Raw genomic sequence first — 57,671 nt, 5'->3', positions numbered from 1 at the left:
AGGGAGGAAATATCTATCTTTCACAATCAGCAAACAAAGTATTGCTGGATGCACCCAACATCGCTAAAAAAATGGGTGATGAATATGTAACGATCGAACATTTATGGTTATCCTTAATAGAAACCAGCTCTGAAGTTTCTCAGATGTTGAAAGACATGGGTGTAACCAAAAAATTATTGGAAGGAGCCATTAAAGAATTAAGAAAAGGAAGTAAAGCTAATTCTGCAAGCTCAGAAGAAACTTACCAGTCCTTAAATAAATATGCTAAAAACTTCAACGAATTAGCTGCTGAAGGAAAACTGGATCCGGTAATCGGACGTGATGAAGAAATAAGAAGAGTATTACAGATCCTTTCCAGAAGAACGAAAAACAACCCTATCCTTATTGGAGAGCCGGGTGTAGGTAAAACGGCTATCGCTGAAGGAATTGCCCACAGAATTATCAGTGGCGATGTTCCGGAAAACCTGATGGATAAAACATTATATTCATTAGATATGGGAGCGTTGATTGCCGGAGCAAAATACAAAGGCGAATTTGAAGAGCGTTTGAAATCTGTAGTGAATGAAGTGATCAAATCTGACGGGCAGATCATTCTTTTCATTGATGAGATCCACACTTTAGTAGGTGCCGGAGGAGGTGAAGGTGCAATGGATGCTGCCAACATTCTGAAACCTGCCCTTGCAAGAGGTGAATTAAGAGCCATCGGAGCAACCACTTTAAATGAATACCAAAAGTATTTTGAAAAGGATAAAGCATTAGAAAGACGTTTCCAGAAAGTAATGGTAGAAGAACCGGATACTGAATCTGCCATCTCTATCCTTCGTGGAATTAAAGATAAATATGAGGCTCACCATAAAGTAAGAATCAAAGATGAAGCGATTATCGCTGCAGTGGAAATGTCTCAAAGGTATATTTCAGACCGATTTTTACCGGATAAAGCGATTGACCTTATCGACGAGGCTTCGGCTAAACTGAGAATGGAAATCAATTCTAAACCGGAAGAACTGGATGTTTTAGACAGAAGATTGATGCAGTTGGAAATCGAACTAGCAGCAATTTCAAGAGAAGGCAACCAAACTAAAATCGACCATTTAAAAGAAGATATCTCTAAAATTTCTGAACAAAGAAATGAGATCAACGCCAAATGGCTGAAAGAAAAACAGAAAAGTGAAGATCTTACCCAGATCAAAAAAGATATTGAATCTCTGAAGTTAGAAGCAGAAAGAGCTTCCAGAGCAGGAGATTATGCTAAAGTAGCGGAAATCCAATATGGAAAACTTCGTGAAAAAGAAGATGATCTTTCCAAAATGGAACTTGAAATGCAGAACCATCAGAATGAGCTTATCAAAGAGGAAGTAACTTCTGAAAATATTTCTGAAGTAATTGCAAAATGGACAGGCATTCCTGTAACCAAGTTATTGCAGTCTGAGAGGGATAAATTACTAAACCTGGAAGCTGAACTTCACCACAGAGTGGTAGGACAGGATGAGGCAATTCAAGCTGTAGCTGATGCGATCAGAAGAAACAGAGCCGGATTAAGTGATGATAAAAAACCAATCGGATCCTTCTTATTCTTAGGAACAACCGGTGTTGGTAAAACTGAGCTGGCTAAAGCACTGGCAGAGTTTTTATTCGATGATGAAAACAATATGACCAGAATTGATATGAGTGAATATCAGGAACGTCACAGTGTTTCCAGATTGGTAGGTGCGCCTCCGGGATATGTAGGATATGATGAAGGCGGACAATTGACTGAAGCGGTAAGAAGAAGACCTTATTCCGTAGTTCTTTTAGATGAGATCGAAAAAGCGCATCCGGATGTTTTCAATACCTTACTTCAGGTTTTGGATGACGGTCGTTTAACAGATAATAAAGGGCGTGTGGTGAATTTTAAAAATTCTATCATTATTATGACCTCGAATTTAGGTTCACATCTGATTCAGGAGAATTTTGAAAACTTAACCGAAGAAAATCAGGATGAGATTGTGGATAAAACCAAAGATCAGGTTTTCGATCTTTTAAAGCAAACGTTACGTCCGGAATTCCTGAACAGAATTGATGAGATCGTATTGTTCCAGCCTTTGAAAAAGAAAGAAATCGGAAAAATCGTTCAGTATCAATTGAGAGGGTTTAATGAGATGCTAGCAAAACGTAACATCATTATGACATTCACACAGGATGCTGTAGATTATTTGATGGAAAAAGGATATGACCCTGCATTCGGAGCAAGACCTTTAAAAAGAGTAATTCAACAAGAGGTATTGAATAAACTATCTAAAGAAATCCTTGCAGGAAATGTAAATGACGGTGACAGAATTACCCTGGATTACTTCGTAGAAACAGGATTAGTATTCAGACCCACTGAACAATAAAAGAAGAAAATAGTTTTTTTCATATATATTAATTTTTGTAGATAAGTGCTGTAGAGAAAATCTGCGGCACTTATTTTTTATATTTTTAGAATGAAGCTGCATTAATTTCCGTAAAGATTATTCTTCCTTCCGCCTACTTAAAAAGCCTTTTGATACTGTAAAGAAAGACATATCAATATCGTTTTAAAAAAAAATAAATATTCACAATTAATGAACTACACATCATCAGATTCACACCAATAATTCAAAATAATAATTTTATTCACAGTTTATATCTTTTTAAAGTGAAATATTATTAAATTTACTTTTCAAACAAATTAATAACTTAAACAAAATCAGTATGAAAAAATTAAAAAGAACCGAACTAAAGAAAATTGCGGGCGGGGTACTTCCTCCAATGATTGCCTGTGACGAATTCTGGAATTGTCCTACAGGTCTTTGTTGTACAGCAGGTCTAGTTTGCAGAGATCCTAAAAAGTACGGATGTATTTAAAAATAAGCGGAGAGTTTTTCTCCGTTTTTTTATGTACTATAAACTAGTTTTACATTACTCTTTTTCTACTCCTATACAACCCGTAAAAATACGGTAAAAATAATAGTATAATTCCCTATTCCCTACTCTATTTTTTAACCTATTTTTTTACGAAATTTGCAGAAATACGGATATTCCATTATAAAACTAAGTTATGAAAACAGAATCTACTAATGAGCGCTATTCTTCTGAGTCAGGAATAATGTCAAATGAACTCATGAAAGTTCTTATTGACAATTATCGTCAGAACCAAATGAATGCCATCAACAAAACCATGGGAATTGAAGATGCTAATTCTATATGGTTTGATCTTCCGAAATTGAAGAATTTCATCGCACTGATGGAAAATGAGGCCCACAAAATAGACCCCGAATGTACTCCGGAAGACTTGGGCATCAGATTTTACTATGCTGCTTATCCAAAAATGGAGAATTGGGGCATTATGGAAAGTCACCCGGTATCACCAGAATATTCTGGAAGACACACCCTTGTTATGATTCCTACTTTAAAAAAAGAACTTGAGGGGGAAGTTTTCAATTGTGATTTCCATACTTTACAAATTAAAAAAAGAAAATCACCTAATCTTGCCCTTACAGCACGAGGACAAGAACCTCCTGGAGAATTAGGTGAAAATAGTGGGATCTTATCTCCTCCCGGAAACTCCAGAGGAATGTTCTAGTATAAATTAAAAGAACTTTATTATAAACAATGACTGAATTTCAGAGGTTTTTCTCACAATTTATGTACACCGGAGAGGCCATAGCCGCTCTGGTTTCCATTATTTATTTCAACCGTATAAAAAAACTGCATTGGAAGTATTTCTCTTTATACCTTATTGCCATTTTTTTATGTGAATCTTCTGTGAAATGGGCAGAAAAACCTCTTCGTATCGATAGGATTATCTTTTACAATTACTTTGTAATGCCCCTGCAGTTTATATATTTTTATTGGCTGTATGCAGTAAAATCTTTGAAGAAGCCCAAGTTGTTCTATATATTTTCGGTGCTGTACTTTGCCGCATTTATTCCACAGCTTTCGCTTTTCATGGAAAAAAAGGTTGTTTATTCTCTAAATTATACTTTAGGTTGCTTATTTTTAATGGTTTTGGTAGTCATGGAATATTATAAGCAGGTCAACTCAACGGAGATCCTAAAATTTAGTACCAACAGGATGTTTTATATCAATCTGGGAATTACTCTTTTTTATATAGGAACGCTCCCATTTTTTACCTTCATGTCTCTGCTTTGGGAGTATAGAGATATATGGGATCTTTATTTTGCTTATTTTCAGGTTTCCGGAGCTGTAATGTATATTTTATTTGCAAGTTCATTTATATGGGGAAAGCAGAATTAATAGCTACAATCATTCTTTTCAATACATTCTTTGTAATGTTTGCTGTTGCAGTAGGTATCTACATCAGAAACTACAGACAGCGCAAGAAAGAATATCTTAATGAGATTGAAATGAAAAACGAAATCCATCAAAGGGAGTTACTGTCTACTCAGCTGGAAATCCAACAGGCTACTATGCAGCAAATTGGGCGGGAACTTCATGATAATATTGGACAAAAACTAACCCTGGTGAGTCTATATGTTCAACAAATGCTTTATGAGAACAAAGTTCCGGAGGCCAACGAAAGAATTGATCAGGTTTCACAAATTATCAATCAATCTTTACAAGATCTGCGAAGTCTTTCAAAAACCCTTACAGATGATAATATCAGTCAAAAAGAAATCATCACTTTGATCCAGGAAGAAGTGGACAACACCAATTCATTGAAGAAATGTCTGATCAGCTTCGAACATAATTTTGATCAGCTGGATTTGGGTTTTGTACATAAAAATTTACTGCTCAGAATCACTCAGGAATTTATTCAAAACAGTATAAAACATTCTCATTGTAAAAATATATTTATCAGTTTAAATACTTCTGAAGATATACTTTGGGAACTCACCATTCGTGATGATGGAATTGGATTTGATACAGCTCATACAAAATCCAACGGAATAGGTCTTACCAATATGAAAAATAGAGCTGAAATTATCGGTGCCGATTTCCTTCTTGAAAGTAAAAAAAATGCAGGTACCCAACTTAATATTATCTTAAAAAAACAGCCATGAAAAAAACAATCGTAATTGTTGATGATCATATACTTATAGCTAAAGCCCTTGAAGGGATTATCGGGAACTTCAGCGAATTTGAAGTTATCTACGTCTGTGATAGCGGCAAAGATCTGATACAAAAATTTGAAGAGGGAAATAAAATTCCGGACATCATCCTTATGGATGTGAGTATGCCTGTGATGGATGGTTTTGAAACAGCTGCATGGGTTACCAAAAATCATCCGGAAATCAAAATAATGGCACTCAGCATGCAAGGTGACGATAATAGTGTAATTAAAATGATTAAAAACGGAGCCAAGGGATACCTTTTAAAAAATACTCATCCCAAAGATTTGGAAACCGCTTTGATAAGATTAAATACCGACGGATTCTTTTACCCTGAATGGGCTTCAAAAATTATTTTTTCCAATCTTAATAAAGCTAATGAATCTGAAATTTCGGTAAAGATCTCCGAACGTGAAAAAGAGTTTCTGAAATACACAGTCACTGAGCTAAGCTATAAAGAGATCGCAGATAGAATGTGCTGCAGTCCCAGAACAGTAGAGAGCTATCGAGACCAATTATGTGAAAAACTGGATTTAAAAACCCGTGTTGGATTAGCTGTTTTTGCTATTAAAAATGGCTTTGCCGGCTAACAGTAATATTAAAAAAATTCTATAAAAATAAATAGTTATAGAATTTTTTTATTTCACTCAATCCACTTAATTGTGAAATATATTAATTATTTTCAATTTTAATTAAAATTCAATATAAATCCATTTTAAATAAACAAAACACAATTAAATCAATCATTAAATGAGAATTATTTAAATAAAATGCAAAATAACTTGCATATCAATTTCAAATAATATAATTTCACATTCTCAAAATTATAAAGCGATATGAAAAAACTATTATTTGGAGCTCTTGCTCTGGGATTAATGTCTGCATGTAATAATGACAGCGTAAACAACCAAAATGAAACACCAATGAATTCAGAAGCTTCTTCTCCTCTTAGTGCTACACAAAGAAATTGCCCTTCAGAAGAAATGAGAAATGAAGCTTTAAAAAATGACCCGGCATTAAGACAAAAAGTTGCTGATTTTGAATCCAATGCTACCAATTTCGCTAAAAACATGGCCATGGGAAAAGTTCTAGCCGATGGAACTGTTGAAATCCCGGTAGTGGTGAATGTATTATACAGTACAGCTGCGGAAAATGTATCAGATGCAAGAATTGCAGAACAGATTACCGTATTAAATGAAGATTACGGTGGAACAAATTCTGATGTTTCAAAAATACCTACAGAATTTCAAGGGGTAAAAGCAGGTGATGTAAAAGTAAGATTTAAGCTAGTAAATACAGTAAGAAAATCTACAACTAAATCCTCTTGGGGTGCCACAGATGTAAAAAACAACACCATGAAAAAAGCATCTACAGGAGGTATTGATGCTACAAATACTACAAACAACTTCAATATTTGGGTAGTGGGACGTATGCCTGATACTAGAGGGGATATCCTTGGCTACTCATCATGGCCTGAAGATTCTGGTACATGGAAAGATGGTGTAGTAATAGCAGCTCCATTTTTTGGTAAAACCGGAACATCTGCTAATTTTAACTTAGGAAGAACAGCTACTCACGAAGTAGGTCACTACATGGGACTTAGACATATCTGGGGTGATACAACATGTGGAGATGACCTTATTGCAGATACTCCTACCCAAACAACTGCTAATACAGGTAACCCAACTTACCCGCTTTATAATACTTGCTATGGAGTAAAGAGATCTGTAATGTTTATGAATTATATGGATTATTCTAATGACAAGTCTTTATATATGTTTACAGCAGGACAAAAAACAAAGATGCAGTCTGTAGTAGCAGCTAATGGGCTAAGAGCTGGATTAAGAGTTAATTAACAAATCTTATAAATTATTAAATATTTAAAATCTATTCCAAGTTTGGGATAGATTTTTTTTATATTTTTACGTGATTTTAAATTTCAGGATCACAACGATGAAAAAAATAGCCCTAGCATCAGGGATTTTACTGCATTTATATAGTTATAAAGCACAGGATACAATCCAATCTCGAAACCTTAAGCAGGATATTGCTTTAATCAACACCAACACACCTATCAAAGAGTCTACACCATTTTTCAAGAAGGAATGGGTAAAAAAATCTGTGGCTCCTGCTATTCTTTTTACAGCTGCTGCGGCAACATGGGGAGAAAAAGAAAATATCCGTGAAGTGAGAAACAGATACCTCCCCAACTTCAAGGTAAAATATGATGATTATCTTCAATATGCACCTGCTGTAGCCGTTTACGGACTAAAATTGGGAGGCGTAAAAGGACGAAACAATATTGGAAGAGCTACTTTATCTTATGGTGCCAGCTTGGTGATTATGGGGATCCTGGTCAATTCCATTAAGTATACAACAAAAGTTGAGCGTCCAGATGGATCCAAAAACAACTCTTTCCCATCAGGTCATGCTGCTATGGCTTTTACCAATGCCAGCTTTTTGCATAAAGAATATGGAATGGTAAATCCTGCCTACAGTATCGCCGGATATGGCTCTGCAACACTTACAGGACTTGGAAGAAATTTAAATAACAGACACTGGGTTCCTGATATTCTTGCTGGAGCAGGAATCGGAATCATATCTACTGAGCTTGGATATTTTTTTATTGATAAAATTTATAAGAACAAAGGAGATAATTTAAGTATTTTATCCAGAATACAAGGAAATGACTATCCATCTTTCCTTGCCCTAAAAATGGGTACGGCATTAGGTACCACCAACTTCCTTAAAGAATCTGAATTGGACAACAAAAAACAAGTCGGCTTTGAAGGCGGAATAGAAGGTGCTTATTTCTTCTCTAAAAAATGGGGAGTAGGTGCAGACATCACTTTTAGCAGCTTCCCTATTAAATCTCAAAGAATTACTTTTGATGATGGGCAGGATTTTGGCGATCATGAGGTTAAAACACAATCTATGGGCTTTTTGTCTGCAGGTATTGGCCCTTATTTCTCTCATGAATTCTCTGATAAATGGCAGCTTACTTTAAAGGCAACAGGAGGCTATGCAGCTACCGCAAGTGGAAAAGTTTTTGTAAAAGGAGATAATATAGATGCTCCGAATCATCAACTTCAGATCGCAAGATACAAACCAAAGCCTGCTTTCCGTTGGAATACGGGAGCCTCTATGACTTATAAGTTTAATCCTGGATTAGGACTTACTTTCTACACGGATTATAATCTGATCAACTCTACCATCCGTTACCACTTTAGCGATGAAATCAAAGAAAGTGCAGAACTGGATGAGCAATTGAATAATATTATTGCTAAAGAAAAGATAAGTTATATCACCCTTGGTTTAAGATTAACTGCATTTTTTTAAAATAAAAAAGCCTTCAGATACTGAAGGCTTTTATTTTATAGAGTTTTACTGTTATCTCCTGGTGTATAATCCATGAAAATATCTCCATCTAATTGTACCGATTTTACTCTTTTCTTAATAGGAATCACCAGATCTGTTAGTTTCTGATCCTTTTCCCACACAGATGGTGAAAAGTGTAATTTTTCTGTAGTCCCGTCTTCATAAGATAATATAGCATCAAACGGAATGGCAAACCCGCCTACATTAGCAACATTCACGGTAAGCAAATCATTCATTTGAGAAGCTCCGGCAACTTTTAAATCAATATAATTATTGGTATAAAACCAGTTTTGGAAGAACCAATTCAGGTTTTTTCCTGAACCTGTACTCATAGAATTAAAATAGTCCCATGGAACCGGGTGCTTCCCGTTCCAGTTATCCATATAATGGTGTAATGCTTTTTTAAACTGCTCGTCTCCCAGATAATCTTTTAGTGCCAGATAAGATAGAGAAGATTTTACGTATGAATTGTTTCCATATCCTGAGCCACTCACTTGTGTACTCATCGTAATGATTGGCTGATCCTGTTCTGCAGACGGATCATTGATCCATCTTTTTACACGGAAGTTTTTATAAAAATCTTTCGCTTTTTCTTCACCATTCTCATCAATTCCGATTAAATACTCCAGCGTAGTTGCCCATCCTTCATCCATAAAGGCATATCTTGTTTCATTAATTCCCATATAGAAAGGGAAATAAGTATGTGCAATTTCATGATCTGCGGTAAGTCTGGCATCCTGAAGATCATCAGGAATACTTGTATCATTAATCATCATTGGGTATTCCATGTCAGCATACCCCTGAATGGCTGTCATTACATTATAAGGATATTCTACTCCCGGCCAGTTTTTAGAAAACCAATCCAGATTGTAACGCATCCAATCTACATAATGTTCAAAATCTTTAGCTCCCGCTTTATATCCTGCCTGAACGCTTGCTCTTTTGGTTTTCAACTGAACACTTGCTGCATCCCATACATAATGATTACTCAAAGCAAAACAAAAGTCTGTTATATGATTGGCTTTAAACTTCCAGACGTTCCATTTGTTCTGCTGGGTTACTTTTCCGGACTTCATTTCCTGCTCAGTAGCAATATGCATCAGCTTATCACTTTTCAATGAAGCTTTATACCTTTTCAAATATTCAGGCTGAAGAACGGATTCAGGATTTAGAAAATCTCCGGTTGCCCACACTACATAATTTTTCGGTGCAGTGATGGCAAAACTATAGTCATTAAAATCATTATAAAATTCCTGTCTGTCGGAATGCGGAAGCATATCCCATCCATTATAATCATCATATACGGAAATTCTAGGGAAAGAATAGGCTACATAGAATGTTTCCGGATCAATCTGCCCTTCTCTCCCACTCTGTACAGAAAGTGGATATTCCCATTCTATTTTAACTTCAGCTTTTGATTTTGATTTTAAAGCTGACTTTAATTTTACTTTTTCAACAGTTCCCCAATCATCACTATTGATGTCATACTTTTCACCGTTTACAATAAATGATTTAATTCTAAGCCCTGTGGATAGGAAATCTTTGGAAACTGTTCCTGATCTTGGAGATTGTGGCTTGTGCAGGTTATTCACAAATCTGATAGCCAATTCATTCAGATTGTCCGGACTGTTATTAGTATAAACAATTGTTTCTTTTCCGGAAACGATCTTCGTATTGGCATCTACTTTTACATCAACATTGTAAGTTCCTTTATTCTGCCAGTAGTTTTTGCCAGGTGCCCCTGAAATATCACGGGTTCCTTTCTCATAAGCTCTTTTAATATTTCTCGGCATATACAATTCCTGAGCGGAAAGCTGCAACAAAGAAACAACCACCAGCATTCCGGAAAAAATTCTCTTCATAATGATCTCTTTTTAAGATAAGTATCAAAAATAGCGAAAATGTAACACCAAGTGAGAATTTCTTTTGTAATAATGTTTTATGATAATTGACTTTTTATTTAAAACATTCTAAAGCCTATCTTGTTCCGATGTTTTTCTGATTGTTTTTGCATTCTTTACAGCCTGGTTTCCAAAGTTGAATTTAAGTGATAATGTAACCCCTTGGCTATCCGTATAATCCAGGAAATAATTATCCTGATTGGCATATTTTGTAACTACTTTCTGCCCCATTGTTCTAAAGATATCATTGACAAAGAAAGAGGCTTCCAGCTTTTTATTAAAGAACTTCCGATTCATGACAAAATAAGCATTCCAGGTAGCAGAAATTCTGAAAGGCCCCTGAACCCCCGGCGAATAATAACGATGCCCCATCTCTATTTTCCAGTCACTGGTTTTATCTAATGTAAAGCTTGTAGAAATATTGGACATCCAATTCCAAACTTTATTCTTATGTAATATACCATCCACCCCATTGAAATAATTTTCGTTGTGCTCCAGATTTTCAGAGACTACTACATTCCACCAGGGTTTTATCTGGATATTTTTGTACAAACTTAATCCAAACGCCTGCCCTTTTTCAATATTGGTAAAATGATACACTACATTATTGGTTTCCGGAACCTGATAGGAGATTTCCATAGACGGATGTAGTTCTTTACGGTAATACAGATCAAGATGCCAATCTTTCCAGGAATATGAAAGGTTGAGATTATGGATAATAGTTGCCTTTAATTGTGGATCTCCCTGAAAATAAGAGAATAGATTATAATAAGATTTTGCCGGATTCAGCCATGAATAAGTAGGTCTGCTGATCCTTTTACCATAGGAAAACCCAAACTCATGCTTATTTTCAGTTGTATATTGTGCATAAAAAGTAGGAAAGAAGCTCCAGTAGTTGCTTTTATTTCGTTCATAAGGCTCAGAAACGACTCCTTCAAGATCTGTCATTTCCGCACGAAGCCCACCTTTAAAATTCCACTTTCCTATATTGTATGCCAGTGAAGAGTATAAGGCAAAATTATATTCTTTATAATCAAAGACACTGCTTTTTTCAGGTCTGTATTCTATAGATCCATTTTCATTATCAGAGAAATCAAGTGTACTGTTTGTTTTTACGAAGCTGTATTTGGCACCCGACTCCAGCTCCAGTTTTTCTCCTTTCCATTGATAATCCAACTGGGTGGAATATAATTGCACATCAGCTTTATTTTGAGTCATAAAGTTTTCCTCTCTTGGAGATTGACCGGCAAAATCTAAATGAGTTGCCACATTCTGATATTTTTTGGTATTGTTGCTGGTAAAATAATTAATCCATGATAGATTACTTTTTTTATTTAATTTTCGATCTATCTGAAAACTAACAGAATTATTGGAAGAACTTGCTTCATGATCGTTCAATGTTCTATAATGAGATTCTATGATTTCCTGACTGTTGTAAATTTCTGTAGGCACATCGTAGATTCCATAAGATTTTGGAGAAAAATACCCTGAATAGTTGAGGCTCAAACTGGTCAAACTGTCCAGTTCGTATTCCACATTAAAATTCAGAGTATTCTGGTTAGTGTTTTTATCCTTCCTATTCATTGTACTCACCCATCTGGTTTGGCTTTCGGGATAATGAACATAGTCAAATCCTTCACGGAGATAAGTCCCCATCCCTTTATAATAGCTTGCCATAACGGAGAGCTTATCCTTCTTATAATATTGAGACAGTCCGAAAACTGCCTTTGCATATTGCGTTTGAATATATTTTGAAGACAAAATTCCACGATAGCCTTCAATTTTGTTCTTTTTCATGACAATATTGAGCACCGCACTTCCTGAAGCTTCATATTTTGCAGGTGGATTGGTAATTACTTCTACAGATTTCACCTCATCTCCCTGTGTATTTTCCAAGAGATTTTTAAGTTCATCTCCTGTCAGCATTACTTTTTTATCATTAATTGTCACTAAAATTCCAGTACTGCCTTTTACTGTAAGAACATTGTTATTTACCGCAACATTCGGAGTGTTCTTTAAAATTTCCCATGCATTGAGTGATGAAATATTGCTATTCTCAACATTAAATTCAAGGCGGTCAACTTTTCTTTTGATCAATGGCTTTCGTTTAGTCATCACCACGCCTTCTATTTCTTTTGCCTCCTTTCTAAGAATAATTTGCAAAGCTTCAGATTTTTCCAAATCTAGATTCTTTTCAAATAAAGAGTATCCATTGTTTTTAATTACCAGCTTAACATTTTGTTCTTTAACACCTTCCAGAATAAAACCTCCGTTACCATCGGTTTTTAACTCTTTAATGAACTCATTTCTGGAATTGTAAAGGATCACATTCACAGCTGGGAGTTTTTCATTTTCGGTATTCATTACCGTTCCTGCAATTTTTTGTTTTTGAGCCATCATCATCATTGGAAAGCACAGAAAAAGAAAAGTTTTATTCATGGTCATATTTTTGAGAATGATATCATATCACCTCTTGTTTTACACTACAAAAATCTATATTGAACAGGAGAAATTCGGTTAATAGAAGGTTAATGATGGGTTAACGTCTTTTTAGCCTTAAAAATGAAAAGCCTGAATTTTTTGATTCAGGCTTTTAAAATGGATTTAAACTATATTTTACGGATAAGGAATGGCTTTATCCAATTCTATCGGGTTATAATACTTTTTTATATTCATCTGGGTTTGTTTGGTGAGACCGGCAAATTCTTCTTTACTCTTAATTTGCCTCCCTTCAATCCGTACATCCCAGCCGGGCTGAAATTCTGTTCTCATTCTAGCATAGGGATCATTATAAAATTCAAGATTAAGTTTCACCCATTTCTTATAATCAATAGTAATAGGATCTAGTGAATAATGTTTTTCAAGAAAGCTTTTTGTATCATAGGTTTTGGGAAGGTTAATATTTCTGGAGAAGGAATAAACATAATCTTTCTTATCATCTTCCACATACAGAACCAGGCCTGGTAACCCTCTGAATTTATAAGGTCCTTCAGGAATATTAATATCTGAAGTAAACCATGCCGTCCAATTTCTTCCCCCAAATCTTGCTGTCGCCTTCTGTAAACTATAATTATTGATTTTTTTAGTATCCGTCTCTATTTTCCACTGAATATTGTCTTCTGTTTCAAAAACATAATAATAAGGCATCATTTGAATCTGAAAGTAATTTTTATTTGTATTTGTATTTTTTTTTCGAATAATTGTCTGCTCAGATTGACTGGTATGCTGAGAGGACATGCCACCATGAAGAATATTAAGAGAATCGTTGACCAGAAATTCAAATTCATAGAATTTCACTTCTTCCGGATTAATATCCAGTACCATTTCTTCTTTCTCATATGCTGCATCATTAGCATCTGATCTGTATTGAAGTTCGTAAATGAACCGATGCGTCTGTGCGTTCATTATAATTGCCACCAACAGCATAAAAGAGATAATTAGTTTCTTCATAATATTGTATTTGTATGCTAAAATTAAAAAAAATATTATCAATCGTAAGATTGGTTAATGAAAGGTTAATGATAAAAATACTGTTTCAGGAAAATGTTAAAACTCTATCTTTGTTTTGATGATATCCAAGAATAAAAATCTGATTTATATTTTTGCCACGCTATTCCTTTTTTTGCTGGGCATTCAAGTATATTTTATATATCAGACGTATCAGGTTAAAGAAAGGGAAATATATAGATCTATAGACCAGAACATTTCAGTTTATACTGATCAAGTAGTCAACAATCATTCTTCTGGTGATAAGAAAAGTGATTCCCTGAAAAAAATTATTACTCAATATTATCACAAAAAGCTCAACAAACAGGATTTTTTAAGATATCTGGTTGATAACAAAAAGAATTCCAGTAAGAATTTAACAAACTACATTCATGATCGATACAAAAAAAACGGATATATCATCTGTGTAAGAATTCAATATAGTGTCATCCAACATCTTCCTGACAGCACCAAGCTAATACAGCATCCCGTTACCATTTATGAAACAAAAGATAAGGTAAAAAAACCACGAATTACCAGCATTGGGACATGGCGAACGTCTTCTATCCAAGAAACCACAGGAAAGGAGACCGTTAGTGATATAGATTCATTTCATGTTGAGACCAAAACGGAAATTGAAATTGAAAATATACAAAGTCTCGTTTTCAGAGGAATTATTGTTTTAATTATCTGCTGTATCAGCTTACTTGCCAGTGTTCTTTTGTTATACATTCTCACTGTCAAAAACCTCATCAAGCAGCAAAAACAGGTAGAAGTCCTCCACACTGTTGTGGATAACATTTCACATGAGTTTAAAACCCCTATAGCGACATTAAAAATAGCTTCCAAAACGTTAAAAAAAGGCTGGAATCCGGATACTCTTCCACTTATTGACCGACAGATTACCAGACTGGAAAGCCTTATGCTACAGCTTCATAAAGATGAAACACCGGATGAAATAATTGCAATACAACCTGAAAACTGGGACTTTTTTATTCAGGATCTGGCCTTTACCTATCCGAAAATAGATTTTAAATTTGAAAATAAAGTCTCCACACAGCTTCCTTTTGATAAAAACTTCATGGAAACAGTGGTAAAGAACCTTTGTGAAAATAGTATCAAATATGGAGCTTCCATGGTGAAAATCAATACCAATACTTCTTCTCAACATTTGAAAATTGAAGTTTCCGACAATGGGCAAGGGATGGAAAGTAAAGAACTGAAAAATATTTTTGAAAAATTCTACAGAATACAGTCGAATAATATTCATAATAGTAAAGGACTTGGGCTTGGACTTTACTTCGTGAAGGAAATCATTACCTCTTATCACGGTAAGATTGATGTGTCCAGCCAGCCCGGCGTTGGAAGTACTTTTAAAATAACCATTCCTTATGAAAACTAAAATCTTATTGGCAGAAGACGATTCTGATTTCGGAACAATACTTAAACAATATCTTGAACTGGAAGACTTTGATGTTAGCTGGTTTCAGAATCCTGAGGATATCATTCCCCTTCTCACCAATGATTTTCCTTTTCAGATGGGCATTCTGGATGTTATGATGCCTAATATCGATGGGTTTTCACTGGCAAAAATAATATTAAAAGAAAAGAACAACTTTCCGCTTTTATTTCTCACTGCAAAGAATCAAAAAATTGATCGTTTAACCGGGTTAAAAATAGGAGCTGATGATTATATTGCCAAACCTTGTGATCCTGAAGAACTGGTATTGAGGATCAGAAATATTTTGAAAAGAATTTCACCTCCTGCTGTAGAATCCCAGGTGAAGATTGGTGAATACTCTTTGGACACTCAAAAACTCCTTCTTTCCCACCCTAGCGGAAATGCGCGAATGACCGTTCGAGAGCAAGAACTTCTGTTGTATCTTCTAAAGCATAATCACTCTACGATCACAAGAAATAATATCCTGGACAATCTATGGGAAACCAACGATTATTTTACAGGAAGAAGCCTTGATGTATTTATCAGCAGACTGCGAAAGTATTTCAGTAATGATCCCAATGTAAAAATCCAATCCCTCAGAGGAATTGGATTTGAAATTGATTTTCCCACTATCTAATTTTAAAAGGAAAGCTTCACCATAACCGGAAAATGATCCGACGGATAAAGAAGGTTCTCCCTTCTGTCATTGATATGACGGTGAGATCTTATCTTAAAGCCTTTTGTAAAAATATAATCTATTCTTTCTTTGGGTACTTCATTAACATTAAAGGCGGTAAAGGTTCCAACAGGCCCATAATGTTTGGTCTCCGAATGATTAAAGGTATCATTCATATTTTTTGAAAGTATTTTAACTGGTTCTGTATCATCAGTAAGATTAAAATCTCCGCTTACTGTTACCGGCAAATTTCCAGGATTAAGCTCTTTAATCTTTTTCAGAATGAGCTCGGATGATTTTACTCTGGCTACATTTCCAACATGATCAAAGTGAAGGTTCATAGCCAGAAATTCCTTTTTTGAGCTTTTATCTTTGAAGATGGCATACGTACAGATTCTGTTCAAGGCCGCATCCCATCCCTTTGAAGGTTTCTCAGGGGTTTCAGACAACCAGAACGTTCCTGATTTTGCGACTTCCAATCTTTGGGTATCATAAAAAATAGCAGAAAATTCTCCTTTTTCTTTCCCATCATCTCTTCCTACTCCAATATAATTGTAATTCTTCAAACCATTTTTAATATCCTTCATCTGTTCAGGAAGTGCTTCCTGAACTCCGAAATAATCAGGGTGATAATAAGCTAATAAATCTGTAACCTCCTGTTTTCTCTCAGGCCATGCATTTTCCTTATCAGAAGCAACATTCAATCTGATATTAAAACTCATTACGGTAAGGTCTTGTGAAAATCCCAATGCAAAAAGCATAAGAAACATCATTGAAAATCTGAAACTCTTCATATATTTTATCAATTTGGGACAAAAATAAGACTTCTCCGGATCAGAGAAGCCTTATGTATATCATGATAATGTTAAATTATCTCCTGTATTCAAAAAGCAAAAGTTATTCTTTATTGAATGTATGTTCTCTTCCAACATCTTCAAGAGTCATCGTCTTTTTATCTTTACTGAAAATAATGGTAACGTTTGCCTGTTCAAAAATGAATTTATTATCACCCAGGTATTCCAAAGGAAATTCTGTCTGGCCAGCAGGTTTTCCATAAAGTTGGCCATCTTTTTCGATAAATGTAATTTTAAATTGGGATTCTTTAGATCCATAAGTTCCCATAAAATCTTTTGGATTGATCTTATCAATAGGTTTTGCATCTGAAGGTCCCCAACTATTATTTTTTGGATTAACATCAGGAACCATAGAATTCGGATCCACTTTTACCTCAGCAATTTCTTTATTGGAATCTACTTTGAATTTCCATTCTTTATTTCTCTTCCAAACCTCTACAGGAATCTTTACATTTTGTACTGTTCCATCTTTGAATTTTAGCTCAACAGTTGTAGGCATTGGTAGCTGGCCAATATTTTCAACGGTGATCTGGGCTCCACTTTTAAAGTCTCCATTCACATATTTTACATCCTTAACTGCCTGATCAATTTTCCATTTATTAAAAAACCATCCTCTCCAGAACCAATTTAATTCTTCACCGGAAACATTTTCCATCGTATGGAAGAAATCCCATGGGGTAGGATGTTTGAAAGCCCAACGATCAATATAGGTTCTGAATGCTTTATCAAATTTTTCAGGCCCAAGGATGGTTTCCCTTAAAATAGATAAACCCATGCCCGGCTTATAGTAAGCCAATGCTCCAATACTCATTTCTTTCATATTGTCTGGCCCTACCATAATGGGCTCTAAGTTATCACTCATTAGAAAGCTTCCAGACTTTGCTATATCTTTTTTTCTGTAGTATTCCCCTTTATTGAATGCCTCAGTTGATAATCCATTGATAAAAGTATTAAACCCTTCATCCATCCAAGCAAATAGTCTTTCATTAGAACCTACAATCATAGGAAACCAATTGTGCCCAAATTCATGATCTGTAACTCCCCAAAGACTTGCTCCTTTTGAATCCATATGACAGAAAACAATTCCCGGATATTCCATTCCGCCTTCATTTCCCGCTACATTGGTTGCTGCCGGATAAGTATATCCATACCATTTATTTGAATAATGTTCAATGGCAGCTTTCGTATATTCTGTAGATCTTCCCCATGCTTTATCACCAGCACTTTCAACCGGATAAGCAGAAATAGCCAATGATTTTTTGCCATTGGGAAGATTAATTTTTGCAGCATCCAAAATAAACCCTTCAGATGAAGCCCAGGCAAAATCCCTTGCCTGTAGAATTTTAAACTTCCAGGTCTTTGTTCCTGTTGCCTTATTTTTTCCGATTTCAGCTTCAGGACGAATCATTACGGTTTTATCACTATTTCTAGCTTGATTCCATCGGCTGATTTCTTCTTTACTATATACTTCTTTTTCATTTAACAATTCTCCGGATGCTACCACATAATGATTGGCAGGTACAGTAATATTAGCCGTAATATTTCCATATTCTAAATAGAATTCCGAAGCTCCCAGGTATGGTAAAGTATTCCAGCCTAATACATCATCATACACACACATTCTCGGATACCATTGTGCCATGGTAAATATTTTACCATTCTTAGTATTCTGTATTCCCATTCTGTCTGAGCCATATTCAGGAGAAATAAAAGAATAATTGATGGTAATTTTGGCAACTCCACCTTTCGCTTTTAATTCTTTAGGCAGATCAATCTGCATCCTTGAATCTGTAATCGTATATTTAACTTCCTGCCCATCAAGTTTTACAGATTTAATAGTATAGCCTCCTTCAAAAGCTTCTCCATGGGCTCCGTTTCTACTTCCAGATAAAGGTACTACAGCATTCCCTCGGGAATCTTTTGCAAATAAATTCTGATCAAGCTGTAGCCAAAGGAAGTTTAATTGATCTGGGCTATTATTTGTGTAAGTGATTTCGGCAGTTCCTGAAATCTCTTTTTTATCTTCATTCAGGCTTACATTTAAATGGTAATCTGCTGAATTCTGCCAATAGGCATGTCCCGGTTGTCCACTTGCAGAGCGGGTTTCCGTACCAGTCTGAGGGTAGAAAAATGGTTTAAATGCTTCTACATAATCATATTTTGGAGTCTCCTGCGCGTATACAGATCCCGTAAAAAGAAATACTGCAACGGCTGAAACAAGTATTGGAAATTTATACTTCATTTGAAAAAGGTTTATATATAGGTAAAAAAAACTCCCGGAATTGTTACAAATCCGGGAGCTTTTTATATAAAAAAATTAATTAATTAATTAATTCGACTTTTTAGCTTTAATCATCGCTTCTAAAGCATCCCACATTTCACTTGGAATCGCTTCAAGCATATTGAATTCTCCTGCTCCTTGAAGCCATTCTCCGCCATCAATGGTTACAACCTCTCCATTCATATAAGCAGAATAATCTGAAACAAGATAAGCTGCAAGGTTAGCCAGCTCCTGATGTTCTCCTACTCTTCTCAACGGAACTTTTTTCTTCATATCAAATTTTTCCTGTAAATCTCCTGGAAGAAGTCTATCCCAAGCCCCTTTAGTAGGGAAAGGGCCAGGTGCAATGGCATTGAAACGAATTCCATATTTTGCCCATTCTACAGCCAATGATCTGGTCATTGCCAACACTCCTGCTTTGGCACAAGCAGATGGTACAACATAGGCAGAACCTGTCCATGCATAAGTGGTAACAATATTCAGAACAGTTCCGGGAGTTTTAGAATCTATCCAGTGCTTTCCTACAGAAAGTGTACAATTTTTGGTACCTTTTAAAACAATATCTAAAATGGAATCAAAAGCAGAATGAGTTAGCTTTTCTGTTGGTGAGATAAAGTTTCCAGCAGCATTGTTAAGAAGAATATCAATCTTTCCAAATTCCTTAAGAGTTGCCTCTTTCATCGCTTCCACCTCATCCCAGTTTCTTACATCACAAGCTACACAAAGAACTTTTCCACCGGTTTCGGCTTCCAGTTCCTTTGCTGTGGTTTCTAATTTCTCCAGATTTCTGGAAGTGATTACCACATTGGCTCCCAGCTCAAGAAAATATTTGGTCATCGCTTTTCCAAGACCGCTTCCCCCTCCGGTTACAATCGCTACTTTATCTTTTAGTGCACCTTCGCGCAACATAGGTTGTGTATACATACTCATAATTTAATGATTTTAATAAATATAATATAGATTCTGCAGGCGACAAAAGATTCCTGGAGAAAATTAATGATACTTTGTATGTAAATTTAATATAATTATTCTTCCTGTCACTTTTTTAAATTATGCAGGAGATAGTAATAAAATAAAAGCCGTTTTACTTTCTGTAAAACGGCTTTTATCGAATATTGAAATATGAGTTATGAAGCAACTGTTCCTTTGAAAGAAAGGGTTTTAGGTGTCTTACTTTCGCTGGTTGTAACGTTCACCGTTTTCATGAATGGGCCAGCCGCTGCAGCATTATAGCTTGCTTCTACAAAACCTTTTTTACCTGGCTGAATAGGAGTTTTAGTATAATCTGCTGTTGTGCAACCACATGAAGGAGCTACATTTTGTATAATGATTGGTTTTGAACTTGTATTGGTAAATTCAAATCTGATAATTTTTGGTTTTCCCTGAGGAATATTTCCTACATCTATAGATTCTGACTTCCATTTGATACCATCAGCAACCATTTTTACAATTGAAGAACCTTCTACTGAGAATACATTAGCATAGAATGGAGAGAAAGCTAGAACTGCTAAAACTGCTGTAATTTTTAATTTTTTCATGAGTATAAATTTTTATAGTTAGATATCATAAATACATTTGTATTTTCCCTTATGATATAGCAAATGTAAAGCAGATAAGCTATATAACTTGTTAACCGTTATCAAACATTTGTTAACGAGTTGTTAATGATAAAAGATTAATAGATATTTTTGGATAATATTGCCTTATAAAATGAAAATCAAAAGACTCAATATCATTATAACGCTGGGGTTTATCGCTATTATCGGTATTTTAATAGCTCAGTTGATCTGGGCTCGCCAGGCTTATAATCTTGAAGATAAGAAATTCAATCAAAAGGTAAATATTGCGTTGATGGAAGTAGCGGAAAAATTATCCGGCGGAAAAAGTTCTTTTACCGAAAGCCCTGTTCAAAATATTGCCAATGATTATTATGTAGTTAATATCAACAATGAGTTTCATCCTGTAGTGCTTGAGTATTATCTGAAAACAGAATTCACCCGTCTTCAGATCAATACTGATTATGTATATGCCCTATACAACTGTCACAGCGATAAAATGATTTATGGAAAGTATATGACTACCCATCAGGAACAGCCCAGTAATAAGGTAATCAACTTTCCGAAGCATAAAAACCTCATCTATTATTTTTCTATCCGGTTTCCTGATAAAGCAACTTATCTGATCAGTTCGTTACGATTTTGGTACTTGCTTACATTTGCCCTGATTATTATTCTTCTTGTATATGTATATTCTATCTATACGATCATTCAGCAGAAAAAATTCTCGGAACTACAGCGTGATTTCATTAATAATATGACCCACGAGTTTAAAACACCTTTATCTTCGATCCTTTTGGCATCAGAAGCGCTCAATAAGCAAGACATGGTGAAGGAAAATACTAAACTGCAAACTTATACGTCTATCATTATCAATCAAAGCTACAAACTTAACAGCCACATTGAAAAAATATTAAATCTTGCCCGAAATGATGCTTCAGGAATGTCATTAAAGCTTCAGAAAATTATATTGCTTCCATTTATTCAGGATATTGCTGATGCTATACAACAAAAAGACGAAGGTCTCACAATTCATATAGAAATTGACAGCAGCACTTCAATCATGGCTGATGAATTTCATTTTACCAACATTATTTACAATATTTTAGATAATTCTATTAAATATTGTGAGGTGAAACCTACAATTGTGATTTCATCTTATAAAGATTCAAAAGGAGTATATTTAAAGTTTAAAGACAATGGAATAGGAATTCCGTCTAAAAATATTTCTCATATTTTTGAGAAGTTTTACAGAGTAAATACAAAAAGAAGTGAAGAGGTGAACGGTTTTGGATTAGGGTTGTTTTATGTAAAAAAAATTGTGCAGGAACATAACTGGAAAATTTCAGTTGAGAATAATGCTGACAAAGGAATTACCACTACTCTATTTTTCCCGTTTTAATTTGAATAAGTACTTATGGAGAAATCTAAAATTTTATATGCTGAAGATGACGAAACGATTGCTTTCCTGATACAGGACAGCCTGGAAACATATTATGACATCAGCTGCTATTCTGATGGAAAATCTGCTCTTGAAGCCTTTAGCGACCAAAGTTTTGATATCTGCCTGCTGGATATTATGATGCCAGAACTGAACGGCTTTGAAGTGGCGGAACAGATTCGCCATAAAAACGCTGATATTCCCATCATTTTTATTTCAGCAAAAGCATTAAAAGAAGACCGTATCAAAGGACTTAAGATAGGAGCTGATGATTATCTGGTAAAACCTTTCAGTATAGAAGAACTCATTCTGAAAATTGAAGTTTTTCTGAAACGTTCGAAAAAAACCAACATATATTCTTCAAATTATAAAGTTGGGAAATATGACTTTGATCCTAAAAATTACACTTTACAGGATACAGTGAATACTATTAGTCTTACCCAAAGAGAATCTGAACTGCTTCTCTATTTTATCCGAAACAAGAACACCGTTCTAAAAAGGCAGGATATTCTGAAAGCAATTTGGGGAGATGATGATTACTTTATGGGGCGAAGTCTGGATGTATTTATTTCCAGATTGCGCAAAGTATTGGCCGATGAACAGGATATTCTGATCGAAAACCTTCATGGAATAGGTTTCCGTTTTTCTGAAAAAATCCAATATTAAACAAATTTCTTTCACAACAACACAGTAAATGATGATTTTAATTAATTTTAATCTTTGAAAACTTATCAATTAATGAAAAATCACAGAACCTCTGTTTTTCTTTTTCTTTTATTTTCCAGCTTATACTGTAAAGCTCAAAAATTTGAAAAATTGTACCAATATGTAAATCCACTGATTGGTACTGAAAAAATGGGACATACTTTTCCCGGCGCTACCGTTCCTTTTGGAGCCGTACAGCTAAGCCCTGAAACGGATACAATATCTTATGAACTTAACGGAAAATATAATGGTGAAGTTTATAAATATTGTGCCGGATATCGATATGAAGACAAAACCATCACAGGCTTCAGTTCTACTCACTTCAGCGGTACTGGGCATTCTGATCTTGGAGATTTTCTGATCATGCCAACTGTAGGTAAACTTCAGCTTAATCCGGGAACAGCAAACAACCCTGAAAGCGGATACAGAAGCCGATTTTCTCATCAGAACGAAAAAGCCGAAGCCGGATATTATCAGGTAAAACTTGACGACCATAATATTTTAGCAGAATTAACAGCTACTTCAAGAGTGGGTGTTCATCGATATACTTTCCCTAAATCTGATCAATCCCATATCATCTTGGATCTGATGGCAGGAATCTACAACTATGATGGAAAAAATGTCTGGACTTATGCCCGTGTAGAAAATGGGAATACAATTACAGGTTACAGGCAAACCAATGGCTGGGCAAGAACAAGAACGGTTTATTTTGCTATGAAGTTTTCAAAACCATTTAAGTCATACGGTCAGAAAAACTATGATGAAAAGCAGGTATACAAAGGTTTCTGGCGAAAGTTTGATCAAACAAAAAATTTCCCCGAGATCGCCGGAAAGAACCTGAAAATGTACTTTGATTTTGATACTAATGAAAATGAAGCTATTGAGATAAAGTTTGCTATTTCTCCGGTAAGTCAGGCCAACGCTCTGGAAAACCTTGAAAAGGAAACCGGAAACTTATCTTTTGATCAGGTCAAAGCAAAAGCTCAGGAAACATGGAACCAAGAGCTGAATAAAATTGTCATCAAAGGTTCTGATTCCCAAAAGACCAATTTCTACACTGCCATGTATCACACTTTTATCAACCCTACCACTTATATGGATATCAATGGGGAATATAAAGGATTAGATCAAAATATACATAAAGCTGAGGGTTTCACCAATTACACAACATTCTCTCTATGGGATACCTATCGGGCACTCCATCCATTCTTTAATATTATTCAGCCTAAGCGAAACAATGATATGGTGCGATCTATGATGGCACATTATAATCAGTTTTCAATGAAAATGCTCCCTATCTGGTCACATTATGCCAATGACAACTGGTGTATGAGCGGCTATCACAGTGTAAGTGTTGTAGCAGATGCCATCATTAAAGGAAATTATAATGGTGATCCAAGAGAAGCTTTGAAAGCCTGTGTAGCTACAGCCAACAAAAGAGATTATGAAGGAATCGGACAATATATCGATTTAGGGTATATCCCTGCCGAAAAAAACGGAACTTCAGTTTCAAATACCTTGGAATATGCATATGACGATTGGGCTATTGCTCAACTTGCCAAACACCTTGGTGAAACCGAAATTTATAATCAATTCATCAAACGTTCTGAAAACTGGAAGAATAATTTTGATAAAACTATAGGGTTCATGCGCCCACGTCTAGCTGATGGAAGTTTCAAAAAAGATTTTGATGTATTAAGTACACACGGGCAAGGTTTTATTGAAGGAAACTCATGGAACTATAGCTTTTTTGTTCCTCAAAACCCAGATGAGCTGATAACGATGATGGGTGGGAAAAAGAAATTTGCATCAAAACTTGACGAACTATTCACGATGCATTTACCTGATGCATTTTTCGCTGACACTGAAGACATTACCCGAGAAGGGATTATTGGGGGTTATGTTCATGGTAATGAGCCAGCACATCATGTTGCTTACTTTTATAATTGGGCAGGGCAACCGTGGAAAACCCAGTCACAAATCCGTCACATTCTTGAGATGCAGTACAAAGCAACACCGGATGGACTAGGTGGGAATGATGACACCGGACAAATGAGTGCTTGGTATATTTTAAGTTCATTAGGCTTTTATCCTGTAGCTCCGGGTTCTGAAGACTATTCAATCGGAAGCCCTGCAATTGATCATGCTATTTTGAATTTAGAAAATGGAAAAACTTTTGAGATTGAAGCGATCAATCAAAGTCCGCAAAATGTATATGTTCAAAAAATGCTCTTAAATGGAAAAGAGATCAAGAATTTTACCTTGAAGCATTCTGAAATTATGAAGGGTGGAAAACTTACTTTTTATATGGGAAGTAAGGCCAAAAAGTAAAGTTATAAACGAATGAAAAGGATGAAGTGACATTCTTAGAAAATAAAAAAGCGGTACCATACCGCTTTTTTATTTATTATTTTGAACATTTTTCGTTAAACATCTTGGTTCCCTGAGTCTGTTCCAATTCTTTTAATCTTTTTAATGCTACACATGCTACATTTGTATTATTCTGTGCCAGTGAAATTGAGACGACATTGTATAATGATTCTATATTGGTATTGTCGTCTTCATGAGCTTTATTGAAAAAGTAAATTGCATTATCGTACTTTTGGCTGTTAGCAGCCTTTAATCCTTTATTAAAGTTTTCTCTGGAAACACTCCTATCCTTTATATTGACTATAATCTCATTACTGGTATTTTCTCGACGAGAAATTTTATTATGAAAACCTAAACTACCGGAGCCATCTTTTATCTCACTCTTAATAGTATAGGGAACGATGATCTTTTCAAAGTTTTCATAACCTGTTAAATCCCATAGCTTATAATTTTTCTGTATGGTAACCTTAAATAAATCGATACTTTTTTGGTTGTCAGTATTCTGTTTTTGATTATCTGTTTTTACTGCAATTTCTTGTTTTCTGGGAAAAATGATAATTTCTCCATCCACATTAAAATTGTGCTTATATCTTTTTTGCGAGTAAATTTCCATCAGTTCAGTAACGATCCCTTTGGTGAATGTTGGCGTAATATTTCGGGAAGTAATTACGATGGAATCACCTGTTGCCTTATCGGTAAAGTTTTTCACAAGAATAGCAGTTTTTACAAACTTCATCTTTCTTATTTGGTCAGGAAAATCTACTCCATCTATTTTCTGTATCACTATTAATGAATCTGATGTTAGTGTTTCAATCTCATAGTTAGATTTGTCTGATAACTTCATCAAGTTTTTTTCAATTTTGAAATCATTACATTTCGTTCTTTCTATCGCCCAAGGATCAATTTGTTCACATATAGTATTTCCTTTAATCTTCCATACCAAAAATCCGTATGATTGCGGTGATAAATCTCTGCTGCCATCAAGCATAATGGTCTTCACACGTGTCCATGATGTGTTAGACAATAACTGCGTATTAACTTGTGAATTGAATTGTAACGAAATAGACAGGAATAGAATTAATAAAAATTTGTACATAGAAATTAGCTATTATTTTTTCGGTATAAAGCTACATAAATTAACAGATAATAAAAGAATGATAACCATCAACCTTAAAAAAAACGCTGACTAAAACCAATGGCTCTTTTTAAAATTAAAAAAAGCGGACTAAAGCCCGCTTTTTAAATGATCATCATCTCCGATATTTTACAGAGCTGATTATCATTTTGTCTTTCTGTTTCAATTACTTCACTTCAAAAAGCAATCTCTCCCCAAATTTCTCCTCAGCAATTTTCCCATTATCATAAACTAAATGTCCATTAACAAAAGTGTGAGTAACTTTAGAGTGGAAGTTCATTCCTTCCAGTGGACTCCAGCCGCATTTGTAGAGTAAGTTATCTTTGGATACCGTCCAATCTGCATTTAAATCTACCAAAACAAGATCCGCTTTATAACCCTCCTTTACAAACCCTCTTTTTTCCACTCTGAAAAGGATTGCCGGATTATGGCTCATTTTTTCAACAATCTTTTCTAAAGAGATTTTTCCATTTTTATAATTTTCCAACATCACAACTAATGAGTGTTGTACTAATGGTGCTCCTGACGGACATTTTGTATACACATTATTCTTTTCTTCTGCAGTATGAGGAGCATGGTCTGTTGCTATAACATCAATTCTGTCATCCAACAAAGCTTCCCAAAGAGCATCTTTGTCCTTTTGTGTTTTTACAGCAGGATTCCATTTGATTAAGTTTCCTTTTGTCTCATAATCCTCATTGGTAAAAGTAAGGTGATGAACACATACTTCAGCTGTAATCTTTTTATCTTGTAGTGGAATATCATTTCTGAAAAGCTCCATTTCCTTAGCCGTTGAAAGGTGAAAAACGTGAAGTCTTGCCCCTGTTTTTTGAGCCAGTTCAATGGCTTTTGAAGAAGATTTATAACAAGCTTCTTCACTTCTGATTAAGTGGTGAAACTTCACCGGAATGTCCTCACCATATTCATCTACATACTTTTGGGTATTGGCTCTGATCGTCGCTTCATCTTCACAATGAACAGCAATCAGCATTTTTGTATTGCTGAAAATATTCTCCAGGGTTTCAGGATTGTCTACCAACATATTTCCTGTAGATGATCCCAGAAATAATTTAATCCCCGGAACATTTCTAGGATTTGTTTTTAAAACTTCTTCAAGATTATCATTCGTTCCGCCCATCATAAAGCCATAGTTAGCATAAGCTTTTTGAGAAGCATTTGTATATTTATCCGCTAACAATTCCTGAGTAACAGCATTCGGAACAGTATTGGGCTGATCAATGAAACTAGTCACCCCACCAGCAATCGCTGATCTTGATTCTGTTTCGATGTCTCCCTTATGAGTAAGCCCCGGATCACGGAAATGCACCTGATCATCAATCACTCCCGGAAGAAGATACTTTCCGGAACCATCAATTACTTGATCTGCATCTTCAGAAATACCAGACGCTATTTTTGAAATTAAATCATTTTCTATTAAAATATCACTTTCAACGATCTTCCCTTCGTTGACAATATTTACATTTTTGATTAAGGTCTTCATTTTACTTTTTTAGAAATTAGATTAGAAATTAGAGGTTATAAAAGGTTTGTGTTACAATTAGAGCTTATCATCAATACAATCTCGGTTTATAACATCTTGCTTTCAACTTCTATAAAAAGCAAAATTAAGGTTTATGAATGAATTTTAATATCACCCATAACAAATCAATTTCTAAATATTTACATTTGCATAAAATTTTTCGAATTGTATAAGAAATTATTAGGGCAAACAATTATTTATGGAGTAGGTGCTATCGCTCCAAGAATTATTTTATTTATCCTGAATCCACTTTTGATTTATAAAATCCCCAATGAAGGTTTTGCTATTTTCACACAGCTTTATGCGTGGATTTCATTTGTCAACATTATCCTTTCATTTGGTTTTGAGACTGCCTATTTTCGATTTTCAGCGGAAGATGACAATGAGAAGAAGACCTTTAATACTTCATTCTGGTTTTTATTTTCAACGTCTACACTCTTCCTTGCATTATGCTATTTTTTCAATCAGCCTATTGCTGATTATGTAGGCTACCATGATAATCCCCAATACATTAAGTGGTTTGCTTTAATTGCATTTTTCGATAATTTATTGGTCATTCCTTTTGCCTGGCTGCGTTTTCATAACAAACCGATCAAATATTCAGCAGTAAGAGTTTTCCAATCTATATTTCAGGCAGTTTTTACAGCCGCACTATTCTTTTGGATTCCGGAAAACATCTCAAAAAGCTTTGGTTTAAACCAAAATGTAGATTATCCTTTCTTTAGTAATCTGGCAGGAAGTGCCTTAGGCTTCTTATTACTACTGCCGATAATCCTAAAGGTAAGATTCCAATTTGTTACCTCATTATTTAAAAGAATGATTAAATATTCTTTCCCATTGATGCTAGCGGGTCTTGCTTTTATGGTGAACGAAAATTTCGACAAATCAATTCAAAGAAATCATATTTCAGATGAACAAGCCGGAGCTTATGGAGGTTGTTATAAACTAGCGGTATTGATGACCTTATTTGTAACCGCTTACCGAATGGGAATTGAACCGTTCTTCTTTAAACAAATGGATAAAGGGGATGCTAAGAAAACGTATGCTAAAGTAGCAGAATACTTCGCTTTTTTCGCATGTGCCGTTGCCTTGGGAATCATTGCTAATATTTCCTGGTTGAAACATGTTTTCATCCCTAATAAATCCTATTGGATTGCCATAGACATTATTCCGATTATTGTAGTTGCCAACCTTTGTTTCGGAATCTATTATAACTTCTCCACCTGGTATAAAGTAACCGACAGAACCAGCGTTGGAACTGCAATCTCATGGATTGGAGCCGGTATTAATATTGCTTTGAACTATTTAGCACTTTCTTATTACCACAGTATGATTGGTTCTGCATGGGCAACATTCGGAGCGTACATCATCATGATGATCATCTCCTATCTGCTAGGACAAAAATACTATCCAATCCCTTATAGAATGAAGAAAATGTCTTTCTTCTTACTATTACTTGGAGTTTTCAGTTTTATTATTGTAAAATACCTTGATTATAATATTTTAACAAGCAATTTATTATTCTTAATTTTCCTTGGAATTTTAATCTATTCTGAAAAAGATATGATTTTATCAAGAATCAGGAAAAATTAAACTTTGGTCTCTCTTTTGATAACCATTAAACTTAAAAACTAAACAAAGTGACTAAACATGATAAGTCTTACGTTTTAAAAGCGTTTTGATTATTATCTTTAGCTAAAAATACACTACTTTTTTTAACAAAAAACATCGTTAAATCATCTATGAAAATTATAGTTCCTATGGCTGGACGTGGTTCCAGATTACGTCCACATACACTAACTGTTCCAAAACCACTTATTCCTATCGGTGGTAAACCTATCGTACAAAGATTGGTGGAAGATATTGCTAAAGTTGCAGGGGAAGAAATTGAAGAGGTCGCTTTTATTATCGGAGATTTTGGTTCTGAAATCGAAAAATCACTTCTTCAGATTGCTGAAAAGCTAGGAGCAAAAGGAAGCCTATATTATCAAAATGACCCTCTTGGAACAGCTCATGCTATCAAATGCGCAGAACAATCAATGACAGGCGATGTTGTAATTGCTTTTGCTGATACTCTTTTCCGTGCAGATTTCCAATTGGATAAAAATTCTGATGGGGTAATCTGGGTAAAAAGTGTTGAAGATCCATCAGCATTTGGAGTTGTAAAACTGGATAACTATGGTTTCATTACCGATTTCGTAGAAAAGCCACAAACCTTCGTATCAGACCTTGCTATCATAGGAATCTACTATTTCAACAGTGCTGAAAAGCTAATGGATGAAATAAACTATATCATGGATAATGATATTAAAAATGGAGGTGAATATCAGCTTACGATGGCCTTGGAAAATCTTAGAGCTAAAGGAGCTAAGTTTACACTTGGAAAAGTAAATGACTGGATGGATTGTGGTAACAAAAATGCTACGGTAGAAACCAACAGTAAAATCCTAGAATATGAGAGAGAAGAAATGAGCCATTATCCTGCTTCCGCAGTCATTGAAAACTCATTGATTATTCCTCCATGTTTTATTGGCGAAAATGTAAAAATTTCCAATTCTAAAGTAGGCCCTGGAGTTTCATTAGGAAATAACACAACGATTGTGAACTCTAACATTGAAAACTCTCTGATTCAGGAAAACACAAAAATCAACCACGGAAACCTTTCCAACTCAATGATTGGTAATTCTGCTCAGTATGTTGGAGTAGCAAGAGAAATTTCTTTGGGAGATTATTCCGTTTTAGATTTTCTTTCTAAATAAATAAGATTATAAATTCTTTATTTTAAATAAGATAAACCCAGCCACACAAAATGTTTTGTGTGGTTTGGCGTTAATATTGCACCGTATTTTTTTAATTGAAAAAGATAAATACATGAAAAATTGGATCCCGCTTCTTTTATTGCTTCTTGCTTTATCATCTTGTAAAACCCGTAATGCTGTAAAAAATGGTACAGGTACCACTCAAGATAGTATTAAAACATCAGAAGATAACAGAAACCCAAAAGACGTAAACCAACCGGTAAGAGACAAGCTTACTTTTTACGAACATGTATTGCTTCCACCAAAATTCGATCAGATCAAGATTGATAGTAAAGTCCGTGTAGAAACAGGAAGTTTTATTCCTACACTAGATGCTACTATTTATATTGAAAACGACAAGAAAGTTTGGATGAACCTTAGAGCGCTTCTATTTAATGTAGCTAGAGGTATTGCCACTCCCGATGGGATACAAGGACAGGATAAAACCAGTAAAACCTATATTGATTCTGATTTCGATTATCTTAATAATCTTTTGAATGTTAATTTTATTGATTATAAAGCCCTAGAAAAAATTCTATTGGGAAGAACTTTTGTGAAAATTAGTGATTCACAATTTTCTCTTACTCAAAATGCACAAGGATATAAAATGGTTTCTAATGTAAACCAGAAAATTGTAACCGATCAAAAAACAAGAGAATATAAAATTGCCTTACAATACGATACCAATTACGACTTATTAAGTGTCAACTTAAAAGATGTTTTATCTCCTGACGAGCTGGAAATATCGTACAGCGACTGGAATGAATTCAATGGAATTCGCCTCCCACAAAATGTTAAAATAATTATAAAAGGCTCAAAATCTAGTCAAATTTTACTGGAAAATACGAAATTTGACTTTTCGAGGATGGAAACACCTTATTCTGTACCATCCAGTTATAAGAAAATTGAGATTAAATGATTAAAAAATTTAGCTTTTTAATAGGTGTTCTTATGTTTGGACTGCACCAAGGACAGCAGAAAAAAGAACAGCTGCAGAAGCAGAATGCCGAACTTAAAAAACAAATTGCACAAATAAATACAGATTTAGCTAAAACAAGAAGCGAATCTAAACTTTCTATAGCCTACCTTACCAGCGTTAATCAAAAGTTAGTATTAAGAGAAAAAGTCTACAATAACACTCAAAAAGAAAAGAGATTTATTGAAGATGATATCTATTTGAAACAGCTTGAAATCAACCGTCAAAATAAGGAATTAGCAGTTCTAAGAAAGAACTATGCTGAAGTTTTGGTGAATGCTTACAAAAACAAAGGGGTACAGAATAAAGTAACCTTCATTCTTTCGGCTAAAAATATGGGTGAAGCTATCCGAAGAGTACAATATTTAAAACAGTATTCGGATTACCAGGATAAAAAAGCTGCTGAAATTACTGATGCTGCCAATCAGATCAAAAAAACCATTTCGCAAAGACAAAACTCTGTAAAAGAAAAAGAAAACCTTCTGGTAAACCAACAGAAGGACTTAGCTACGATTAATGCGGAAAGAGCTCAAAAAGAACAATTGGTAGCTGATTTTAAAAAGAACGAGTCAAAACTTACTGCAGAGCTAAAACAAAAACAGGTTCAATCTAAAGCTCTTGAAGGACAGATCAGAGCGATTATTGCTGAAGAAATCAGAATCGCAAAAGCTGAAGAAGAAGCGAGAAGAAAAGCAGAAGCCGAAAAAATACGTTTAGCAAAACTAGCTGCTGAAAGAGAAAAAGCAAGAATTGAAGCAGAAGCCAAAGCAAGAGCGGAAGCTTTAGAAAGAGAAAGAAGAATTGCTGAAGCTGAAGCTAAAAAAGCAGCAGAATTAGCAGCAAAAAGAGCTGAAGAAGAAAGAAAACGTAATGAAGAAGCAGCAAGAGCAGAAGCTAACGCAAGAGATGAAGCAAGAAAAGTAGCCGCTAAAAAAGCATCTGATGAAGCAGCAGCCAATGCAAAAGCAGCAGCCGATAAATTAGCCGCAGCCAGAGCCGCAGAAGCAGCTTTAACTAAGAGAAAAGAAGAGGAGAAAAAAGCGGCAGAATCTAAGGCAATGACAAACTATGGAGTGACAACCTCTACAGGAAGCAGTTTTGCAGACAACAGAGGAAGATTAGGATATCCTGCTGATAGAGCCGGACAGATCACTCACCGTTTTGGAAGACAGCCACACCCTGTTTTCAAAAATATTACAGAAGAAAATAATGGTATCAAAATTTCCGTACCATCAGGTACCCGTGCAAAATCTGTATATCCAGGATCTGTATCTTCAGTACTGGCCAACAATGATGGGACAAAAACCGTAATCATTAAACATGGAAGCTACTTTACCATTTATTCCAACTTAGGAAGTGTGAGTGTTTCCAAAGGACAACAGGTTTCTGCTGGAACACCTGTAGGATCAGTGGCTCAGGATTTTGATGGTGCTTATACCCTTGATTTCCAAGTATGGAACGGAAGTACACCAGTTGATCCATTAGGTTGGATTTCATATTAAAAAAAGTGTAACTTTGCAAAAATTTTAAGAGATGAATACACTAACAATACTTGCCTTATCTTGGCAACATATCCTTATCGTAGCGATACTATTGGTATTGCTTTTTGGAGGAAAGAAAATTCCAGAACTAATGAGAGGAGTTGGTTCAGGAATCAAAGAATTTAAAGATGCGGTAAAAGAAGAAGACAAACCAGGTTCTGAAAATAAATCGTCTTCTACAAACGATAATTCTACAAGCAACTAAAATTCCTTAGAATTAATGAAATTTACTGAGACTGCATGGAAGGTCTTCAATCAATCTATTGAAGACTATCACGTGTCTGATGACGTTAACACTCTAATTGATAACCCGTTCGAAAAAGATAGTTTGGAACGGATTTTGTATGCAAAGAACTGGATTGATACCGTTCAATGGCATCTGGAAGATATAATTAGAGATGAAAATATTGATCCGGCTGAAGCTCTTCAACTGAAAAGAACAATAGACGCTTCCAATCAGAAAAGAACTGATTTGGTAGAATATATTGACAGCTGGTTCCTTAATAAGTTTGAAAATATAACTCCTAAACCTGAAGCAAAGATAAATACGGAAACTCCCGCTTGGGCAGTAGACAGATTATCAATTCTTGCATTAAAGGTCTATCATATGTCATTAGAAGCTAATAGAGAATCCGCTTCTGAAGAACACAGAAACAACTGCCAGGCTAAACTGGATGTTCTGCTTACTCAGAAGGAAGATCTATCCACTTCTATAGACCAGTTGCTTGCTGATATTGAAAACGGTAATGTTAAGATGAAAGTATACAAACAAATGAAAATGTATAATGATGAAAGTCTTAACCCAATCCTTTATCAAAAAGGGCAACAAAAATGAAAAGACTAGTTTTTTTTGGAGTACTAATACTATTAACATCTTCCTGCGCAACGGAAAAGCTTAACCTTTCTCCGCTGTCAAATAATTTTTATAGCGATACAAAAGGCTCTGATTCTGATAGAGGCTCCAAAAAGAGTTTCAATATCAATGTCAAAGAAAATGTAAACGCTTCTGAAATTTCAAATATTATCTCAACTTTCCCTAAGTTCAAAAACAACGGGCTAAATGATGAGGTCACCAGTTTGAAATACAGCCTTCAGAATTATTTATATGCTATTGACGCTAATAATTCTGCAGGGAAAAGCAGAGCTTTGAAAAGCTTCGAGAAATCATACAAGAAAATTCAAAAGCAAAGACAAAGCCTTGAAAAAGATGATGATGAAGTTCTTAACAGATATCTGGTACGTTTAAAAACCAATATTTCTGTTATTGAAGATGCTTTACCAGGAAGTTAAAAACTAATTGAACTATTAATGATTAAAATTCAGGCGGAAGCCAATGTTCCTACAGAGCACGGCAATTTCCGAATGATCGCTTTCTCCGAAAATGAAAACGACTGGATGCCTCATATGGCTATTATCGCAGAAAATACAGATTTTTCAAAACCTGTGAATGTTCGTTTCCATTCAGAATGTATTACCGGAGAAGTTTTCCATTCAAAAAAATGTGAATGCGGCCAGCAATTGGATGCTGCAATGAAATACATCCACGAAAATGGAGGTATCATTATTTATCTTCGTCAGGAAGGTCGTAATATTGGCATCATCAATAAATTAAAGGCATACTCATTACAGGAAAAAGGTCTTGATACGGTACAAGCTAATCTTGAACTTGGACTTCCTGCAGATGACAGAAACTTTGGAGTAGCCATTGAAATCCTTAATCTCCTAGATGTAAAAGATATCAACCTTTTAACCAATAACCCTGAAAAGGTAAAATATGTGGTAGACAGCAATGTGCATCTTAATTCAAGGGTTCCGTTACAGATACCGGCCAATGAGATCAGTAAAGGCTATTTACAAACAAAAAAAGATTTCTTTGGACATCTACTCGATGACAATGATAAATAATCTATCATAAATAATAAAAAGCTCTAAAAAAATATTTTTAGAGCTTTTTTTATTCTCTTATTCGATCAAATTATTAATTATATATATTTATTTCACATATTAGTGTATTTTTTCAAATTATTATATTTGCCTCAAAATTATACCATGAAAAAAACACTAATTATTTTCTCTAGTATTTTATTATTAGGCTGTACAAGTACAAATGATCTTATTTATTCTCAAGATGAAGCTTTGCCTCTTACAACCGATCTGGATCAATCGGCACTAAATTCCCATTCAAAATTATTAGCCAATAGTCTTGGTGAGGTAACCCTTATGGATTTAAATATAGATAGAGCTCTTATAAATCCAGATGGCGGTGGATGTACATTTACAGCTGGATATAGTGTTGAAAATATACATAAATCAACAGCCGCATTTGGCCCAACCCCACTCTCCTTTTTGGGTTATACATTTAGAGGATATGGAAAGCCTAGAACTGATGGATTTCTTTGGAAGGGTATAAGAATTGACATTGAGAACCTTCCTAAAACAACTATCAATAGGGGACAAACCACCCTTACCAATAATTCTCAATCAAATGCGCTTTCTATAGAGCATCCTTTTAAGGCAAATGTAACTTATCAAATAACATTAACGGCATGGGTTACTGATTATATATGGAAAACTAAAAACAATAACAGAGAGGACAGAAGGGATGATAATAAGTATGATGTACCACAAAGTGAAGCATTCCCAACAATTGGTATAGAGTTAGCCAGCAGCCCTACTATTAATGGTAATGATCCTTGTGAGCCAAGACCTTTTGTTCAACCTTCACCTTTTGTAGTGAGGAACTATTATAAATCTCAAACCGTCATATTAGCAGAACCAAACAACCAAAAAAAAGAAATGACATTTAACTTCTCTACCACCGAATCTAAAAATGCATTTATAATTTATTTCTTGCCTGGACGTTCAGAAAATAGAAGTTCAACCTTCATACCAAAAAATGCTTATTATATGTTTGTTACCGGAATCAAAATTGTAGAAAAGCCATTTGATCCTTCCCATGTTGTCACCCCCACCTCACCTTGTAATAATAATGGAGGATTCAGATGTCCTTAATATATCCAAATATTACATAAATCAAAAGCTCCGGAAGATAACTCCCGGAGCTTTTTTAATTATAAAAAACTGAAAAGATATTTACTAATTTACTCTTGACATTGGAACGTGAGAATCATCAAGATTATAATATTTAACAACAGCATTATAGTCACTATAGTCTACATTTGCTTTTTTAGCTTTATTACCTGATGCATTTGCCGGAACAAGTACAATTCTAAATGTTTGATTCGTTAAATATTGAGCAGTTTCAGCAGATGTCATTTGCGTTCCTTGATTAAAATTTGCTTTTGTCTCAATATTTACATCAGTAGTATTAAACTTAAAGTTATAATCTAGCTCTCTGTTTGTTGGCAAACCATTAACATTATCAAGATAATAGGTTTTTGGAATTTGTTGCCACATATTGCCTTCTTTTCTATATACAAGAACGACATCTGTACTTTGAATACTGATACCTTTCGATAATAAGAATCCATTTCCGCTACTAAAAGTCCCTGTAGCATCCTGCATTAAGCTTATTGTATCTCCGTCTCCAACAACATTATCATTGTTATTACAGCTCATAACGAATAAACCAACAAATGCTAGCAGTATAAGTGGAAGAATTTTTTTCATTTTTATAAATGTTTAGTTATTATTTATATTGCGTATTCAAATCATATACCAAAAATTTCAAAAACTTTGTTTTCGTCAATTTTTTTAATTGTATTTTTGTTCTTATTCAAAAAGTCATGAAGAAATTATTATATACTTCACTCTTTATTGCTGCACTTATCAGTCCTAGGATTAATGCCCAATATCAGCCTAAAAATGCCACAAAGGAAGATGTTAAAAAGGCTCAGCAATGGGTTGAAAAAACTTACAAAAATCTTTCTCAGGATGAAAAATTGGGTCAGCTTTTTATTGTTGCATTGTATACCAATAAAGGAGAAGACTATATCAACCAGGTAAGAAATATTGTTACCAATGATAAAATCGGAGGTTTAATCCTGATGCAGGACGATGCCGCAAGGGAAATCAACCTGGTGAATGAATTCCAGCAGAAGTCGAAAGTACCATTGATGATCGGGATGGATGCCGAATGGGGATTATTCCAGAGAATTGCTACGGCTCACAAATTTCCATGGGCTATGACACTGGGAGCCATTCAGGATAAAAATTTGGTCTATCAGATGTCTGCAAAAATTGCAGAAGACTGTCATAGAATGGGAATCAATTGGGATTTTGCTCCTGTAGTAGATGTCAATACCAATCCCAACAACCCTATTATTGGTAACAGAAGTTTCGGATCTGAGGTGGATAATGTGATTAATTCTGCCCTATCTTATTCTAACGGGCTTCAGGATAATAATATCTTAGCAGCCATCAAGCATTTTCCTGGTCACGGAGATACCAATACGGATTCTCACCTTGATCTTCCGGTGGTTTCTCACAATATGGAAAGATTAAACTCTATAGAGCTTGCACCTTTCAAAGCTTTGATGGATAAAGGAATTGGCGGTGTTATGGTCGCTCATTTATATGTTCCAAGCTTAGAATCAGGAAAAGGAATTCCTGCTTCTGTTTCTAAAAATATCATCACAGGATTGTTGAAAGACAAACTTGGGTATAAAGGATTAATCATCACTGATGCTCTCAATATGGGAGCTGTAGCCAATAAATACAAACCGGGAGAACTGGATGCCATGGCATTTAAAGCAGGAAATGACATTATGCTTTTCTCTCAAGGAGTTTCTGAAGGTAAAAAACTGATCCAAAAGGCCATTGATAATAAAGAAATCCCACAATCCAGAGTAGAGGAAAGTGTAAAGAAGATTTTATTAACAAAATATTTTCTTGGGTTAACTCAATACAGCCCGAAAAATCCGGAAAACATTAATACTGATTTGAATAATGATTCTCATAAGACTTTGGTTCAGAATCTTTATTCTAATGCATTAACCTTACTAAAGGATGAAAAAAAACTGCTTCCTTTATCAGGAAAACAAGTTTATTATATTCCTTTGGAAGAAGCCCCTTACCAGACATTCGCCAACAGAATGGGATCTAATGTGATCATTAAAAAAGCCAGTGAAATCAATACAATCCCAACAGGGTCTACAGTAATTGTTGGTTTCCACAAAGATAATTCTACAGCTTACAAACCTTATAAAATATCAGCAGAATCAAAAAAAGTTCTTTCTGACCTAACCAGAAATCAAAACGTAATTCTTAATGTATTCGGAAGTGCATATGCTTTGAAAGATATTGATCTCTCAAAGATTTCAACAGTTCTTGTTTCTTATGAGAACAATGATGATTCTATGAACGCGACTGCTGATGCTTTAAATGGAAAATCAAAAATATGGGGAAGACTGCCTGTATTGGTCAATGATCAACTGAAAGCAGGAATGGGTATGGATCTGAATCCTGCAGCCCTAATGAACACAAAATAAAACAACATCAAAAACAACCATAATCCAATGAAAATAGGCATACTTTGCTATCCAACTTATGGCGGAAGCGGAATTGTAGCAACAGAACTTGGAATGTCCCTTGCCAACAAAGGATATGAAGTACACTTCATAAGTTCTGCTCTTCCTGCAAGATTAGATATTACCAATCCTAATATTTTCTTCCACAGAGTAAATGTCCAGACCTACCCGCTTTTCCAATATCAGCCTTATGATATTGCGTTAAGTTCTATGATTTACAGGGTTGTAAATCTCTATAAACTGGATCTGTTGCACGCTCATTATGCGATTCCTTATGCCTATGCAGCATTTACGGCTAAGCAGATGTTACAGGAAGACAATAATGATATTCCTCTGGTGACGACTTTACATGGTACGGATATCACTCTTGTAGGGCAGCATCCAAGCTATAAACATGCAGTAGAATTCTCTATCAACAAATCAGATGCAATTACTTCTGTTTCTGAAAGTCTGAAAAAAGATACGCTTCAGTTTTTCAATATCAAAAAGGAAATCCAGGTGATTACCAACTTTATTGATAATACTGAATTTGACGACTGTACAGAATGTCAAAGAACTCAATTTGCCAATCCTGATGAGAAAATATTGATCCATGTATCCAACCTTCGCCCGGTAAAGCGTGTGGACGAAGTATTACAAATCTTTAAGAATGTTGAAAAAAAGGTAAAATCCAAGCTTATCATCATTGGTGAAGGCCCAGATATGGAAAAAGTGAATCAGTTCCTTGAAGAAAACCCGGATCTTATTTCAAAAATTCGTTTGTTGGGGAAAGTGAATGATCTTTATAAGATTCTACAACTTTCTGATGTATTTTTACTTCCATCTGAGCAGGAAAGTTTCGGTTTAGCAGCTTTGGAAGCAATGGCAGCTTATACTCCAGTAATCAGCTCTAATGCAGGAGGAATTCCTGAAGTAAATATCCAGGGAGAAACAGGATATCTTGCTGAAATCGGAAATGTAGAGGCGATGAGCAACTACACCATCAAGTTGTTGAGCAATGAAGAACTTTTAGCCAAAATGAAGCAAAACGCGAAAGATCAGGCCATAAAATTCGATTTGAAAAACATTCTTCCTATTTATGAGAAAATGTATAGAACGACTATAGAAAATTTCAAAAAGGAGTTGACGAAAGTATAATATTTCTATTATATTTATCGTCACACTATGACGGAAAAATTACTTCAATATCTTTGGAACTATAAGGTTTTCAAATATTTTGACTTCAAGGATATTGAAGGAAATTCCGTTGAGATCATACAATTCGGGAAATGGAATAAAGATGCCGGCCCGGATTTTCTTGATTCAAAAATTAAAATCAACGGTGTGGTTCTTGCCGGAAATATAGAACTACACATCCGTTCTTCGGACTGGATTTTCCACAATCATTCTCAGGATCCAAATTATCAAAATATTATTCTGCACGTTGTTTTTCAACACGACACTGAAATTAGTGAACTCACAGATCAAAAAGTTCCTACCCTTGAACTGAAACATTATATTGACGAAAATATAATCTGGAAATACGAAAGATTAATCAATGGAAATCAGTTTATAGCCTGTGAGAATATTTTTAATACAGAAAAAATTCCACTGCATTTTCATGAAGGAAATATTTTTAAAAAACTGGAGGAAAAATCTGTTGAACTTGAGCAAAGCTTACATCTTTATAAAAATAATTTTGAGGCGGTATTATTCCACAGCTTAGCCTATTCTTTCGGGCTAAAGGTGAATGCCCATATTTTTAGACAGATTGCAGAAAGTATTGATTTCAGTATTATCAATAAAATCCGCCAGAATCCTTTACAGTTTGAGGCTTTATTATTCGGGATTTCAGGATGGCTTACAAATCCTGAGGATGGACAAATGAAAATATGGAAACGTGAATTCGATTTTCTGAGGGTAAAGTATAAACTTCCTGAGCTGACATTTCATCCCAAATTTTTAAGATTACGTCCTCCTAATTTCCCAACGATCCGCTTGTCTCAGCTTGCCGATCTTTACCAACAGCAGAATTTATTTTCAAAAGTAATGGAAGCTGAAAGTATGGGAAATCTCTATGATATTTTTAAATCCGTTAAAGCTTCGGAATACTGGGATTGTCATTTTAATTTCGGAACCATTTCGAAAGTACAACCTAAGACTTTGAGTAAAGATTTTATTGACCTCATCATTTTGAATACCATACTTCCCCTAAAATATGTTTATCATAAATATCATAGTGAAGAAATTGCTGATAAAATCATAGAATTCTACCAAAATATTCCTGCCGAAAAAAACTCAGTGATCCAGAACTGGAAAAATCTTGGGGTATCTGTAAACAATGCTCTAGAAAGTCAGAGCCTTATTTATCACTATAAAAATTCATGTGAAGAAAAAAATTGCTTAACTTGCAGTATTGGATTTAAACTTTTAAAAGAATCTTGAAATGCTGAGTAATATCCGTCATAAAATGGAAAGAGAATGGTTTGGCGTACTGACGAGAATGGGCGCTAAACTAGGGATTCCTGTATCCAAATTAAGAATATTCTTCATCTACTCTACTTTTGCTACAGCCGGTTTTTTCTTTCTGATTTATCTGGGTTTGGCATTTACTTTGTGGATTAAAGATATTTTTATCACCAGAAGACCAAGTGTCTTTGATTTATAATCATTATGGAATTTTTACCGATTACTTCTGCTGAAGATCATAGAGTTCAGGGAATCTATACTTCTTATACCAATACTTTCCCTGTAGACGAACAAAGAGATAAAGAACAATTTCTGGATTTATTTTCAAATCCCAAAGTAAGCTTTATGTCTGTAATACACGAATCTGAAGAGATTGGGTATCTCATCTTATGGGAACTGAGCTCTTTTGTTTTTGTAGAACATTTTGAAGTGTTTGAAGCTTTCAGGAGTAAAAAATTGGGTTCTCATATCATCCAGCATTTACTGGAAAATTATCCACAAGTGATTCTGGAAATAGAACCTGAAGATCAGAATGAAGATGCTAAAAGACGTTATTCTTTCTACCAAAGAAACAACTTTGAACTGATTGATACTACTTATATACAGCCAAGCTATGGTGAAGGAAAACAATCTCTGAACTTATGGCTGCTGGCCAATTATACTCCTGAAAATGTGGAGGAAATTAAAAACGAACTTTGTGATATTGTATATCCTTAATATAAAACGCCGGAATATTTCCGGCGTTTATTTTTATAGATTGCAAAATATGATTTGAGTTGGATTAATTACAAATTTTTGCGATTTATATGTTTAATATGAATCATTAGAGCACTATGTGATGATATTCTAATTCACCTGATACTCCAATTTTATGGTAATACTGGCTTCTTTTTCTTTAGAAGAAGTATTGAATGTTCCGCCATAGGAATAATCTTCGTTTGAATTGGGAGCTGTGATTTGAATGACTCCCATCGTCGCTTTTTTAAGATTTCCTAAGCTGCTTCCTGAGTTTTCTGCAATTTTTTCAGCCCGTTCCTTCGCATCTTTTGTGGCACTGGCAATCATCTCCTGTTTTACAGTAGCCAGTTTGGTATAAAAATAAGAAGGTGAAGAAGAAGTGAACTCAATTCCACGATTGATAATTTCAGTAATATTTCGGGAGAGGTTTTCGATTTTGCCTACTTCTTTGCTTTCAATAGATACATTCTGGGTCAGATTATAGCCAGAAAATTCACCCTGCACATAATTTCCATTAGCATCATTATAACTTCTAAACTGTTTTTGAATATCTACTGAAGAAAATACAATCTCATTTTGCTTTATTCCTTTTGAAATCAAATAATCATTGATGACTTTTCTGTCTAAAGCCAATTCATCATAAGCTGATTTCAGATCTGAATTATTTTTAGAAAAGCTACCCGACCAGGTAATCAGATCAGAGGTAAAGTGCTTGGTTCCCAAACCAGTTACGGAAATAGTATTCTCGGATTTATTTCTATTTTTGATAGCATTTCCTAGAAAGCCGAGTCCCAATACAAATCCCAGTGCTCCTACCGCTACTGCAATAATGTTTTTATTCATAAAATTTGTGAATTTGGTTTTGATTATGAGAATATTGCAGCAATTTCCATTCCAATACTTTAAGATTTCCTTAACACAAATAATAACTCTGAAGTTAAAGGCTTAAAGTTCCAAAAAGAGAACGTTACTTATGACTCTTATTCATTCGTTCAATAAAAAGAGGAATGACTTCTTCCATTCTTAGTATAACGCCGGATAGATTGCGTGCTTTTACATAAGTACGAACTTGAGGCTTTGCACTAAATGAGAATTCAATAAACTCTGAGATTCTGTCAGCCGGAATGCCGGCGTTTACAAAATAGTCATCTTCTACCCTACTTCTTACCCACATAATATGTTCCTGAAGGTCATCATATCTGTATTGTCTCTTCTGTTTTCTTGCCTTCCCACTTATCAGATCATATACTCCCTGTACATTCAGACTTCCTAATAACATAGGTAAAAGGACACTCTTTACTTCTGCCGGTTTTTCTCTCATTTTCCCTACCGGTTCCGGAAGTCCAATAGACTGTTTTACCTGCTCTCCTTTATCAATTTTAGCTACGATTCGGGAATCCTGTTCCAAATCTCCGGATAGCTTTTTCACAATTTTCACTTCACCAATATCTTTGGGAATCTGAAAAAGAGTGATTAACAATTCAGCATTACCTCCATCAGTAAGTACTCTTCTGGAAACTCTTCTGAAGTCTTCTTTTACAAACCTCAATTCATCATTAGGATTAGCTTCAATAGAGAATGTTCCTTGAGAATTGGAATAAGTTTTTTTATCTGAAGACATATTAACAATGGTTACGGCGCTCAAACCTTCTCCATTGTCATCAATAATCCTCCCAGTTACAGTTTGCTGGGAAAACACAATAGTACCGCACAGTACCATAAGGAAAAGAAAAATCTTTTTCCCATTTGTATCTGTTTTATCTTTTAGTTTGTGGAGCACGATAAGACGAAATTCTTGTTAAAACAAAACTTTGAAATCTGTACAGATCTGCATCACTGCAAAATCCATATTTCAATATCTTTTTTCTTTCAAAACCACCTGCAAAAACATAGGAAATGAAATGATCTATTAATGGTTTTTCTATTTTAAGACTGGTAAAATAATCATCTCCAAGACTTGTCCGTATATAACTCATTAAATCAATATCATCCCATTTATTTTTAGCCTTTCCAATCATAAATCCTTCTCCTTTTGGCTGCACAAATTCTCCTGGTTTTGCGGCAAGAATTCTTGGATCTGACTTCTGTTTCATATAGTTTCCTAAATCTGCCAACAGCTTTTCAACCTTTTTAGGTTTATTGTAAATTCTTGAATCTATTTTCAAATTTCCAGTTAATCCCTGTTTCACTTCCACTTCAGGAATCTGAATGGTTGATCGCATAAGGCTAATATTCATAGGAGATTGTACGTTTTCCTGAGAAACTTTTTTCGCTACTCTATCATACCCTGCCTTTATAAATCGCAATTCGTCACCTACTCTTCCGGATATCATAAAGTGTCCGTCATCGTTAGAAAAAACCATTTCGTCTGTCCGAATATTGATAACAGTAACATCCTGCATTTCTGCACCATTCTCAGAAGCTATCTTTCCAAAGATATAACTTTGAGCATTGGAATGACTGAAGAAAAGAAGAGATAGAAAAAAAAGTAGTTTGAATTTCACGGATTATTTTTTATAAAGCAAAGCTAAAATTATTTTTAATTTGTACCATAAGTTTAACCACCATTAACGCCTTTTAGTATTTCTAGCTACCTTTTGCTGTTGAAACTGTTAAATAGCTGGATTGAATTGTTAAATTTTTCTTTTAAATTTAGCTAACTTGCAGTCTCAATTCTCTTTTAACAATGCAAAATTCTTACACAGTCATCAATGCTTCTGCAGGATCCGGGAAAACATACGCCCTGGTTCAGCGACTTCTGATGATCTGTCTCCGTTATCCTAATCAACAGCAATCGATCAGGAATATTCTCGCTCTTACCTTTACCAATAAGGCTGCGAATGAGATGAAGGAAAGAATTTTATCCTGGCTTGGAAATTTCTCAGCCAGTAATTACGCAGAGAATGCAGATCTTAAAAATATTCAGAAAGCTTTTGAAGAACAGGGATTAAAAATTACAATTGATGATCTGCATCAAAGGTCGAAAAGACTACTGGATCATATTCTTCATAACTACTCTACTTTAAATATCGGAACGATTGACCGTTTTAATTCCAGATTGGTAAGAAGCTTTTCCTATGAATTGGGATTGGCTAAAAATTTTAACCTGGAAATTGAAGCTGAGCCGTTTCTTATTGAAGCTGTAGATAAAATGCTAGATCAGATCGGCGAAAATGAAACGATCTCGAATTCTTTCATGGATTATGTAGACTATAGTCTCGAAAACAATGAAAGGATTAATCTGAATAAAAACCTTTATGATTCGGCAAAAGAATTTGTAAAGGATATTCATTATGAGCATCTGAAAAACAACGAGAGTTTTGATGATACCAATTATGAAAACATCAAAAATGGACTTCGTAAAGAGATTGTTCTGAATAAAAAACAGGCTACAGAGCTTGCGGCATCATCTATTGAGCTATTCAAATCCAGAAATATTGAGATTGAAGATTTTGCTCAAGGAAAGAACGGAATCGGAGGATTCTTTACCAAAGTTATAGATTTCTACCAACAGAAAAGAGCAGGTTTCCCTTTTCCTACAACCTTGGAAGAATCGGTAATCAACAATTACAGAAAAGGAGCCTCCTCAAAATCTAAGCATAAAGAAGCTGAAATTTTTGAAATTCTGGATCAGCTTATTGAAAACAGGATGAAGCTTATTCTTCTCTATATTGAAACGCAGAAGAAAGAAAAAGTTTTATCGGCCCTCCTTCCTTTAAAAGTAAATAAGGATATTCAGGATGAGCTTAAAAAAATTGAGGAAGAAAATGATCTTGTTCTTCTTTCTAAGTTCAATATCTTAATCAATGAAAATCTGAAGAATGAACCTTCTGCGTTTATTTATGAAAAGGTAGGAGCTCAATTTCAACATTATTTCTTTGATGAGTTTCAGGATACCTCAGAATTACAATGGCAAAATTTTGTTCCATTGAGAGATCATAGTGTCTCTACTGAATATACATCTTTTACATTGGTAGGAGATCCGAAACAGAGTATCTACAGATTCCGGGGTGGTGAAAGTAAGCTAATGCTGGACATTATCAACAAAAAGGAATTCTCTCCTAAGCCGGCAGATCTTCTTGTTCTTAAAGACAATTGGAGAAGTGCCCGAAATATCGTACAGTTTAACAATGAACTTTATCAGTATCATTCTTTGGGACTGGAAGAGGAACACAAAAATATTTTTGGTACAGATGCCGAACAGACTCCTAAATCTAAAATCGACGGACGTGTAAAGGTAAATCTCATTGAAAACCTTACCAATGAAGAGTTTTATGATGATACCTCAGAGAGCATGCGAAGAGATATTCAGGAATGTCTGAACAATGGATTTAAATTCTCTGATATTACGATTCTTTGCCGTGGAAATTTTGACATTTTCAGTTATTCTCAAAAGCTCGGAAATTTAAAAGTAAACTATCGTGGTGAGGAAATCAATATCAAAACGATTTCTGATAAAGGGTTGACTCTTGAACTTTCCAATACTTTAAAAGCGGTTATTGAATTTTTAAGGTGGGAAATTAACCCGAAAAATAAGCCTTGCCTGATTATGATGATGTATTACCTGAATACGTTGGGGAAAATTCACATGGCAGATTTTACGCTGGAAATGAAAGAGATTCTGGACATTGAGGGCCATGAGAAAATCCTTCAGTTTATTCAGCAGAAATATTCATTACAGCTGAAGCAGGATCACTTCCCAAGATTCAATTTATATAATTTTATTGAGTACTACATCAATGAGTTCTCTGTGGAAAATAAGGAAACTGACTTTCTACTTAACTTTTTGGAAATGCTTTTCAATTTTACACAAAACGCGGGAGCAAGCACCAAGGAGTTTTTAAAATATTGGGATGAAGAAGCTTCTTCCTACACCATTCAGGCATCGGAAAATATTGATGCGATCCAGATCATGACGATTCACAAGTCTAAAGGGCTGGAGTTCCCCATTGTTTTTATTCCTATGATGAATAAAAATCGTGACAGCGAATTTACCAACTGGTTTGAAACCAATGAAAACGATGCTTTAAAGTCTGTAAATATCAACCAGTTCAGCAAGAACCTGGAAGTGTATGATGAGGAAATTCAAAAGTTCAATAAAAAGAATTCTTATAAAAATCTGATTGATAGGTTATGTTTACAATATGTAGCAACGACAAGACCTGTTGAGCAGTTATTTTTCTATCTTCAAAAAGCCAATAAAACCTCTAATAATCTTGAGTTGTTAGAATTTATTCAGACCAAAAACACTGAAAATGCGGATTCATTTGATCTGTATAAGGTAGAATCTGAAATGCTGAAAAAGCATTCTAAGACGAAGAGTTCATCTTTTAAAACTCAGAATATTCAGAATCTGAAAAATGTAAACGAAAAAAGCACTTCCATTAAAATTGCTACACCGTCGAAGAATTATCAGGTAAGAAACGAAAAAGTAAGAATAGGGCTTTTTGTACATGAGCTTTTGTCGAAGATCAATACTGAAAAAGATATCAACAAAGTATTGGAAGGCTACACACTGGATGGGCAGATTACGCTGGAAGAAAAAAATGAAATACAAATTACCTTACAGGAAATTGTCAAAACATATTCTGAATTTTTTGATGAGAAATGGGAAGTAATTAATGAAAAAGATATCATGATTTCTGAAAATGGTGAAAGTCATATTTCAAGACCTGACCGTATTCTTAAAAGTGAGGAAGGCTATATCATTGTTGATTTCAAAACGGGTGAAGAGAAAGGTAAGGATGAAGAACAGGTAGAAGGATACAAAAATATTCTGGAAAGACTTGGTAAAAGAGTCTTGAAAACGCAAATCATCTATTTATAAATCTTCATAGCTCCTTATATCAAAATGAGGGTACTCCTTTTCTTAACCAAAATATAATCTTCATTGGAGTCCCTAAAACAACAGATTAATTGTATCTTTCATCACATAAAAAAACTCCTGGAAAATATAAGATTATCATTACTTTAAAAACTAACACAAGTATTAATGATATAACCATGAAAATTTATTTAATCTCATTTCTTATAAGTCTCTTCATGATGGCCTTATCCGGAACTGTCATATTTAATATTTTGGATTATCAGGATCCTCCTGTCAATGAGGAAGGTTTTAAATATATGCCCACAGAAAATTTGGCAAAATCCTTCTTTTTTAGTTTTATTATTGGAGCGGTTACGTTTATTACAGCGGCTAGAATTCAGAGGCTAAAACATGGTAAATAAATACAAAGGCTATGATAAAAAATTTCATTATTAAAAACTGGAAGATTTTATTCAACATTCAATGGGTAGGTTTCTGTATTTTCATTGCTTTGGCGGTTATCTATTATTGGGATAAAGAGGCTCATATTTATTTTAACAGAAGCCTGGAAACTATTGATATTCAAAGTCTGTTTTCATTAATCGTAACCTTGCTTTTCGTTTTATTTACTGTGGTTGCTATGGTATACCCTCTCCTACTCCTGATACAGATTTATTTGATCCAAAGTGAGAAAGGCAGTGGTAAAAAGTTATTTTTCTTAGCTGCTTTATATCTATTAAGCATTGTTTCTTTATTTTTATTGTACACCATCAACAGCAGCCATGCTATAAAGACTTTACAGTCGTTGAATTAATTTAATTCCAGATTATGACGAGGCCAACACCGTCATTACTCAATAGGTTTTTATCCTAGAAATATTTCCTGCGAATCGCTATAATATCTGATGGATTTTTGAATGTTCACAACTCTTTATTGATCATAGAATAACTTTGTTTATTATATCTCTACACCTATCATAAAGCTACAATCCTTTTCTGGCAGGGCTACCCTACTTTTTATATAGAGTATTAATTTTCTTTAATGTATATCTCTATTAAATGAATTAATCATATATTTACGGCTTAATTTAAAAATTTATATCATTATGAAAAACTTCAAAAAATTATCTCGTGAGGATCTTAAAAAACTAGCCGGAGGTAATGGTGTTAAATGTGAATTGATGAGAGGAAATATTGTATGCGATGATCAAGATGCCGGTACTCAAGGTTGCAAAGAATGTGTATCATGCCCTAACAGGCAAGGCAGCCAATCTTGTTATACAGACCCAAATGGAAATTGTGCCGAAGCAAAAAGAAAAGCAGCATCCCTTTGCTAATCATTATTCATGAATAAATATCTTATTTTTATTTTCTTTTTTATCCAATACTCTTATGCTCAAAATTATAGAGCTATTTATGATTTTAATTATAAGTTAGATTCTACAAAATCTTATTCAGATACCATTGAAATGGTTCTTGATATCCAAAAAGAAACTACTAGATTTTATTATCAGAAATTAATTAAACTAGATTCTTTGGTGAGAAACAATGAGATTATTTCTTACTCATTTCCCGTACAGCAAGTGATCAAAAGGAATCAGAATTCTTTTGAAAATGAAAATTTTGTCAGTGTAGAGGATAAGTATTATACTTATTTTTCCACTGATCAAATAGACTGGAAGATCATGCCTGAGATTAAACACTCTGCCCATTATACATTACAAAAAGCAGAAGCAATATGGAGTGGCAGGAAATGGACAGCATGGTTTACTCCTGAAATCCCTATATCTGAAGGGCCTTATAAATTTAAAGGATTACCCGGATTAATAATAGAACTAGAAGAATCTAACAAGAATTTCGGATACAAGCTGATTTCTTTCAATAAGCTGGCATCAGATTATGATACTACCAATATTGTTGAAACCAACCTTGGAAATCCACCTGTAAAGATCTCTTTGAAGAAATATCAGGAATTATTATTAAACCAATATAACAATCCTTTTAGCGAGTATAACAATATGAAGGAAGGATCCTGGGGAATAACAATTGATGGTAAGGAAATTAATACTTTGGAAGGATTAAAAAGTATCAAAAAAAATTATCAATCAGGAATCAAGAGGTATTATAATCCTATTGAATTGGATAAAGCAGTTAAATACAAATAAATTTTATACAGAATATGAAAATAAAAAACCACGATCTTACTCGATCGTGGTTTTATATTGTTAAAAACTTTTTATGTTTTAAGCATTTGGATCCGGAGTAAATACTCTTTGTGATAATTCCTGATCAAAAAGGTATAATGCAGATGGATTATCGCATACCATTTTGATTTTCGTTACATACTGAGAAGCACTTGCTTCTTCTTCAACCTGTTCGTTGATAAACCACTGTAGGAATGATGTTGTTGCAAAATCTCCTTCTTCGTTGGCATTCTTCACAATATTGAAAATACTTTTAGTTACGATTTTCTCATGTGCCAATGCTTTCTCAAAAATATCTGTTGCACTTTCGAACTCATGTGGAGGTTTTGCAATTTCTCCAATGATGATTTCACCACCTACATCATTCAGATAATCAAACATTTTATCTGCATGCATTAATTCTTCTTTGCTTTGTACTCTGAAGTAGTTAGCAATTCCATCAAGGTCTTTTCCTGAAAACCATGCAGACATTGAAAGATAATATTGAGCGGCGTATTGTTCGTGGGCAATTTGTTCGTTAATTAATTTTGCAATTTTTTCGCTAACCATAAGTATTAAATTTATAGTCAAAAATAGGGAATAAAAGCCCGAAATCAAAAGTTTTACAAAAAATTAATACAAAAAGGATGGAAAAAAAACCATCCTTTACACATTAAAAAATCAAAATTATAAAGAGTTATTTAACTTCTGGAGCAGCTGTATTCATCGGCTTTTTCATCATTCTTCTATCCTTCATTGCCATTCTTTTTTGCTCCATTTTCACTTTTCTGTCAGCCTGCCATTTATCATATTGTTCAGGGGTAAGAATTTTCTTCATATCTGCATCCATTTGTGCTCTTTTGGCTTTCATTTCATCCATTTTAGCCTGTCTTACTTCCTTGTTTTTGGCAAACTCAGCTTTCATTTCGGCTTTTCTTTTTTCCTGTAATGCCTTTACCTGGGCTACTTGAGAAGCATTAAGGTTAAGATCTTTTTGCATCTGTGCAAGATGCTCCTGTTCTTTTTGTTGCATTTTTTGCTGCATTTCTGCTCTTCTTGCTTCCCTGTCTTGTGGAGTTGTCTGTTGTGCCATTGCAAAACTTCCCATTCCGATAAATGCTATTGCTAAAACTAATTTTTTCATCTTTTTAAAATTTAATTAATTGTTATTATACCTTTTTGATTCAATACTAAACCCTAAGTTAAATTAACACATTCATAAATAATGTTAATTTTTAACATAAATAAACCAAAAATAAACCAAAAAAAAGGACAGATTATAAAAACCTGTCCTTCACACCACTTAAATATAATATATGAAAATTAATTCCTTACCAAGCTTCCTCTAAAGCCTCCACTATTCCCTCGACTTGGTGCAGAATTTTCAGATCTTTGTTGTCTGAAACCACCATTATTTCCACGGAAACCACCATTGTTTTCTCTCGATGGAGCCGGAGCTGCTTCTCTTTTTATCTCATTATTTCCTCTGAACCCTCCATTTCCTGAATTTCCTCGAAACCCATTATGATCAGAATTTCCTCTAAAACCTCCAGAGTTATTATTTCTAGAACCTCCGTTGTTTTCCGAATTTCCTCTAAAGCCATTATTGTTGTTATCAGATTTATCTCTAAAGCCTCCGGAATTACTATTCCTAAAGCCTCCGTTGTTTTCTGAATCTCCTCTAAATCCATTGTTTTCAGAGTTATTTCTAAAACCTCCGGAGTTACGGAATCCACCATTTGATGTTCCTGAGTTTCTGAAACCATTATCTGGTCTGCTGCTGCCTCTTACAATATCAAAAGTAGGATTATCAATCCTTCTGAATCTTGCACGATCCACTCTGTAGATATTGATATTGATATTTCTATATCTTGGCATTACAGTATATCTCGGAACATAATAAGATCTTCTGTAATTTTGAAAATATACAATAGGACTTGCTCCTCTATAATAATTATTCTGGAAAACTACAAAAACCCTTGGCCCCATAATTCTTTCTAAAGCATAGAATCTGTCATAGTACCATCTATCCGGATTAAATCTGTAGAAATTATCCCAAGCAGCAAAACTTGCATACAGATTATTCAGTCTTATGATCTGATCTACTTGCCAACGGCTTAATCTGTTTTGAACAAAGAAACCGTTCCAATCAATATTGATAACACTGTTTCTATAATCGTTATAATAGCTTTGATAATAATCACTTGGATAGTAATCCTGAGGATAATTGTAATAATAATCATCAGGAAAATAATTTCTGTCATCTTCATCGCCATAATAGCCTGCTCCATTCTGATAATAACCATCATCTCCCCAACCATTATTCGGATACTGTTGAGCAGACATCAAAACGCCCAGCCCAAAAGCTAATCCCAAAAATATTTTTTTCATCTCTATAGTCGTTAATTGGTTAATATATAACAGAATATCTCAATTCTATCTTTTTGATACAAATAAAAAAAAGAAGTTAAATCCTAAGATCAAACTTCTTTTAAAATATATTTAATTCATTGATAATCAAGTGTTAAATTTACATCCTCCCACTATCTTTTATCCAATGAGCTATCTTTTCATTAAAAACTTTCTCATCTTTAAGATCTTCCAATTTTATATGCATTCTATAGCGCCAATAATGTGGAAAAACAGCAGGATTGTTAATCCTCTCATTATCAATCTTATTATTGGTAAGTCTTGCATCTGTAGCCAAGAATTCCTGGATAGGGAAAATAGCCAGCATAGATTCATTATATAAATGCTGCTTCATGATGATCTCTGCTAAATCAGGAGTTAATTCTTCAGGTGCTTTTCCATATTGAATCAACTGCTGATTAAAATATTTCTGAGTCAAAGCAGGATCTTCTTTCCACCATTGTCTTAAAGTAGAACTATCATGAGAAGAAGCCGTAACCACATTCATATAATTAGCATGTCTTGGATCATAGAATGGAATATTCTCTGCAGGCATACGCTGAACTTTAAGGGCAATAATCGCCAGCTCATCCATTACAATCGGTACACAAGCCGGAACCATTCCCAAATCTTCACCACAGATTAACATTTTGGTAGCATTTAGGATAACAGGAAGTTTCTCCATTGCTTTTTCATACCACAAATGATCTTGTCTTCTGAAGAAATAATCATGGTACAGATCATAAATACTTTTCTGCTCAGCTTCAGGTAAATATTGATAAGATTCTGTATTATAAACATTGAACCTCGGATGATAAACCGTTTCTCCTTTTCTTTCTTCAGGCAAAAACAAAACGTTAGCACAAAGGGAAATCAATTTTTCCTCAAGGGAACCATGCGGTTTTTTCTTAAAGAAATCCACTAGCTTTCTTTGAGTATCAAATTCTTCTTTAAAACTATAGGTTCCATCTTCATTACGATTCATAAATACAAGAGCTTTTCCGCTATCTGCTGCAAAATATTTCCATAAGATCTCGTTGTTGATAAACGGCTTGCAATATCTGTCAAATTTAAATGGAATCTGCCAAGCTTTAAATTCATCCGCCACAATAGGAACTGCTGGATAAAAATACCCTAGAATTCCCTGTACAGCTGAAATAGGCATTCTCCATATTCTAAAGAACCCTAAGATGTGGTCAATTCTCATAGCATCAAAATACTGCTCCAATACCTTAAATCTATTTTTCCACCATCTATAATCATCAGCCTTCATAGCTTCCCAATTATACGTTGGAAACTCCCAGTTTTGACCAAGTTCTGTAAACTGATCAGGTGGTGCACCAGCCTGGAAATCCATTCCGAATAATTCCGGCTCAGTCCAAGCTTCAACAGAATATCTATAAATTCCAATAGGAAGATCTCCCTTTAAAGAAACGCCAAGATTATGAGCATAATCTACAGCATCCTTTAGTTGTACATGAAGTTGATATTGTACCCATGCATGAAGCATTGAAAGATCATAATCTTTACTTTTTGTTGTAAAAAACTGTAAAATCTTTCCGGCAATATATTTTTTATGAGTTTTCCACTCATTGAAATTAGGAGTATTATACTTGTCTCTTAATACACAAAACGCTGAATAAGGAACCAACCAATGCTCATTATCTTTAATGAACTTTTTAAAGTTTCTATCTTTATAAATCTTATCTTTTTCAGCATAAAAAATAGCTTTTAGGTATTTCCATTTGCCTTCGATCATCTTTTCATAATCGATAAGTTCAAAAGCATTTAAAGCCTCTTTATCAGCTTTATACTCCTTAACTAATTCTTTCGGTAAAGAAAAATCAAGCTTTTCTAATGAAATATACTGAGGATGTAAAGCATAAACGGATACTGCAGCATAAGGATAAGAATCCGTCCACGAATAATTTGCAGTTGTATCGTTAATTGGAAGAATCTGGATAATTCCAAGATTTGTTTCTTTTGTCCAATCTGCAAGCTTTTTAATATCAGAGAACTCTCCTACTCCAAAACCTTCTTCACTTCTTAAAGAAAATACAGGAACAGCAACACCGGCATCATGATACATCTGATACCCTTTAAATCTGAAATAATGATTGGAAACAATCTGCAATACATCAGGCAACGGATTAGCAATAGTGAATCGGTTTTCACCTGTTTCTACATCTATTACTCTACTCTCTTTTGTATCATAGATACAATATTTAAACTGGATGAAATCATTTTCAGGAATTTCAACAGAAGCCTCCCAAACTCCAAAATCAGTTTGAGATAAAGGAACTACTCTGTTATAATCCCAATTTCCTAAAGAAGCCGTATTTCCAAATAGCACAATTCTCCAGTCAGGATTATAAATAGGTGCTTCTATTTTGAATAGATGAGTATGCTTTTTCAGAATTACTGATTTCTCTGGCGTAAAGTCGTGTAACTTATTATAAAGAATCTTGTTGTTTAGATAATTTTCCGGAAAATTTTTGTTATTCCATTCATCAAAAATAATAAACTCTTTATAGTTGTGAGGAAAATGAAGATGATGTTGAACAAACTCATCTCTTAAAACATTTCCTTTTTCATTAACCACTCTATATTGATAAGAAATAGACTTTGAAAAGTAATCCACTTCACATTTCCACAAACCATTCTCTGCATAAAACATTGTATGGACATGAGCCGCGGCACCTTCTTCCCCAATCACCAACTGCAGATTCTCTCCGGCTTTTACAATATATCCTACATTAAAGTATAGCTTCATCTATATTTTTTTTATAAAAGTACATTATAATATCGAAAAATAAAACTTATTGAATATCAAATAATCATTAAAAAAACCTTCTCAATCTGATTGAAAAGGTTTTATGATAAGTCAAATTTTATTGATCTATTTTTTTAGCTATTATTCTGTGATAAGGATTTTCTTATTGAATATTACTTTACCTGATTCATCAGCTATGCTTACAACATATGCTCCACTAATTAATCCTCTAAAATACACCTTCTGATCTAGTGATCCGTCTTTCACAGACAAACTCTCGTTCATCACATTTTTACCAGACATATCGAAAACATTCAACTTAATATTTCCTTTTAACTTTTTATCATTAACATGAACATTCACAAATTGTTCGTTAACTCTTGTAGGGTAAATATCCAGGTTTGTGCGTGCGCTATTATTTGAAGAAACTCTGTCATTCACAAAGTATTTACTTGCCAAATCATAAATATGCAGATTCTGTTCTCCTGGAAGCTGCTTAGCTTGTAAAGTAGTAAGATCCACTTCATATAGAGGTGCGCCTTTAGCACTTGCAATAACCACTTTTCCTTGTTGATTAACGGCTGATCCATTAACAGAATAGTTATCCGGAATTCCTACAATTTTACCAACAAATTTTGCTTTTAGCTCCTTAGTTGAAACTTTAAATACATTTCCTGAAGCTGCAAAAATATAAAAGTTATTATCAGCATCAGCCACCATATCTCCGCCGAATCCTGTTTCTAAGGTTGTAAATGAGTTTCTGCCATTCGAAGAATCATCCTTAATAATACCAAGATCATTTACTACATACTGCCCAGCTTTCTTACTGATCTGTAAGAATTGAGTCCCTGAGTTATTAACAGCATAAATATTTCCATCATAGCCTGTGGCCATCCTCGTAATATGAGAATTAATATCACATGATGTTACTCTCACTACATTATTCTCTACTAAAGTAATTTCCTTAGTATAAGGATTCAACATATAAATATTAGAAGAAAACATAGGCATATAGACCAAATTATTATTGGAAGAATCATACGCCAATGCTGCCATAGTAACAGCCTGAGAATTATTAAAAGAATTTTTGTCTTCAGTCACGACTCCTCTTCTGGTTTGTGAAACAACTTTTGAAGATGAGTCAGCAGTAAAAAACTTCTCTCCGGAAGTTCCATTCGTCGCATCTATCACACGAAAATCATTGAAATTAATACTCGGAGTATCCTTTCCTGCAATAGCAAAAACATCCTGCTGAGCCTGGATATATCCGCTAAACAGCATTAAAAATAGAGGGAATAAATGTTTTTTCATAGAATGTATATTTTAGATTCGTAATCATATTGGTATGACTAAGTTACACAATTTACAAATTAGAAAACCAAAAAAAAGCTATGATTTGAATAAAATTAATAATATATAAACTAAAATGATACTAGTCTGTTAATTATAAATAAAAATAGATTATAAGGAATCAGTGATATACTTTAGCAATTTCAATATATTTTCAGGAGCTTAATCCTGCTATCCACTCATACTCCTCGCACCTTTCTATTCCAACGCCCAATCCTTCCACTCTCCACCTCTTGCTGTGGGGTAACCGTTCCTATCAGGGCTAGGAAGAACAATAGATCATGAGAATAAATAGAGTCCTATGAAATTGATTATAAAATTATTTATTAGTGATGAGTAAAGAGCAAAAAGTAATTTATAGTTGATGATGAATATTTGCATGATACTTTAGAATGTCAGTACTGCTCACGATTTGTCATCCCACAGGGATCTCGACAACGTTAGCCCTGGCTGGTATATTTATACAGTGTTCAATCCATTCAATAGAAGTGGGCTTTAGCCCGCTTTATTATTTACAAGCAATCCAATGGCTTTAGCCAAAACTTATAATAGAAAGAAAGAATGAATGAATGAATAGAGCTTAGTAAGCATCATTCAATGATGATATAAAAAAGAGCTGCCTAAAATAAGAAGTATTCCTACTGATTCGCTCTCTTTGTCATCCCGCAGGGATCTCGGCAACACTAGCCCTGGCTGATATATTTCTACAGTGTTCACTCCATTCAATAGAAGTGGGCTTTAGCCCGCTTTATCATTTACAAACAATCCAATGGCTTTAGCCAAAACCTATAATACAAAGAAAGAAAGAATAGAGCTTAGTAAAAACATCATTCACGGATGATATAAAAAAGAACTGCCTAAAATAAAAAGTATTCCTGCTTATCTACTCTCTTTATTATCCCGCAGGAATCTCGACAATGTCAGCCCTGGCTGGTATATTTCTACAGTGTTCTCTCAATTCAATAGAAGTGGGCTTTAGCCCGCTTTATCATTTACAAGCAATCCAATGGCTTTAGCCAAAACCTATAATACAAAGAAAGAAAGAATGAATGAATGAATAGAGCTTAGTAAGTAAATACTATTCACTGATTTCCATACTCCTGTTGAGATCCTTACAGGATAACAAGATACAGGGAATAACGATAATAGAATAATGATAAGGAATAGATGGTGGTGGTTGGTGGTGTACTCCCTAAAGTATAAAGCAAAAAAAAATCCTCTATCTTTCGATAAAGGATTTTTAAAAATAAAATAAAAACTGGCGGCGGCCTACTCTCCCGCGTTAGCAGTACCATCGGCGCTGGTGGGCTTAACTTCTGTGTTCG

At 34.5% G+C, this 57,671-nt stretch carries 50 protein-coding genes (1 of these 50 running past the window's edge); 31 read left to right on the top strand and 19 right to left on the bottom strand.

The features are described 5' to 3' along the window. From clpB to GTR01_RS17980, 8 genes are all read left to right on the top strand, one after another. A protein-coding gene (gene clpB / locus GTR01_RS18015) for an ATP-dependent chaperone ClpB (RefSeq protein WP_160139156.1) crosses the window boundary here: on the top strand, positions 1–2,372 show its 3' portion. Its footprint begins 223 nt before the window's first position; the window shows 2,372 of its 2,595 coding nt (coding positions 224–2,595); its start codon lies beyond the left edge, outside the window; it ends in the stop codon at positions 2,370–2,372. 340 nt (positions 2,373–2,712) lie between these two features. Next, positions 2,713–2,865 (top strand): hypothetical protein, encoded by a 153-nt coding sequence (locus GTR01_RS18010; protein ID WP_160139155.1) that lies wholly within the window; start codon positions 2,713–2,715, stop codon positions 2,863–2,865. Positions 2,866–3,058: 193 nt separating this feature from the next. Beyond that, on the top strand, positions 3,059–3,583 hold the full coding sequence (locus GTR01_RS18005) for a hypothetical protein (protein WP_160139154.1): 525 nt from the start codon (positions 3,059–3,061) through the stop codon (positions 3,581–3,583). A 29-nt stretch (positions 3,584–3,612) separates the two neighbouring features. Next, positions 3,613–4,257 (top strand): hypothetical protein, encoded by a 645-nt coding sequence (locus tag GTR01_RS18000; protein WP_160139153.1) that lies wholly within the window; start codon positions 3,613–3,615, stop codon positions 4,255–4,257. Next, on the top strand, positions 4,239–5,024 hold the full coding sequence (locus GTR01_RS17995) for a sensor histidine kinase (RefSeq protein ID WP_160139152.1): 786 nt from the start codon (positions 4,239–4,241) through the stop codon (positions 5,022–5,024). Before GTR01_RS18000 ends, GTR01_RS17995 begins: the two co-directional genes overlap by 19 nt. Further along, positions 5,021–5,662, top strand: coding sequence for a response regulator transcription factor (locus GTR01_RS17990; protein ID WP_160139151.1), 642 nt, complete (start codon positions 5,021–5,023; stop codon positions 5,660–5,662). The genes GTR01_RS17995 and GTR01_RS17990 overlap by 4 nt, the downstream gene beginning before the upstream one ends. Positions 5,663–5,908: 246 nt before the next feature. Continuing rightward, a complete protein-coding gene (locus GTR01_RS17985) occupies positions 5,909–6,928 on the top strand; it encodes a zinc metalloprotease (RefSeq protein WP_160139150.1) in 1,020 nt (339 codons plus the stop codon). A 97-nt stretch (positions 6,929–7,025) separates the two neighbouring features. After that, positions 7,026–8,411 (top strand): phosphatase PAP2 family protein, encoded by a 1,386-nt coding sequence (locus GTR01_RS17980; protein ID WP_160139149.1) that lies wholly within the window; start codon positions 7,026–7,028, stop codon positions 8,409–8,411. A gap of 35 nt (positions 8,412–8,446) precedes the next feature. Here GTR01_RS17980 and GTR01_RS17975 read toward each other — a convergent pair whose 3' ends face one another. The 3 genes from GTR01_RS17975 to GTR01_RS17965 all read right to left on the bottom strand — a co-directional run bounded on the left by GTR01_RS17975 (position 8,447) and on the right by GTR01_RS17965 (position 13,801). Further along, a complete protein-coding gene (locus GTR01_RS17975) occupies positions 8,447–10,312 on the bottom strand; it encodes a M1 family metallopeptidase (RefSeq protein WP_160139148.1) in 1,866 nt (621 codons plus the stop codon). 108 nt (positions 10,313–10,420) lie between these two features. Next, a complete protein-coding gene (locus GTR01_RS17970; protein ID WP_228452278.1) occupies positions 10,421–12,790 on the bottom strand; it encodes an outer membrane beta-barrel family protein in 2,370 nt (789 codons plus the stop codon). 177 nt (positions 12,791–12,967) lie between these two features. Continuing rightward, positions 12,968–13,801: a GLPGLI family protein gene (locus tag GTR01_RS17965; RefSeq protein ID WP_160139147.1), complete on the bottom strand. Its 834-nt coding sequence runs from the start codon at positions 13,799–13,801 to the stop codon at positions 12,968–12,970. A gap of 118 nt (positions 13,802–13,919) precedes the next feature. On the opposite strand from GTR01_RS17965, the gene GTR01_RS17960 reads away from it, so the two are divergent. Then, a complete protein-coding gene (locus GTR01_RS17960; RefSeq protein WP_160139146.1) occupies positions 13,920–15,239 on the top strand; it encodes a sensor histidine kinase in 1,320 nt (439 codons plus the stop codon). Continuing rightward, on the top strand, positions 15,229–15,915 hold the full coding sequence (locus GTR01_RS17955; RefSeq protein WP_160139145.1) for a response regulator transcription factor: 687 nt from the start codon (positions 15,229–15,231) through the stop codon (positions 15,913–15,915). The genes GTR01_RS17960 and GTR01_RS17955 overlap by 11 nt, the downstream gene beginning before the upstream one ends. Positions 15,916–15,917: 2 nt before the next feature. Here the strand turns inward: GTR01_RS17955 and GTR01_RS17950 are convergent, their stop codons facing one another. The 4 genes from GTR01_RS17950 to GTR01_RS17935 all read right to left on the bottom strand — a co-directional run bounded on the left by GTR01_RS17950 (position 15,918) and on the right by GTR01_RS17935 (position 20,627). Continuing rightward, a complete protein-coding gene (locus tag GTR01_RS17950) occupies positions 15,918–16,748 on the bottom strand; it encodes an endonuclease/exonuclease/phosphatase family protein (protein ID WP_160139144.1) in 831 nt (276 codons plus the stop codon). A 103-nt stretch (positions 16,749–16,851) separates the two neighbouring features. Beyond that, positions 16,852–19,050 carry a M1 family metallopeptidase gene (locus GTR01_RS17945; RefSeq protein WP_160139143.1) on the bottom strand — a complete coding sequence of 733 codons (2,199 nt, stop codon included), beginning with the start codon at positions 19,048–19,050 and terminating at the stop codon, positions 16,852–16,854. An 87-nt stretch (positions 19,051–19,137) separates the two neighbouring features. Continuing rightward, positions 19,138–20,019, bottom strand: a complete 882-nt coding sequence (locus GTR01_RS17940) for an SDR family oxidoreductase (RefSeq protein WP_160139142.1) — start codon at positions 20,017–20,019, stop codon at positions 19,138–19,140. Positions 20,020–20,216: 197 nt separating this feature from the next. Further along, positions 20,217–20,627: a DUF1573 domain-containing protein gene (locus GTR01_RS17935; protein ID WP_160139141.1), complete on the bottom strand. Its 411-nt coding sequence runs from the start codon at positions 20,625–20,627 to the stop codon at positions 20,217–20,219. Positions 20,628–20,799: 172 nt separating this feature from the next. On the opposite strand from GTR01_RS17935, the gene GTR01_RS17930 reads away from it, so the two are divergent. The 3 genes from GTR01_RS17930 to GTR01_RS17920 all read left to right on the top strand — a co-directional run bounded on the left by GTR01_RS17930 (position 20,800) and on the right by GTR01_RS17920 (position 25,122). Beyond that, a complete protein-coding gene (locus GTR01_RS17930) occupies positions 20,800–22,047 on the top strand; it encodes a sensor histidine kinase (protein WP_160139140.1) in 1,248 nt (415 codons plus the stop codon). A 15-nt stretch (positions 22,048–22,062) separates the two neighbouring features. Next, on the top strand, positions 22,063–22,752 hold the full coding sequence (locus GTR01_RS17925) for a response regulator transcription factor (RefSeq protein ID WP_160139139.1): 690 nt from the start codon (positions 22,063–22,065) through the stop codon (positions 22,750–22,752). A 72-nt stretch (positions 22,753–22,824) separates the two neighbouring features. After that, on the top strand, positions 22,825–25,122 hold the full coding sequence (locus tag GTR01_RS17920) for a GH92 family glycosyl hydrolase (protein ID WP_160139138.1): 2,298 nt from the start codon (positions 22,825–22,827) through the stop codon (positions 25,120–25,122). Positions 25,123–25,198: 76 nt separating this feature from the next. Here GTR01_RS17920 and GTR01_RS17915 read toward each other — a convergent pair whose 3' ends face one another. Both GTR01_RS17915 and GTR01_RS17910 read right to left on the bottom strand, forming a co-directional pair. Beyond that, a complete protein-coding gene (locus GTR01_RS17915) occupies positions 25,199–26,257 on the bottom strand; it encodes a hypothetical protein (RefSeq protein WP_160139137.1) in 1,059 nt (352 codons plus the stop codon). 205 nt (positions 26,258–26,462) lie between these two features. Further along, complete coding sequence (locus GTR01_RS17910) at positions 26,463–27,797, bottom strand: dihydroorotase (protein WP_160139136.1); 1,335 nt, start codon at positions 27,795–27,797, stop codon at positions 26,463–26,465. A gap of 204 nt (positions 27,798–28,001) precedes the next feature. Here GTR01_RS17910 and GTR01_RS17905 point away from each other — a divergent pair, with 204 nt between their 5' ends. From GTR01_RS17905 to GTR01_RS17865, 9 genes are all read left to right on the top strand, one after another. Next, positions 28,002–29,429, top strand: a complete 1,428-nt coding sequence (locus GTR01_RS17905) for a lipopolysaccharide biosynthesis protein (protein ID WP_160139135.1) — start codon at positions 28,002–28,004, stop codon at positions 29,427–29,429. Between the two features lie 149 nt (positions 29,430–29,578). Then, positions 29,579–30,595 carry a sugar phosphate nucleotidyltransferase gene (locus GTR01_RS17900; RefSeq protein ID WP_160139134.1) on the top strand — a complete coding sequence of 339 codons (1,017 nt, stop codon included), beginning with the start codon at positions 29,579–29,581 and terminating at the stop codon, positions 30,593–30,595. Between the two features lie 112 nt (positions 30,596–30,707). Beyond that, entirely contained in the window at positions 30,708–31,553 is an 846-nt protein-coding gene (locus GTR01_RS17895) for a DUF4292 domain-containing protein (RefSeq protein ID WP_160139133.1), read from the top strand. Continuing rightward, on the top strand, positions 31,550–33,112 hold the full coding sequence (locus GTR01_RS17890; protein ID WP_160139132.1) for a peptidoglycan DD-metalloendopeptidase family protein: 1,563 nt from the start codon (positions 31,550–31,552) through the stop codon (positions 33,110–33,112). The genes GTR01_RS17895 and GTR01_RS17890 overlap by 4 nt, the downstream gene beginning before the upstream one ends. Before the next feature lie 31 nt (positions 33,113–33,143). Further along, positions 33,144–33,356: a twin-arginine translocase TatA/TatE family subunit gene (locus GTR01_RS17885; RefSeq protein WP_160139131.1), complete on the top strand. Its 213-nt coding sequence runs from the start codon at positions 33,144–33,146 to the stop codon at positions 33,354–33,356. 15 nt (positions 33,357–33,371) lie between these two features. Continuing rightward, positions 33,372–33,986 (top strand): DUF4254 domain-containing protein, encoded by a 615-nt coding sequence (locus GTR01_RS17880; protein WP_160139130.1) that lies wholly within the window; start codon positions 33,372–33,374, stop codon positions 33,984–33,986. Then, positions 33,983–34,441, top strand: a complete 459-nt coding sequence (locus GTR01_RS17875; protein WP_160139129.1) for a hypothetical protein — start codon at positions 33,983–33,985, stop codon at positions 34,439–34,441. Before GTR01_RS17880 ends, GTR01_RS17875 begins: the two co-directional genes overlap by 4 nt. Before the next feature lie 18 nt (positions 34,442–34,459). After that, entirely contained in the window at positions 34,460–35,056 is a 597-nt protein-coding gene (ribA, locus tag GTR01_RS17870; RefSeq protein ID WP_160139128.1) for a GTP cyclohydrolase II, read from the top strand. A gap of 144 nt (positions 35,057–35,200) precedes the next feature. Next, positions 35,201–36,163, top strand: a complete 963-nt coding sequence (locus tag GTR01_RS17865; protein WP_160139127.1) for a hypothetical protein — start codon at positions 35,201–35,203, stop codon at positions 36,161–36,163. Positions 36,164–36,247: 84 nt separating this feature from the next. Here the strand turns inward: GTR01_RS17865 and GTR01_RS17860 are convergent, their stop codons facing one another. Further along, on the bottom strand, positions 36,248–36,781 hold the full coding sequence (locus GTR01_RS17860) for a hypothetical protein (protein ID WP_160139126.1): 534 nt from the start codon (positions 36,779–36,781) through the stop codon (positions 36,248–36,250). A gap of 116 nt (positions 36,782–36,897) precedes the next feature. Here GTR01_RS17860 and GTR01_RS17855 point away from each other — a divergent pair, with 116 nt between their 5' ends. The 5 genes from GTR01_RS17855 to GTR01_RS17835 are packed head-to-tail and all read left to right on the top strand — an operon-like array spanning position 36,898 to position 41,805. Then, positions 36,898–38,601, top strand: a complete 1,704-nt coding sequence (locus GTR01_RS17855) for a glycoside hydrolase family 3 protein (protein WP_160139125.1) — start codon at positions 36,898–36,900, stop codon at positions 38,599–38,601. Positions 38,602–38,628: 27 nt separating this feature from the next. Further along, complete coding sequence (gene bshA / locus GTR01_RS17850) at positions 38,629–39,777, top strand: N-acetyl-alpha-D-glucosaminyl L-malate synthase BshA (RefSeq protein WP_160139124.1); 1,149 nt, start codon at positions 38,629–38,631, stop codon at positions 39,775–39,777. 27 nt (positions 39,778–39,804) lie between these two features. After that, positions 39,805–41,064: a DUF2851 family protein gene (locus tag GTR01_RS17845; RefSeq protein ID WP_160139123.1), complete on the top strand. Its 1,260-nt coding sequence runs from the start codon at positions 39,805–39,807 to the stop codon at positions 41,062–41,064. Position 41,065: 1 nt separating this feature from the next. Then, positions 41,066–41,287, top strand: a complete 222-nt coding sequence (locus GTR01_RS17840; RefSeq protein ID WP_027373948.1) for a PspC family transcriptional regulator — start codon at positions 41,066–41,068, stop codon at positions 41,285–41,287. A 5-nt stretch (positions 41,288–41,292) separates the two neighbouring features. After that, positions 41,293–41,805 (top strand): GNAT family N-acetyltransferase, encoded by a 513-nt coding sequence (locus tag GTR01_RS17835; RefSeq protein WP_160139122.1) that lies wholly within the window; start codon positions 41,293–41,295, stop codon positions 41,803–41,805. A gap of 129 nt (positions 41,806–41,934) precedes the next feature. On the opposite strand, the gene GTR01_RS17830 is transcribed toward GTR01_RS17835, so the two are convergent. From GTR01_RS17830 to GTR01_RS17820, 3 genes are all read right to left on the bottom strand, one after another. Continuing rightward, positions 41,935–42,669 carry an SIMPL domain-containing protein gene (locus GTR01_RS17830; protein WP_160139121.1) on the bottom strand — a complete coding sequence of 245 codons (735 nt, stop codon included), beginning with the start codon at positions 42,667–42,669 and terminating at the stop codon, positions 41,935–41,937. Positions 42,670–42,793: 124 nt separating this feature from the next. Beyond that, a complete protein-coding gene (locus GTR01_RS17825) occupies positions 42,794–43,606 on the bottom strand; it encodes a carboxypeptidase-like regulatory domain-containing protein (protein WP_228452277.1) in 813 nt (270 codons plus the stop codon). Continuing rightward, complete coding sequence (locus tag GTR01_RS17820) at positions 43,584–44,330, bottom strand: hypothetical protein (RefSeq protein WP_160139120.1); 747 nt, start codon at positions 44,328–44,330, stop codon at positions 43,584–43,586. Before GTR01_RS17820 ends, GTR01_RS17825 begins: the two co-directional genes overlap by 23 nt. A gap of 182 nt (positions 44,331–44,512) precedes the next feature. Here GTR01_RS17820 and GTR01_RS17815 point away from each other — a divergent pair, with 182 nt between their 5' ends. From GTR01_RS17815 to GTR01_RS17800, 4 genes are all read left to right on the top strand, one after another. Then, positions 44,513–47,653, top strand: a complete 3,141-nt coding sequence (locus GTR01_RS17815) for a UvrD-helicase domain-containing protein (protein WP_160139119.1) — start codon at positions 44,513–44,515, stop codon at positions 47,651–47,653. Positions 47,654–48,065: 412 nt separating this feature from the next. Further along, positions 48,066–48,446, top strand: coding sequence for a hypothetical protein (locus tag GTR01_RS17810; RefSeq protein ID WP_160139118.1), 381 nt, complete (start codon positions 48,066–48,068; stop codon positions 48,444–48,446). A 291-nt stretch (positions 48,447–48,737) separates the two neighbouring features. Continuing rightward, positions 48,738–48,968, top strand: a complete 231-nt coding sequence (locus GTR01_RS17805; protein ID WP_160139117.1) for a bacteriocin-like protein — start codon at positions 48,738–48,740, stop codon at positions 48,966–48,968. 9 nt (positions 48,969–48,977) lie between these two features. Then, positions 48,978–49,796: a GLPGLI family protein gene (locus tag GTR01_RS17800; RefSeq protein ID WP_160139116.1), complete on the top strand. Its 819-nt coding sequence runs from the start codon at positions 48,978–48,980 to the stop codon at positions 49,794–49,796. Positions 49,797–49,874: 78 nt separating this feature from the next. Here GTR01_RS17800 and GTR01_RS17795 read toward each other — a convergent pair whose 3' ends face one another. The 6 genes from GTR01_RS17795 to GTR01_RS24670 all read right to left on the bottom strand — a co-directional run. Next, on the bottom strand, positions 49,875–50,384 hold the full coding sequence (locus GTR01_RS17795) for a ferritin (protein WP_160139115.1): 510 nt from the start codon (positions 50,382–50,384) through the stop codon (positions 49,875–49,877). 127 nt (positions 50,385–50,511) lie between these two features. Further along, positions 50,512–50,958, bottom strand: coding sequence for a hypothetical protein (locus tag GTR01_RS17790; RefSeq protein WP_160139114.1), 447 nt, complete (start codon positions 50,956–50,958; stop codon positions 50,512–50,514). 179 nt (positions 50,959–51,137) lie between these two features. Continuing rightward, positions 51,138–52,205: a hypothetical protein gene (locus tag GTR01_RS17785; RefSeq protein WP_160139113.1), complete on the bottom strand. Its 1,068-nt coding sequence runs from the start codon at positions 52,203–52,205 to the stop codon at positions 51,138–51,140. 139 nt (positions 52,206–52,344) lie between these two features. Continuing rightward, entirely contained in the window at positions 52,345–54,996 is a 2,652-nt protein-coding gene (locus tag GTR01_RS17780; protein WP_160139112.1) for a 4-alpha-glucanotransferase, read from the bottom strand. Positions 54,997–55,137: 141 nt separating this feature from the next. Beyond that, a complete protein-coding gene (locus GTR01_RS17775; RefSeq protein ID WP_160139111.1) occupies positions 55,138–56,307 on the bottom strand; it encodes a T9SS type A sorting domain-containing protein in 1,170 nt (389 codons plus the stop codon). A 1,151-nt stretch (positions 56,308–57,458) separates the two neighbouring features. Then, positions 57,459–57,671 (bottom strand): hypothetical protein (locus GTR01_RS24670; protein ID WP_228452276.1); only part of this gene is annotated, 213 nt, incomplete at its 5' end.

It is taken from the genome of Chryseobacterium sp. c4a (assembly GCF_009900745.1).
GTDB lineage: Bacteria > Bacteroidota > Bacteroidia > Flavobacteriales > Weeksellaceae > Chryseobacterium.
The sequence above is the reverse complement of the archived record's forward strand: the minus strand, read 5'-3'. Positions and strand labels throughout refer to the sequence as shown.

What these genes read in the sequence shown, in the direction of transcription:
- GTR01_RS17895 (WP_160139133.1), top strand. Translation starts at nt 30,708, where the DNA reads ATGAAAAATTGGATCCCGCTTCTTTTATTGCTTCTTGCTTTATCATCT.
- GTR01_RS17865 (WP_160139127.1), top strand. Translation starts at nt 35,201, where the DNA reads ATGAAAAAAACACTAATTATTTTCTCTAGTATTTTATTATTAGGCTGT.
- GTR01_RS17835 (WP_160139122.1), top strand. Translation starts at nt 41,293, where the DNA reads ATGGAATTTTTACCGATTACTTCTGCTGAAGATCATAGAGTTCAGGGA.
- GTR01_RS17780 (WP_160139112.1), bottom strand. Translation starts at nt 54,996, where the DNA reads ATGAAGCTATACTTTAATGTAGGATATATTGTAAAAGCCGGAGAGAAT.
- GTR01_RS18005 (WP_160139154.1), top strand. Translation starts at nt 3,059, where the DNA reads ATGAAAACAGAATCTACTAATGAGCGCTATTCTTCTGAGTCAGGAATA.
- GTR01_RS17815 (WP_160139119.1), top strand. Translation starts at nt 44,513, where the DNA reads ATGCAAAATTCTTACACAGTCATCAATGCTTCTGCAGGATCCGGGAAA.
- GTR01_RS17940 (WP_160139142.1), bottom strand. Translation starts at nt 20,019, where the DNA reads ATGAGTATGTATACACAACCTATGTTGCGCGAAGGTGCACTAAAAGAT.
- GTR01_RS17995 (WP_160139152.1), top strand. Translation starts at nt 4,239, where the DNA reads ATGGGGAAAGCAGAATTAATAGCTACAATCATTCTTTTCAATACATTC.
- GTR01_RS17930 (WP_160139140.1), top strand. Translation starts at nt 20,800, where the DNA reads ATGAAAATCAAAAGACTCAATATCATTATAACGCTGGGGTTTATCGCT.
- bshA (WP_160139124.1), top strand. Translation starts at nt 38,629, where the DNA reads ATGAAAATAGGCATACTTTGCTATCCAACTTATGGCGGAAGCGGAATT.
- GTR01_RS17860 (WP_160139126.1), bottom strand. Translation starts at nt 36,781, where the DNA reads ATGAAAAAAATTCTTCCACTTATACTGCTAGCATTTGTTGGTTTATTC.
- GTR01_RS17890 (WP_160139132.1), top strand. Translation starts at nt 31,550, where the DNA reads ATGATTAAAAAATTTAGCTTTTTAATAGGTGTTCTTATGTTTGGACTG.
- GTR01_RS17790 (WP_160139114.1), bottom strand. Translation starts at nt 50,958, where the DNA reads ATGAAAAAATTAGTTTTAGCAATAGCATTTATCGGAATGGGAAGTTTT.
- GTR01_RS17935 (WP_160139141.1), bottom strand. Translation starts at nt 20,627, where the DNA reads ATGAAAAAATTAAAAATTACAGCAGTTTTAGCAGTTCTAGCTTTCTCT.
- GTR01_RS17990 (WP_160139151.1), top strand. Translation starts at nt 5,021, where the DNA reads ATGAAAAAAACAATCGTAATTGTTGATGATCATATACTTATAGCTAAA.
- GTR01_RS17955 (WP_160139145.1), top strand. Translation starts at nt 15,229, where the DNA reads ATGAAAACTAAAATCTTATTGGCAGAAGACGATTCTGATTTCGGAACA.
- GTR01_RS17975 (WP_160139148.1), bottom strand. Translation starts at nt 10,312, where the DNA reads ATGAAGAGAATTTTTTCCGGAATGCTGGTGGTTGTTTCTTTGTTGCAG.
- GTR01_RS17910 (WP_160139136.1), bottom strand. Translation starts at nt 27,797, where the DNA reads ATGAAGACCTTAATCAAAAATGTAAATATTGTCAACGAAGGGAAGATC.
- GTR01_RS17915 (WP_160139137.1), bottom strand. Translation starts at nt 26,257, where the DNA reads ATGTACAAATTTTTATTAATTCTATTCCTGTCTATTTCGTTACAATTC.
- GTR01_RS17775 (WP_160139111.1), bottom strand. Translation starts at nt 56,307, where the DNA reads ATGAAAAAACATTTATTCCCTCTATTTTTAATGCTGTTTAGCGGATAT.
- GTR01_RS17920 (WP_160139138.1), top strand. Translation starts at nt 22,825, where the DNA reads ATGAAAAATCACAGAACCTCTGTTTTTCTTTTTCTTTTATTTTCCAGC.
- GTR01_RS17970 (WP_228452278.1), bottom strand. Translation starts at nt 12,790, where the DNA reads ATGAATAAAACTTTTCTTTTTCTGTGCTTTCCAATGATGATGATGGCT.
- GTR01_RS17960 (WP_160139146.1), top strand. Translation starts at nt 13,920, where the DNA reads ATGATATCCAAGAATAAAAATCTGATTTATATTTTTGCCACGCTATTC.
- GTR01_RS17840 (WP_027373948.1), top strand. Translation starts at nt 41,066, where the DNA reads ATGCTGAGTAATATCCGTCATAAAATGGAAAGAGAATGGTTTGGCGTA.
- GTR01_RS17875 (WP_160139129.1), top strand. Translation starts at nt 33,983, where the DNA reads ATGAAAAGACTAGTTTTTTTTGGAGTACTAATACTATTAACATCTTCC.
- GTR01_RS17795 (WP_160139115.1), bottom strand. Translation starts at nt 50,384, where the DNA reads ATGGTTAGCGAAAAAATTGCAAAATTAATTAACGAACAAATTGCCCAC.
- GTR01_RS18000 (WP_160139153.1), top strand. Translation starts at nt 3,613, where the DNA reads ATGACTGAATTTCAGAGGTTTTTCTCACAATTTATGTACACCGGAGAG.
- GTR01_RS18010 (WP_160139155.1), top strand. Translation starts at nt 2,713, where the DNA reads ATGAAAAAATTAAAAAGAACCGAACTAAAGAAAATTGCGGGCGGGGTA.
- GTR01_RS17965 (WP_160139147.1), bottom strand. Translation starts at nt 13,801, where the DNA reads ATGAAGAAACTAATTATCTCTTTTATGCTGTTGGTGGCAATTATAATG.
- GTR01_RS17830 (WP_160139121.1), bottom strand. Translation starts at nt 42,669, where the DNA reads ATGAATAAAAACATTATTGCAGTAGCGGTAGGAGCACTGGGATTTGTA.
- GTR01_RS17800 (WP_160139116.1), top strand. Translation starts at nt 48,978, where the DNA reads ATGAATAAATATCTTATTTTTATTTTCTTTTTTATCCAATACTCTTAT.
- GTR01_RS17985 (WP_160139150.1), top strand. Translation starts at nt 5,909, where the DNA reads ATGAAAAAACTATTATTTGGAGCTCTTGCTCTGGGATTAATGTCTGCA.
- GTR01_RS17810 (WP_160139118.1), top strand. Translation starts at nt 48,066, where the DNA reads ATGATAAAAAATTTCATTATTAAAAACTGGAAGATTTTATTCAACATT.
- GTR01_RS17880 (WP_160139130.1), top strand. Translation starts at nt 33,372, where the DNA reads ATGAAATTTACTGAGACTGCATGGAAGGTCTTCAATCAATCTATTGAA.
- GTR01_RS17805 (WP_160139117.1), top strand. Translation starts at nt 48,738, where the DNA reads ATGAAAAACTTCAAAAAATTATCTCGTGAGGATCTTAAAAAACTAGCC.
- GTR01_RS17950 (WP_160139144.1), bottom strand. Translation starts at nt 16,748, where the DNA reads ATGAAGAGTTTCAGATTTTCAATGATGTTTCTTATGCTTTTTGCATTG.
- GTR01_RS17900 (WP_160139134.1), top strand. Translation starts at nt 29,579, where the DNA reads ATGAAAATTATAGTTCCTATGGCTGGACGTGGTTCCAGATTACGTCCA.
- GTR01_RS17855 (WP_160139125.1), top strand. Translation starts at nt 36,898, where the DNA reads ATGAAGAAATTATTATATACTTCACTCTTTATTGCTGCACTTATCAGT.
- GTR01_RS17945 (WP_160139143.1), bottom strand. Translation starts at nt 19,050, where the DNA reads ATGAAGTATAAATTTCCAATACTTGTTTCAGCCGTTGCAGTATTTCTT.
- GTR01_RS17785 (WP_160139113.1), bottom strand. Translation starts at nt 52,205, where the DNA reads ATGAAAAAAATATTTTTGGGATTAGCTTTTGGGCTGGGCGTTTTGATG.
- ribA (WP_160139128.1), top strand. Translation starts at nt 34,460, where the DNA reads ATGATTAAAATTCAGGCGGAAGCCAATGTTCCTACAGAGCACGGCAAT.
- GTR01_RS17980 (WP_160139149.1), top strand. Translation starts at nt 7,026, where the DNA reads ATGAAAAAAATAGCCCTAGCATCAGGGATTTTACTGCATTTATATAGT.
- GTR01_RS17925 (WP_160139139.1), top strand. Translation starts at nt 22,063, where the DNA reads ATGGAGAAATCTAAAATTTTATATGCTGAAGATGACGAAACGATTGCT.
- GTR01_RS17845 (WP_160139123.1), top strand. Translation starts at nt 39,805, where the DNA reads ATGACGGAAAAATTACTTCAATATCTTTGGAACTATAAGGTTTTCAAA.
- GTR01_RS17885 (WP_160139131.1), top strand. Translation starts at nt 33,144, where the DNA reads ATGAATACACTAACAATACTTGCCTTATCTTGGCAACATATCCTTATC.